Raw genomic sequence first — 56,791 nt, 5'->3', positions numbered from 1 at the left:
GTCTATGGCGTGCTGCTCACGCTGGTGTTCTGGCTGCGCGGCTGGGAGAACGGGCGGGACGTCGCCGTCATCGCGGTCTGTCACGTCATCGGACTGGCCTTCGAGCTGGTGAAGGTGTCGCTCGGTTCGTGGAGCTACCCGGAGCCGGGCGTGCTGAAGTTCGCCAGCGTCCCACTGTACGGCGGGTTTCTGTACGCGGCCGTCGGCAGCTACGTGTGCCGGGCCTGGCGACTGTTCGATCTTGAGCTGGTGCGCTACCGCCCGCGGGCGACGGCGGTGGTGGCCGCGGCCGTCTACGTCAACTTCTTCAGTCATCACTGGCTGCCCGACGCGCGCTGGGTGCTGGCGGGACTGCTGCTGGCCGTCACCGCGGGAACGTCGGTGCGCTTCACGGTGCGGGGTGTGCCCCGGCGGATGCCGTTGGCCCTGTCGTTCGTCCTGATCGGGTTCTTCCTGTGGGTGGCGGAGAACCTCGCCACCTTTGTCGGTGCCTGGCGCTACCCGTACCAGGAGCACGGCTGGGAGCCGGTGGGGGTGGCGAAGTTCGGCGCCTGGGCGTTGCTGATCAGCGTCACCTTCGTCCTGGCGGCGGTCGGGCGGCGCTCGAAGCCTTGAGCCACGTATCATCCTATGGACACAAATTGGATGATTTGCCTTCGAGGGTCGTCACCGACCGTGGCCATCCTCGCCGGAGTGATCAATGTCCCGCACCGGCACGACGGACGACGGAGACGAGCTGCTGACCAGGCTCGAGGCCCTGACGGCCCAGGCGCGCGCACAGGCCGAGATGCAACGGTCACGGGTCGAGCTGGCCATCGCGCTTCAGCGTGGCATGCTCCCGCGCGACCTGCCCGCCGCGAGCCGGCTGCACCTCGCCGTGCGGTACGCCCCCGCGTGCCAGGGGCTCAACGTGGGCGGCGACTGGTACGACGCGTTCGCGCTGGGAGACGGCCGGATCGGGCTGTCCATCGGTGACGTCCAGGGGCACAACATCGAGGCGGCCGCCTTCATGGGGCAGGTGCGGGCGGGGCTGCGGGCCCTGGCCTCGGTCACCAGCGATCCGGGGGAAGTGCTGGCCCGGACCAACGATCTGCTGCTGTCCCTGGGTTCCGATCTGTTCGCCACCTGCACCTTCATGCGGCTCGACCCGTGTGCCGGGGTGCTGGAGAGCGCGCGGGCCGGGCACCTGCCGTGCGTCTGGGCCACGGCGGACGGGAAGTCTGGTGTCACCACGGACGAGGGCGGGCCGCCCCTGGGGATCCAGGCGGAGATGCCGTATCCGGTGACCCGGTACGAGCTGACCACGGGGGGCGTGTTCGTGCTGCTCACGGACGGTGTCGTGGAGGGGCCCTCGCTGCCGCTCGAGGACGGCCTGGACCAGGCGATGCGGCTCGCGGGCATCGCGGCGGTGGCGGGCATGGACGTGGACGCGCTCGCGGCCGCCCTGATCAAGGGTGCCGAGCGTGTGGGGCACGACGACGACGCCGCCGTGCTGGTGGTCGGCCTCGACGGGCCGGGGGCTCAGCCCTAGGGCGTGTCCGTAAAGTCCCGTCGTCCGCCCGGAGGGCGGGCCCGGCGGCGTCCGGTGCGTGCTCTGGGGGTCCCCCCGGCCGAAGGCTGGGGAGTGCCGGGCGGATGCCCGCGTACTGGTTGTACGCGGGTGTTCGCACGGTGCGGCGAGTGGGGGCACCTCCCACGCCCTTAAGGCAGTGGGCGAGCGTGCCGGGCGTCGCGGGGCAGGCGGGACTTTGCGGACACGTCCTAGGGTCTCGACGGGCCGGGGCTCAGCCGTGGGGCCTCGACGAACCGGGAGCTCGGCCATAGGGCCGCAGGGCCCCCGCTCTCGCCTCGCCGTCGCGGCGGCCTCGGTGTCTCATGGCTGCTGTGGTGGATAGCCGGGATCTGCGTACGCCGGTCGTCGTCGCTCTGCAGACGCTGGCTGTCGCCGCCTGCTACTACACCTCGGGGCAGCTCGGCCTGCTGCGGGAACTGGTCGTCGAGGGCTCGGTCGTCACCCCCATCTGGCCTCCCACCGGCGTCTCGGTCGCCTTCCTGCTGGTCTTCGGGCTGCGCTGCTGGCCGGGGATCGCCCTGGGCGCCCTCTTCGTCATCCTGTCCCTCACCTCCCTGACGCCGTCGGCCCTCGGCGTCCTGGCGGGCAACACGGCCGCACCCGTCGTCGGGTACCTGCTGCTGCGCCGGGCCGGTTTCCGTACCGATCTGGCCCGGCTGCGGGACGGTCTCGCCCTGGTGTTCCTGGGCGCGTTCACCGCCATGCTGATCAGCTCGACGGTGGGCGCCGGGATCCTGCTCGTCACCGGCAAGCTCGACTGGCCGAGCTTCTGGGCCGTGTGGCTGGCCTGGTGGGTCGGAGACGCGATGGGCGTGCTGATCGTCACCCCCGTGCTGCTCCTGCTGTCCCGCGTCCGCCCGCCGCTGCGCCTGTCGCGTTGGAAGGAGGCCACGGGCCTCGCGCTGATCATCTGCTGCGTCGTGCCGCTGGCCGCGCACAGCCCGGTCAGTCTGCTCTTTCTCATCTATCCCCTGCTGATCTGGGCGGCGCTGCGCTTCCAGCTCGCCGGCAGCATGCTGTGCGCCCTCTTCGCGTCGATCATGGCGACGGTGGCGGCGACCGACCGGTCCGGGCCGTTCGAGCAGCTGACCAGGGTCGAGGTGATGATCAAGCTCCAGGCGTTCAACGGGGCGATGGCCCTGACGGCCCTGATCCTGTCGGCCGTGATCACCGAGCAGATCAACACCAGGCGTTCGGTGGAGCGCGCCTGCCAGGAGCTGGTCGAGGTCCTGGAACACCTCACCGCGGGCGAGTCGGCGGACGGCCGGGCCTCCCCGGAGGACGGCGGGCTCGTGCGGCGACAGGACGGGTGACCGTACGCCTCCGACGAGCCCACCGGGCGGTGACTGCCGAGGCGCACGGTTGGCGCCATGACCGAGGTGGAGGTGCTGCAACTGCTGGTGTCACCCGCGCATCGGCTGGCCGGACGGCCGTCGGACGGCCCCTCCCCCGGCCCGTCCGACGAGCGCGTCCCCCAGGTGGAGGTGCGCCGCGGGCTGGTCGGCGACCGCTACTAGGGGGCTTCTGATGGCCGTGGGAGAACCTCCCGGCGGACGCCGACCTCCGGCACACCCGCCGCAACGTCCTGGACGTGACCATCGGCCCCGGCGCACAGCGCCCTGCGCGGGCGGGCGGGGCGGTGTGCGGTGCACGCCGCTGAGCGACGGGGTGATCACGCTGGGCCCGGCGACGTTCCGCGTCGTGGCCGGGCCCGCCGACGCCGGGCCCTGAGGCGTACCCCCGCCCGGCATGGGTTCAGCCGGCCCCGGGGGCCGTGCGGATGGCGGCGATGTCGAGTTGCAGACGCACCTTCTCGCTCACCATCGCGCCTCCCTCGGCCAGCCTGCTGTTGTAGGTCAGACCCCAGTCGGAGCGGTTGATGGTGGTGGTGCCGTCGAATCCGACCCTTTCGTATCCGAAGGGGTCGGTGACGTGTCCGATGTAGGTCAACTCCAGTACGACCGGCCGCGATATGCCTTTGATGGTGAGGTCGCCCGACATGCGATAGAGGTCGCTGCCCGCCTGTTCCACCGCGGTGCTGGTGAAACGCATACGCGGATAGGCCGCGGCATCCAGGAAGTCACGGCCGACCAGGTGGGCGTCGCGTTGTTCCACTCCCGTGTCGACGCTGGAGGTGAACAGTGTGAGGTCGGCCCGTGACCGCGCGGGGTTGCGCGCGTCGAAGTAGAGGCGGCTTTCGTACTCCAGGAAACAACCGCGCACGGTGGTCACCATGGCATGCCGGACGGAGAAGCCGATCCGGCTGTGAGCAGGGTCGACGACCCATTCGCCGGTGAGATTCACCAGGTCGGGGTCGGGCAGGACGGCGGTGGGGGAAGCCGGTGCGCCTGCGGGACGCTGTGGGGGGACTGGCGGTGCCTGCCGGCGGGACGGCACCACGCGGTTGAACAGGTTCATGATTCATCTAGGTACTTGAGTTTGGTTATTGCCGCAAGTCCCCTTCCCGTTTACGGCTGTTGCGGACGAGCCTCCGGCCTTTTTGCCGCCGCTTTGCACAGAATCCACACACGGCTGTCGCGATGTACCGACGAAATAACCATCCAGGGGCCCCGGTTTTTTCATTTCGGGCATATCGGCGATTTGGCCGGAGTCACCTCGATCGCGAGATCGTTGTCGACGGTGTAGTAGGGGCGCCAGGAGGATCCGCCCGCCGTGAGCGCCGGATAGACGAAGACGTGTTTGCGGTCCGCCACGTCGTCGAGGAGCCTGCCGATCCGGATCGGCGGCGCGTCGGCGGTGGGCCGGACGAAGGCGTCCCAGATCCGGCCGGGGCCCGCTGTGCCACCCGTCAGATCCTCGGGCCCGGCCGTGAAGGAGAAGCCTCTGGCGTCGTCGTCGATCCGGGGACGGAGGTCCCGTACGGTGTCGCTCCCCCGCAGGCGCAGCCGTACGGTGGCGTCCTCGTGGAGCTCGGCGCCGTGCAGGCGGGCCTCGACCGTCATGGCCTGTTCCGTGACGTCGATCGCGCGAGCCTCCGCGTGGGCGGTGCGCCGCCAAGCCCTGAGTGCGAGGAAGCCGTCCTTCGTGACGTACGGGATCCTGACGGCGACCGGTGAGGGCCGGTCCCGGAGGTGGCCGTCGACGAGGGCCCGCAGGTCTCTGAGGCCGGGGCGCAGCCGCTGTCGTTCGGCTTCCGGTTCCGGCAGCAGGTACAGGTCCCAGCGGCCTTCGTCGAGGACCGGGTCCGGTTCCAGTACGGCGTGCAGGTCGCCGTCGGCCCGGCCGGGCTCCAGGTCGAGGAGGTGGAGGGTCGTCTCGGGGCGGCCCTTCTTGGGGCGCAGCCTGAGCAGCAGCCGGGGACGGGAGGCCGGGCCCGGCGGGAGACGGAAGGTGATGCGGCCGTCCGGGTCGATCGCGCAGTGGGTGCGCAGGTGGGTGTCGAGGTGCGTGGTCATCGGCGTCCCTTGCGTATCGCGCGCAGTGCGCCGGCGGCCGCGGCGTGGGCCGCGTCGCGGGCGGCGTGGCCCCGGCCGATCAGTGCGCTGCTGGTTCGGTGGTCGGGCGGAGTGGTGGTCCGTGGGCCCGCGCTCCGGGCCGTGCGGGCCTCCTCCAGGAGGCGTTCGGCCTGGGCGACGACGGGGCCCGGGGCGAAGCGGCGCGCGTTCTCCAGGGCGGTACGGCCCATGTGGCGGCGCCGTTCGTCGTCGCCGATGAGTTCGAGCAGGGCCGAGGCGAGGGCGCCGGCGTCTCCGACCGGCACCAGCCGGCCGTCGGCTCCGTCCTGGATGATCTCGCCGGGGCCGTAGGGGCAGTCGGTGCTGACGACGGGCAGTCCGCAGCGCATCGCCTCGACGATGGTCATGCCGAACGGCTCGAAGTTGGACGCGGCCGCGCCGATCGAGCCCTTGGCCCATTCGGCCTCCATGGGGGTGGCGGCCCCCATCAGGAACACGTTGTTCCACAGGCGGAGCCGTTCGATGAGTCCCCGCAGCCTGGGCTCCTCCTCGCCCTTGCCGTAGATGCGCAGCCGCCAGTCCGGAAAGGCGGCTGCGACCTGGGCGAACGCCTCGATGAGCAGGTCGTAGCGCTTCACCGGAACGAGCCGGCCGGCGGCGATGACGATCTTGGCCGTGCCGTCGGCGGGAGGCAGCGCGGGGTCGGGGACGCTGTTCGGGAGGGCCTCGACGTGGACGCCGGGCAGCCACATCTTGCGCCGGTAGGCGGCGGCGTCCGCTTCCGTGACGGTGGTGATCACGTCGAGGCGGCGGTAGGCGCGGCGCAGCGCGGTGCGCAATCCGGGCGGGTGGTTGTCGAGGGTGAGGTGCTCCTGGCCGACGCGCAGGACGCGCTGCGGGGCCTGCCGCGCGATGTGCACGTTGAGGCCGGGCCGGGTGCCGATGACGACATCGGTGTCGAGCGCCTCCAGGCACTCGCCGATCCGCTGGTCGGTCAGCTCGCTGTACTGGCGGTGGCGGTACTCGGCGGCCGGGAACACCTTCGCCGGTCTCTGGTGCAGGGGATGGTCCGCCTCCTTGCGCAGGTCCACCAGCGCGCGCAGGCGCACGCGGGGATCGAGGACGAGATTGGGGTGCTCCCGGTGACGTAACGCGGAGACGATCTCCACGTCGTGCCGCTCGGCGAGCGCACCGGCGAGGTTGAACGTGGTGGTGATCGTGCCTCCGATTCCGTAGGCGTTGTGAATCAGGAAAGAGATCTTCATGGTGGCGTAGACGGCCCCAACCACCGGACAGTTGTTCGCCGTTATCACTCTGTGGCCCTGTGGGGAGGCGGGGCACGGACCAGCCCGTTCCGGCGTGATCTCGGACATAAGTGGTCTGGGCCATACCGCTTTGCCGCCCGGATGTGGATAGCTTGATGTGTTTGCCCGCAGCAGCGTCGCGTCACCGGGTGCACCGTCGTCATCGATCTCCAGGAGACCCATGCGCCCCCGAATAACCTCCGTCCCGCGCATCACGTCCCTTCCGCCCCTCGCCCTGGCCGGCGGCGCGCTGGCCGTGGGCGTGGGCGGGCTGTATCTCGCCGGGCTGATGCTGACGGGCGGGGAGATCGACTCCGGTACGACGGTGCGCGGGGTGGAGATCGGCGGCCTCGGCCGTGCGGAGGCGGTGCGGAAACTGGAGCGGCACCTCGGCGCGGCCGGGGCGCGGGAGCTGTCCGTGCAGGTCGGTGGCCGTACGGGCACGGTCGATCCGCGGCGCGCCGGGCTCTCGTTCGACGTCCAGGAGACCGTCGACCGGGCGGCACGCACCGGCGCCGACCCGGTCAGCGTGATCGGCGGGTTCTTCCGCTCGGGCGGTGACATCGAGCCGGTCGTACGCCTCGACGAGGACAAGGCCCGGGCCGCCCTCGGCGGGCTGGCGAAGGGGCTCGACCAGAAGGCCCGGGACGGTGCCGTCACCTTCGACGACGGGCGGGTCGAGCAGGTCGCACCCCGCACGGGGTACGCGCTGGACGTGAACGGCGCGATCGACCCGCTGCGCTCCTCCTTCCTGCGCGGCGGCACCCGCTCGGTCACGCCGCTGCCCGCCCGCGAGACCCGGCCGAAGGTCACGGCCGACGAGGTACGGCGGGCGGTGCGCGCGTTCGCCGGGCCGGCCATGTCGGCGCCCGTCACACTGTCCGCGGGCGGCAAGCGGTTCACGGTCGGGCAGGCCGTGCTGGGCGAGCACCTGGCGATGCGGCCGGACGGCAGCGGCAGACTGAGACCGGAGCTGGACGCCAAGGGACTGCGCGACGATCCCGCCGTGGCCGGCCCCCTGGACGACGTCACCACCACCGCCGAGAACGCCAGGCTGCGGCCGGACGGCGACAAGGCCGTGGTCGCCGAGGACGCCAGGGTGGGCCAGGAGGTCACCGACAAGGCGCTGGGCAAGGCGGTGCTGCCACTGCTCACCAGGTCGGGCGCGGACCGCAGCGGCGAGGTGGCCGTGCACCGGACCCAGCCCGAGATCACCCGCGAGAACGCCGCGGAGCTGGGGCTGACGGAGAAGATGTCCTCGTTCACCGTCCACTTCGAACCGGCGGAGTACCGCACCAAGAACGTCGGCCGGGCCGTGGAACTCATCAACGGCTCCCTCGTCAGGCCGGACGAGACGTGGAGCTTCAACCGGACCGTCGGCGAGCGCACCGAGGCCAACGGCTTCGTCGAGGGCATCATCATCCTCGACGACCAGTTCACGAAGGCGTCGGGCGGCGGTGTCTCGGCCGTGGCGACGACCGTCTACAACGCGTTGTTCTTCGCCGGGGTCAAGCCCGTGGAGCACGGCGCGCACTCCTTCTACATCGAGCGCTACCCGGAGGGCCGCGAGGCGACGGTCGCCTGGGGCAGCCTGGACCTGCGGTTCACCAACGACTCCGGCAAGGCGATCTACATCCAGGCCGAGTCCACGGACACGTCCGTGACGGTCTCCTTCCTCGGCACCAGGAAGTACGACGAGATCAAGTCGGTCAAGGGTCCGCGCACCGAGGTGAAGAAGCCCGAGAAGAAGGTGAGCGACGACAAGGAGTGCGTGCCGCAGACGCCGCTCGAAGGGTTCGACGTCACCGTGGAGCGCGTCTTCTACGACGACGGCCGGGAAGTGAAGCGGGAGCCGTTCCGTACGCACTACACGCCGCGGAACGAGATCGTCTGCGAGTGATCCACCCGCCGTTCGCCGGTCCGTGACATGCCCGTGGACGTCTCCTTTCCCGCAGGGGCGTTGACCCGCCCCCGGGGCCCCAGCACAATGAGCGCCCAGTGCTGAGAGCGCTCTCAAAGGAGTTCCATGACTGGCAGACAAGGCCCGGCGCTGAGCCGGCGTTCGCTCATCGGTGCCGGCCTCGGCATCAGCGCCGCGGGGTTCGCCGCGGCAGGCTCCGGGCAGGCCCTGGCGGCTGGTTCGGACGGCGCCGCGGGTCGGGACGGGGCGGTGGGTTCGCAGGGTGCCGGCCCGCTGTCGGCCCCGGACAGGGGGCGCGCCTTTCTCGCCGCCGCCATGGATGCCTACCCCGACCACGGCAGCCTCCGCCTGACCCAGAGCTACACCGACCAGGCGGGCCTGTTCAGCACCGCGTTCACCTACGACAACGCCCTGGCGGTCCTGGCCCACCTCGCGGCCCGCAGGCCGGAAAGCCTGGCCAGGGCAACGGCGTTGGGCGACGCCCTGCTCTACGCGCAGACCCACGACCCGGCGTACGACGACGGCAGGCTCCGGCAGGCCTACAACGCCGGGCCGTACACCTTCTACGACGGCTCGCCGCAGCCCGACGGCTTCGTACGGGCGGACGGCACCGCGAACGTCGGTACGCAGTTCGGCTTCACCGGCACGGCGGTGGGCGACATGGCCTGGGCGGGCATCGCGCTGAGCGCCCTCGCCCGCCGTACCGGGGCGCGTCGTTTCCTCTCCGGTGCCGTGCGGATCGGCGAGTGGATCGAGCGGACGGGTCGTACCGACGAGCCGCTAGGCGGCTACAAGTTCGGGGTCGACGGAGCGAATCAGAAGCTGCCGTTCACCTCGACCGAGCACAACACCGACCTGGTGTGTCTCTTCGGCCGGCTGGCCCGGCTCACCGGTGACCGGGTGTGGCTGGAGCGACGCGGGCGGGCCGAGGCGTTCGTGAAGCGGATGTGGGAGCCGGCCGGGGGGTACTTCTACACCGGCACCAACGACGGGGTGACCGTCAACAAGTCCCCGATCCCCGAGGACACCCAGACCTGGACCCATCTGGCGCTCGGCTCCCGCACGGGCGGGTACGCCCGCTCGCTGGACTGGGCCGCGGCGGAGCTCGCCGTCCGGGATCACGCGGGCCGCACGAACAGCACGGTGCCCGCGGGGCAGTCGTACGAGGGCGTCACCTTCAGTTCCGCGAGCCTCGTGGCGAACGAGGACGCGCCGATCGCGCAGGACCAGCCCAGACCCGACCGCAACGGTGTGTGGTTCGAGGGGACGGCTCATCTCGCGCTCGCTCTGCGGGACCGTGGGAAGCGTGGTGACGAGGCGCGTGCCCGGCGCATGCTCGCGTCGACCGAGCAGGCCCAGGAGCTGCTGGGCGCCGGCCAGACCGTCGGCGGCAAGGCGCTGCCCGAGCGGGCCGGGGTGGTGTCCGCGAGCAGTCCGCTGGACACCGGGTTCGGCTTCGGCTACTACCCGTACCGGCACACGGGCGCGACCGCCTGGTACCTGATGGCGGCGGCGCGGTACAACCCGCTGCGGGCCTGATGGAGCGGCCCGGTCCGCCGTCGCGTGCGGCGGACCGGGCGGGGTGTCAGGCGAGGCGGTGGACCCTTTGGTCGGTCAGCTCGTAGCGGGCGCCGACGATCGCGAGCCGGCCGGTGGTGATCCTGGCGGCGAGGTCGGGCTCCGCCACGAGCTTGGAGCGCACGAGCCGGACGTTGGCGTCGACGGTCGCGTCGATGCGCGCGTCGCCTTCCTGGCCATGGTCTATGGCGGGGCTGATCTGGTCGGCCAGGTACTGGATGTGCGCGGGCAGGCGGCCCCCCGACTCCTCGGCCTCGACGGCGGCCCGCACGGCGCCGCACGACTGGTGTCCCAGCACGACGACGAGGGGTATGCCGAGTTCCAGCACGCCGTAGGCCACGCTGCCGAGCACGGCCTCGTCGAGGACCTCGCCGGCGGTGCGGACGGTCATCAGGTCGCCCAGGCCCTGGTCGAAGACCAGCTCCGGGGGCACGCGCGAGTCGATGCAGCCGAGGACGACCGCGAAGGGGTGCTGGGCGGTGGTCAGGGTCCGCCGCACGGCGGGCGTTTCGTGCGGGTGGCGTTCCCGGTAGGTGCACCAGCGGCGGTTGCCCGCGGCCAGTTCCCGCCAGGCCTCGCCCGGGGTGCCGGGCCGCGGGGGCGCGCTCCGGGTGGGGGTGGCGGCGGTGGCCGGGCGGGCGGCGGCGAGGCCCGTGCCGAGGGCGGCGGCACCGGTCAGTGCGGTGCGCAGGAGGGTGCGGCGGACGGGGCCGCCGGTGGTCGGCCGTGGACCGGCGAAGGGGTGCGGTTCACGGCCGGCGCCTCTGTGGGCAGCGGAATCAGTGTTCACGGCCAGAACGTATGCCCGAATCCGGGCGCAGACGCGTTCCTTGCCGTTTCATGGTGAGAGTTGGGTAAGTGATGTTCTTACCTTGAACGGGATTTGACGATCCCTCAGACAACACGGGACGCCCCGGGCCGGCGGGCCCGGGGCGTCCTGTCAGGCGGGTGTGATCAGACCAGGTCGAACCGGTCGAGGTTCATGACCTTGACCCACGCCGCGACGAAGTCGTTCACGAACTTCTCCTTCGCGTCGTCGCTCGCGTAGACCTCGGCGAGCGCCCGCAGCTCGGAGTTCGAGCCGAAGACCAGGTCGGCGCGGCTGCCGGCCCACTTGACCTCGCCCGTGGCGGCGTCGCGGCCCTCGAACGTGGTCTGGTCCTCCGAGGTCGCCTTCCACGTCGTGCCCAGGTCGAGCAGGTTGACGAAGAAGTCGTTGGTCAGCGAACCGGGCGTCTTCGTGAGCACGCCGAGCTGGGACTGCTGGTAGTTGGCGCCCAGCACTCGCAGGCCACCCACCAGGGCGGTCATCTCGGGGGCGCTCAGGGTCAGCAGGTTCGCCTTGTCGAGCAGCAGGAACTCGGCCGGCAGGCGGTTGCCCTTGCCGAGGTAGTTGCGGAACCCGTCGGCGGTCGGCTCGAGCGCCTCGAAGGACTCGGCGTCGGTGTGCTCCTCCGTCGCGTCCACACGGCCCGCGGCGAAGGGAACCTCCACCTGGAAGCCGGCTTCCTTGGCGGCCTTCTCGACGGCGGCGGAGCCACCGAGGACGATCAGGTCGGCCAGGGAGACCTTCTTGGCACCGGCGCCGGAGTTGAACTCCTGCTGGATGCCTTCCAGGACGCGCAGGACCTGGGCCAGCTCGTCGGGCTCGTTGACCTCCCAGCCGCGCTGCGGCTCCAGGCGGATGCGGGCGCCGTTGGCACCGCCGCGCTTGTCGCTGCCGCGGAAGGTGGACGCTGAGGCCCAGGCGGTGGACACCAGCTGCGAGACGGACAGACCCGACTCCAGCAGCTTGGTCTTGAGGGTCGCGATGTCCCCGTCGTCGATGGCCTCGCCCTCGGCCTCGGGCAGCGGGTCCTGCCAGATCAGGGTCTCCTCCGGGACCTCCGGGCCGAGGTACAGCGACTTCGGGCCCATGTCACGGTGGGTCAGCTTGAACCAGGCGCGGGCGAAGGCGTCCGCGAACTCCTGCGGGTTCTCGTAGAACCGGCGGGAGATCGGCTCGTAGATCGGGTCGAAGCGCAGCGCCAGGTCGGTGGTGAGCATCTTCGGGCGGTGCTTCTTCGAGGAGTCGTGCGCGTCCGGGACGATCTCCGGGGCGTCCTTGGCCACCCACTGGTTGGCGCCGGCCGGGCTCTGCTCGAGCTCGTACTCGAACTCGAAGAGGTTCTTGAAGAACCCGTTGCTCCACTGGGTCGGCGTCGAGGTCCAGGTGACCTCCAGGCCGGAGGTGATGGCGTCCCCGCCCTTGCCCGTGCCGTAGGTGCTCCGCCAGCCCAGGCCCTGCTCCTCCATGGAGGCGGCCTCGGGGTCGGCGCCGACGTGGTCGGCCGGGCCCGCGCCGTGGGTCTTGCCGAAGGTGTGGCCACCGGCGATCAGGGCGACGGTCTCCTCGTCGTTCATCGCCATGCGGCGGAAGGTCTCACGGATGTCGCGGGCCGCGGCGATCGGGTCCGGGTTGCCGTTCGGGCCCTCCGGGTTGACGTAGATGAGGCCCATCTGGACCGCGCCGAGCGGGTTCTCCAGCTCGCGGTCGCCCGTGTAGCGCTTGTCGTCGAGCCAGGTGGTCTCGGGGCCCCAGTAGACGTCCTCCTCGGGCTCCCAGACGTCCTCGCGGCCACCGGCGAAGCCGAAGGTCTCGAAGCCCATCTGCTCCAGGGCGACGTTGCCGGTGAGGATCATGAGGTCGGCCCAGGAGATGCTCTGGCCGTACTTCTTCTTGACCGGCCACAGCAGACGGCGGGCCTTGTCGAGGTTGCCGTTGTCCGGCCAGCTGTTGAGCGGGGCGAAGCGCTGCTGGCCCTGGCCGGCGCCGCCGCGGCCGTCGCTGATGCGGTAGGTGCCCGCGCTGTGCCAGGCCATACGGACCATCAGGGGGCCGTAGTTGCCGAAGTCGGCGGGCCACCAGTCCTGCGAGGTGCTCAGCACCTCGGCGATGTCCTGTTTCACGGCCGCGAGGTCGAGGGACTGGAACGCCTCGGCGTAGTCGAAGTCCCCACCGAGGGGGTTGGCCACCTCGGGATTCTTGGCAAGGATCTTCAGGTTGAGGCGCTCCGGCCACCACTGACGGTTGCCGCCGCCCTGGGTCGGGTGCAGCGCGCGGCCGTGGGCCACGGGGCAGCCGCCGCTCGTCTCCTCCTGCTTCGGGTCGGTGACGATCGCGTCGTGGTTCTCAGTCATGGAAATCCTTCCGGACGGGGTGGATCGCGGTGCTCGGGTGGATCACATCGCTCAGGAACTGAGGGCGGTGGAGCAGGCGGGGCACAGGCCCCAGTAGATGACCTCGGCCTCGTCGACGGCGAAGCCGCGGTCGTCGGACGCGGTCAGGCAGGGGGCGTGGCCGACCGCGCAGTCGACGTCGGCGACGGTCCCGCAGGAGCGGCACACGAGGTGGTGGTGGTTGTCGCCGACCCGTCCCTCGTAGAGGGCCGGGCTGCCGGGGGGATCGAGGCGGCGTATGAGTCCCGCCGCGGTGAGTGCGTGGAGCCCCTCGTACACGGCCTGGACGGAGATGTGGCCGACGCGGCCGCGCACCTCGGAGGCGATCGCCTCGGCGCCGAGGTGGTCACCGTCCCGCACGGCCTCGAGCAGTGCGACGCGGGCGGCCGTCACTCTCAGGCCGGCACCGCGCAGTTCCTCGGCGGTGGTCGGGGTCCGGGATGCGGTCATGGCGGACAACCTATCCGCACAAACACGAGCGGTTCAAGAAAACGAACAGTTCAATTTTGGTGTCGCGCAGGTGCGACCGGGCGTGGCGCGTGTACGCCTTGGCGCTGCACCCTTGTTGGCACACTGTGACCTCCGTCACAGCATCGATGATCGGGCTTCGGCGCGGTGGCGGGATGGTGTCAGCCGTGTGCGTGTCGCGCCAGCACCACCCGTGCCGTTTCGGCCATGGCCTCGTCGACCATCCGGCCCTCGAAGGTGAGGGCGCCGATGCCGTCGCGCTGGGCCGACTCCACGGCTGCGACGAGTCGGGTGTAGTGGTCGAGTTCCTCGGGCGTGGGGCTGAAGACCTCGTTGATCACAGGGACGTGGGTCGGGTGGATCGCCATCATTCCCTCGTAGCCCAGGGCACGGTTCTGCTCGGCGCAGGCACGCAGGCCCGTCAGGTCGGCTATGTCCGTCCACAGTCCGGTCACCGGGCACGGCGCTCCGGCGGCGCGGACGTCGAGCAGGACGCGGGAACGGAGGGCCAGGGTCTCGGTGCCCTGCGGGCTCCACCGGTAACCGACGGCGCGTTCCACGTCGCCGCCGGGTGCGGTGAGGGCTCCGGCGTATGCGACACGGGGGGCCGCGGCGGCGATGTCGTAGGCGTCGTGCAGGGCGCGGGCCGACTCCAGCAACGGGACGAGGGCCGTCGTGCCGGCGGGCAGGCCGCGTTCGTGTTCGCACCAGCCGATGAGGCGGTCCGCGAACCGTACGTCGACCGCGGTGTGCACCTTGGGCAGGACCACCCCGGCCAGTCCGGGGCGTACGACGGCACGCAGTTCCTCGGCGGCGGTCCAGTCGCCGAGCGGGTTGACGCGGACGAACAGGGCCATGCCGCCGGCCGGTTCCGCGGCGGCCTCCGCCAGGGCCTCGGCCACCCGGGCCCGGGCGAGCGGCTTGTCGGGTGCGGGAACCGCGTCCTCCAGGTCGAGGACGACGGCGTCGGCCCCGGCCGCGCGCGCCTTGGGCAGCCAGTCCGTGCGGTGACCGGGGACGAAGAGGAGGGAGCGGAGTGGGGGGCGGGGCGGGGTGGTGGGGTGGGGTTCGCGGGTGGCGGGTGGGCGGTTGGTGCCGGTGCTTGTGAAGCGGGGCTCATGGGCACTGGGCGTGCGAGGCGTGTCGGTGGTCGCTGCGCGCGGCTTGTCGGTTGTCGACGTGCGGGTGACGTCGGAGGCAGCCTGGCGCGCGCCAGTGCCAGGCGCGCGGGCGACGCCGGTCCCGACCGGACGCACCTCGCCCATGCCAGGCGCACGGGCGACGCCGCCGACAGCCGGGCCCGCCTCACCGACAGCAGACGCGCAGGCCTCGCCCTCGCCAGGCATGCGAGCCGGGGCGGCCGCAATCGGACGCACGCCGTCAGTAGCAGGCGTGCCGGCCATGCCGGTCCCCGGCGAACCCACCTCGCCGGTGCCAGGCACCCGTGCGACGCCGGCGGCAGCAGCCGCGCAGGCACCGCCGGTCGCAGCCGGGCGCCCGTCACCAGGGCCAGGTGCGCAGGCGGCGTCTGCCGCAGCCGGGCGGGGCCCACCAGCGGCGGGCATGCGGGCCTCGCCGGTAGCGCCGGTGCGGGGTTCAGACGACATCGTTCTTCTCCAGGTCGGCCAGTTCCCGGTCGCTCAGGCCGAGCCAGTCCCGGTACACGAGGTCGTTGTCCTGCCCCAGCGCGGGTCCGGTGCGCCAGATGTGGCCGGGGCGTTGCCGGAAGTGCGGGATGACGGCCTGCATCCGGACGTCGCCCAGGTCGGGGTCGTCGACGGTGACGATGTCGCCGCGTTCGGCGTAGACCGGGTCGGCGGCGATGTCGGCCGCGTCGAACACCCGGGAGGCCACCACCTCGGCGCGGGCGAAGGCCTCCAGGCATTCGGCGGCCGTGCGGTCGGCCACCCACACCCGCAGCCCGTCGTCCAACTCCCCGCGCCGTGCGTGCTGTTGATCCGACGTCGCGAACTCCTCCTCCGGCAGACCCAGCAGCCGGGCCACGTTGCGCACCGAGCGCAGGGTCGCGGAGGTCACGGTGATCCACTGCCCGTCGCGGGAGCGGTAGGTGTTGATCACGGCGGCGGGCGCTACGGCGAGCTGGTTGCCGGAGCGCTGCGGCACGGTTCCCAGCTGGTCGTGGACGATGACCTGCCATTCCACGAGCCGGAACAGCGGCTCGAACAGGGCCAGATCGATCCACTCGCCGTCGAAGCCGGGGTCGTGGTCGCGCCGGTGGAGGGCGGCCAGGACGGCATAGGCGCCCATCAGGCCGGTCACCGCGTCGCCGTGCGAGAAGCCGGTGTGGACGGGCGGCCCGTCCGGGGAACCGGTCAGGTGGACGACGCCGCTGCGGGCCTCGCCCATCTTGCCGAAGCCGGGGGCGTCGGCCTGGCTGGAGGTGGCACCGAAGCCGGAGATCTGGAGCAGGACGGCCTTGGGGTTGATCCGGTGCACGGACTCCCAGTCGAGGCCCCAGCGGCGCAGGCGCCCGGCGCGCAGGGTGACGATGACGACGTCCGCCCAGGCGACGAGGCGGTGGGCGACCGCACGGCCCGACTCGTGGTGCAGGTCGAGCGTGACCGAGCGCTTGTTGCGGGCGGCCACCTTGAACCACAGGGGAACACCGTTGCGCCGGGGGCCCATCGCACGGGCGGCGTCACCGGCGCCCGGGGGTTCGACGTGGACCACGTCCGCGCCCTGGTCGGCGAGCATCGAACCCGCGAGCGGGCCGGCCACCACATGAGCGAACTCGACCACCTTCAGTCCGCACAACTGGCCCTGCCCGGCGGTGTTCGGCATGTCCTTGTCCGACACGGATGCGTCCCCTCGGCTGAACTGGTCCGGTTCTTCAGACTGCCGAGGCGCAGAAATGCCTGTCCAGCAAAAGAAGACCATCAATCCATGCGGCCGGCGCATGAATCGCGGCTCTCGACGGTGGCTCAGGCCCAGGTGACTCCCGGCGGCAGGTCCCTGCCCTGGGCACGGAAGTCCTCGAGCGTCTCCAGGAAGTGCTCGGTGACACGCGGCAGGGTGCGGCGTGCGCGCAGGGCGATGTCGAGGCGCCGGTCGACCACGGGATCGACGAGCGGCCGGAACACGAAGGGCCCGGTGCCCAGCAGGGGCAGCACCAGGGCGGGCAGTGCGCTCACGCCGAGGCCGGCGGCGACCAGTCCGCCCACCGTGGCGACACTGCCGGCCTCGGCGGCCGGGACGGCGTGCGCGTCGACCTGGCCGAACGCGGCGTCCGTCAGCCGCCGTACGCTCGAGTCCCGTCCGACGGCGAGGAACGGTTCGCGGGCCAGATCCGCCCAGCCGACCTCGTCGCGGTCGGCGAGCGGATGATCCTCGCGCAGGACCGCGACGAAACGGTCCCGCACCAGCGGGCGGTGCTCCAGCCGCTCGGGCGGCACACCGACCGTGGTGATCGCGAAGTCCGCGTCGCCGGACAGGACCCGGTTCAGCACGGTCCGTTCGAGGCCGTCCAGCAGGCGTACGGCCACGCGCGGCCGTTCCGTGCGGAAGCCGGAGATGACCTGCGGAAGCAGTACCGCGGCGACGGAGGGCAGGGTGGCGACGGCGACCGTGCCGGACTCGCCGAGCAGGAAGCGGTCCAGCTCCTTCATCCCGGCCCGGTGGGCGCCGAGTATCTGCTCGGCGATCCGCAGAGCCTCCGTACCGGCGGCGGTCAACTGCACGTTGCGCGTGTCGCGTTCGAGCAGCTGTGCGCCGACCTGCCGCTCCAGGTCGGCGACCGCGCGACTGAGGGTCGACTGCGAGACGCCCAACTGGGCGGCCGCCGCGGTGAAACTGGTCGCCCGGGCGACGGCCGCGTACGCCGTCAGTTGACGCAGGGTGGCATCCATGGCCGGGAAGCGTACGTCAGAGTGGGCCGATTGATGCGTGGATCGCATCGACAGATGCCGGTTTGATGCTGGACATGGATCATCCGGCGCTCGGACACTCTCGGCTATCCCCGTACGCCCCGCCAGACCCCGCTCTCCGCGCCGGGGACCGCGACCGAGAAAGCGAGCGCCACCATGCCGGCAGCCCTGGGCTTCGCCACGATCGCCCTGTTCCTGTTGCTCACCATGACCAGACGTGTCTCGGTGCTGGTCGCGCTGGTGCTGCTTCCGGTGCTCGCGGCGCTGGCGGGCGGGTTCGCGGGCGAGCTGGGCGGGATGGTGCTCGACGGGCTGTCGAAGGTGGCGCCGACCGGCATCATGATCGCGTTCGCCGTGCTGTACTTCAGCCTCATGGTGGACGCCGGCCTGTTCGATCCGCTGATCCGCGGACTGCTGCGGCTGGCCAAGGGCGATCCGCTGCGCGTCACCGTCGCCACGGCCGTCCTCACGCTGTGCGTGGCCCTGGACGGCGACGGGGCCTCGACGTTCCTCATCACCGTCTCCGCGCTGCTGCCCGTCTACCGGAAGCTGGGCATGAGTCCGCTGGTGCTGTCCGGGGTCGTCTGCCTGGGGGCGGGCGTGATGAACATGCTTCCCTGGGGCGGGCCGACGGTGCGTGCCATGGCGGCGCTGAAGCTGGAGAGTTCGGACGTCTTCACGCCCGTGCTGCCCGCGATGGGGTTCGGGATCGCGTGGGTCCTGGTGGCGTCCTGGCTGATCGGCCGCCGGGAGCGGCGACGGCTCGGCGCTCTCACCGGGCCGGGCGAGGAGACCGCCGCGGGTGAGCCGGTTCCCGCGACGGCCCCCACCCTCGGTGACGACCCGGTGCCCGCGACGGCCCCCGCGCCCGGTGACGGACCGGGTGCCGTCCGGGTCGCGGCGCCCGCGCCGCGCCGGCTGACGGTCTTCAACCTGCTGCTGACCGTCGTGCTCCTCGTGGCGCTGATCCTGGAGGTCATGCCGCTACCCGTGCTGTTCGTCCTCGGGTTCGCGGTGGCTCTCCTGGTCAACCACCCCACGTGGGAACAGCAGCAGGCACTGCTGGACCGGCACGCGAAGAACGTCGTCCTGGTGACGACGATGATCTTCGCGGCCGGCGTGTTCACCGGGGTCCTGACCGGGACCGGGATGATCGACGACATGGCCGAGGCGCTCGTGTCCGTGATACCGGACTCCGTCGGCGGCCATCTCCCGGTCCTCGTGGCCGTCACGGGCATGCCGCTGAGCCTGGTCTTCACCCCGGACGCCTACTACTTCGGTGTCCTGCCCGTCCTGGCCGAGACGGCCCACGGCTTCGGCACCGACCCGGCCGAGATCGCCCGGGCCGCCGTTCTCGGCCAGATGACGACGGGCTTCCCGCTCAGCCCGCTGACCGCCGCCACGTTCATCCTGGTCGGCATGAGCGGCGTCCAGCTCGGCGAGCACCAGCGGTTCATCTTCCGCTGGGCCTTCGCCACCACGCTCGTGATGACCGCCGCCGCCGTCCTGACCGGCGCCCTGTCCCTCTGATCGGTGCTCACCTCCGGGCTGGGTCTCCCGGGGCGGCCGCCCGGACCACTCCCCTGGCCGTGGCCGACCTCGGCCGTCCCACGCCGGCCGAGCCGCGGCGGTGGGGCCGTAGGTCCGCGGCGCGGCTCTCCCGGAGCGACGCGGGCGGCCGGGACGGCCGTACGGGCCGAACAGCGGCGCCGACGGAAGACCGGTTCCCGGAGGGGAAGGGCGCGGGCACCGTGCGGTCCGGTGCGGTCCAGGGGCCCGGCCGAGAGCCGGCCCGGGCCATGAGGGCCCACCCGTCCCATGAAGAACCGGCCCGTCCCATGAGAACCGGCGCGCCTACCGGTCGTCCGATGAGGTCAGGCGTCCGATGAGGTCAGGCGTTCGAGCTGGGCGGCGGCCGTCGCGGCTTTGCGGTCGGCTTCGCGGACCCGGCGGTCGGCCGTGCGCGCCCGCTCCCGGGCCGACCGCTCCGCGAAGCGGGCCTGCTGGTGCTCCTCCCTGGTGCGGGCCAGTTCCTCGGTGAGTTCGTCGACGCGCCCCTGGAGGCGGGACACCTGCTGTTTCGCCTCCTCCGCGGCCTGGCCGGCGGCCGCGGCCTCGTCCTTGAGCGCCCGCAGCTCCCGGTCGGCGGCCTCGGCGTCCCGCCGGGCCTGGGCCAGCCGTCGCCGCTGTTCCTCGCCGGCCTTGCGGCCCGGGCGGGAGGGGGCCGTCGCGGCGGACGGGCGAGGCTGTGTCGTGGCGCTCTCCGTGCCGGCGCTCTCCGCGAGCGGGAAGCCGACAGCGGCGCTGAGCGGCTTGGCCAGCCGGCCGCTCGCCCATGCCTGGGCGGCCTCGGGGTCGGCCAGTACGGCGTGCAGGGTGTTCTCGACCTCCCGCTGCACGCCCTCGCCGATCGGATGGCCGGCCTCCACGGCGAGCTGCCGGGCCTGAGCGGACAGCGCGCGGATGAGCGCGTGCTGCTGCCGGCTCAGTTCGCGCAGTTGTGTGCGGTCCAGGGCGTGGTGGGCGTGCCGCAGTCCTTCGCCCAGGCGGAGCAGGGGCTCGACATCGCCGGGCCGGCTGCGGACCAGGAGGTTGCTGGCCCAGGCGGCGAGGCTGGGTTTACGCAACGTGCCGATCCGGTCGGCGAGTTCACGGTCACCGGCCGTGCGGGCGGCGGCCACGGCCGATGCCCGGGCAGCGGTGAACTCCTCCGGCCGCAGGGCGTACAACTCGTCGGCCACAGCGTCGAAGTCCATGAGCGTCCCTTTCGCGTGGCGGCGCTGTTCCGATCATCCCAGGCAAGGCCGCGAAGGGCTCGTGGAGCGCGGCGTTCCGGCGGGGCGGAGCGCTCCGGAGGCACCCCCTTCATGATCCGGAAATCGACGGTTTAACATATGAGCGCCGCCTAGCTCGAAAGATGGATCTGTGACTGTCAACGACGACTCGTTCACCAACTGGAAGAACCGCGAGGAGATCGCGGAGTCGATGATCCCGATCATCGGGAAGCTGCACCGGGAGCGGGACGTGACCGTCCTGCTGCACAGCCGCTCCCTGGTGAACAAGTCGGTGGTCAGCATCCTCAAGACCCACCGGTTCGCCCGGCAGATCGCCGGCGCGGAGCTCTCGGTCACCGAGACGCTGCCGTTCCTGAAGACCCTGGCCGAGCTCGACCTCGGGCCGTCCCAGATCGACATCGGCATGCTCGCCGCGACGTACCGCGAGGACGACCGCGGCCTGTCCGTCGCCGAGTTCACCGCCGAGGCCGTCGCCGGTGCCACCGGAGCCAACAAGATCGAGCGCCGCGAAGGGCGTGACGTCGTCCTCTACGGGTTCGGCCGCATCGGCCGGCTCGTGGCCCGGCTGCTGATCGAGAAGTCCGGGTCGGGCAACGGTCTGCGGCTGCGGGCCATCGTCGTGCGCGGCGGTGGGGAGCAGGACATCGTCAAGCGCGCCTCGCTGCTGCGCCGCGACTCCATTCACGGCCAGTTCCAGGGCACGATCACCGTCGACGAGGCGAACAGCACGATCGTCGCCAACGGCAACGCGATCAAGGTCATCTACGCGAACGACCCGTCCGAGGTGGACTACACGGCGTACGGCATCAAGGACGCCATCCTCATCGACAACACCGGTAAGTGGCGCGACCGCGAGGGCCTGTCCACGCACCTGCGCCCCGGCATCGACAAGGTCGTGCTGACCGCGCCCGGCAAGGGCGACGTCCCGAACATCGTGCACGGCGTCAACCACGACACGATCAAGCCGGACGAGCAGATCCTGTCCTGCGCGTCCTGCACGACGAACGCGATCGTGCCGCCGCTGAAGGCGATGGACGACGAGTTCGGGGTCCAGCGGGGCCACGTCGAGACCGTCCACTCGTTCACCAACGACCAGAACCTGCTGGACAACTACCACAAGTCCGAGCGCCGGGGCCGCAGCGCGCCGCTCAACATGGTCATCACCGAGACGGGTGCCGCCTCCGCCGTCGCCAAGGCGCTGCCCGACCTCAAGGCGAAGATCACCGGCAGCTCCATCCGGGTCCCGGTGCCGGACGTCTCCATCGCGATCCTCAACCTCCAGCTCGCGAGGGAGACCACCCGCCAGGAGGTTCTCGACTACCTGCGCGAGGTGTCCCTGACCTCGCCGCTGAAGCGCCAGATCGACTTCATCAGCGCGCCCGACGCGGTCTCCAGCGACTTCATCGGCTCGCGCCACGCCTCGATCGTCGACGCCGGCGCCACCAAGGTGGAGGGCGACAACGCCATCCTCTACCTTTGGTACGACAACGAGTTCGGTTACTCCTGCCAGGTCATCCGTGTCGTACAGCACGTGTCCGGGGTGGAGTACCCGACGTACCCGGCTCCGGCGGTCTGAGCCCTGGGGACCACGCGGGGCGTGTCCGGCTGGCACGCCCCGCGTTCTCATGCCTCAGGAGCGGGTCAGCTCGATCCTGTACTGCCGTGTCTTCGAGCCGTCCTCGCTGCTGACGGTCACGACGGCCACGCGTGATGTCTCCTCGCGGACGGTGACCTTCGCGTACGGGTCACGTGGTGTGGCGGTGACCTTCGCCCGGTCCGGGCGGTCGGTGGTCACCCGGTAGGCGGTCCGGTCCGGGTCGAAGCCGCCGATCGCCACGCCGTCCACCTCGATCGACGCGGCCGCGGCGTCCGCGGAGGCGCCGGGTGCCCTGGCGAACAGCTCGATCTCGCCGAGGGTGATGTAGCCGCCCGGCCGGGCCGTCATGACCACGCGTACCCCGGTCACCGGGCCGGAGGCGCGCACCGGGACGTCGGCGACGGGTGTGCCCTCGGTGCCGACGGACACGGTCTCGCTCGCGTCGGTCCAGGTGCCGTCGGCCCCTCGCACCTGCACCTTGAGGGACTCCGCGAAGCTGACGTTGGTGCCGTCGCGGTGGAAGTGGGTCACCACCCGGGTCAGATCGCGCGCCTCGGGCAGAGTGAAGGTGATGGTGTCCGACGGGTTCTTCGTGCCGGACCTCCAGTTCGACCAGGCCTTCTCGGACGTGTTTCCGTTGCGCAGGCCGTCTGCGGAGTACCCGCTCTCGGTGTACGTCGCGCCGACGGTCACGCCCTCGTCGGGCGCGGCGTTCTTCTCCCGGGGTGCGGTCACCTGGACGCGTACGGTCGCCGCCGCCCCGGTGCCGCCGGGGACGTGGGCGGTGCCGCGCAGGGGCACCACTCCGGCGTCGTCGAACGCGCCGTCGGGTGCGGGGTCCCAGGTGACCGGGAGCTCGGCGGTTCCGCCGTGCCGTCCGACGCCGGTGACGGTGGCGGGCAGGTCGGGCCGTCCGCCGGTGTAGGTCTTGGCGCGGGCCGGGAGGGTGGAGCCGATGGTGTCCACGGTGACGACCGCCTCGGCGCGGACGGTCCGTCCGAGGGCGTCGGTCGCCCTGCCCTTCACCCTTACCGTTCCGGGCTTGCTCCAGCGTGTCTCGGAGGGCAGCGTCCACCGCACGGGGAGGGCGCCCCGGGCGCCGTCCCGGAAGACGGGCGTCACGGTGCCGGGCAGTTCGGGCGCGCGGCCGGGGACGGTGAACGCCTCGGCCGGCTGGGTACGCAGCACCGTCTCGTCGGTCACGGCCCAGCGCTGGTTCGCGTTGGAGGTGGGAAGGAAGGCCGACACGCGGGCGCCGTCCGCCGTCGACTGCCCGACGACGTCGAGGAGCCGGCCCGTGGCGGCGTTGACGAAGGTCCAGGTGCCGTCTCCGGTGGTCGACATGATCCACTGCGCGGCCGGTGTGTCGGCGTCCTCCAGGACGGCGTCGTCGTTCCGCACGGCGAGGCGTTCGCCCGTCTCCGCGTTGAGGAGGGCGTAGCGGTCACGGTTGCCGTCGCCGCGGGTCAGCCGTTTCACGGACCACAGCTGGGACTTGGCGGCCGGGTCGGGCGTACGGACGACGACGCCGTCGCCGTCGGCGGACGGGGCCAGGGACTTGCCGCTCTGGGCTCCCTGGAGGCGGTAGACGTGGCCGGGCTGGACGAGCGCGGCGTCCTCGGCGGTGCCGGACACGCCGTCGACGAGGAGGGTGGTGACCGACTTGGCCGGGACAGTGACCGTGGCGGAGTCGTCCTTCACCTTCACCGGTGTACCGCGGACGAGCGCTCCGCCGGCGCTGGTCACCACGGGCGTGACGGTGGCGCCGGGGGCGACGCGCTTGAACCGCGAGAGGTCCAGCGTCACGGCACGCGGGGTAGTGCCGCTGTTGACGTGCACGACGGTCGCCCCGCGGCCGGACTTGCGGACGGCGGCGACGCTGGAGGGGTCGTCGGCCTTGACGAAGTGGTCGCCGGGCCGGATGTGGTGAGTGAAGTTGCGCAGGGTGTGGAACTTGGTGTTGGCCCGCACCGGGCAGGTCTCCAGGGTGTCCTTCGCGGTGCAGTTGAACGGGATGTGGATGCTGCCCCAGTTCTTGCCGGCCGCCGCCTGAGGGATGGAGTCCTCGACGGGCTGCCACAACACCCAGGCGGACGGCTCCAGTTCACGGATGTCCTCGACGACCCGGGTGGCGATGCCGAGCCCCGGATCCATACCGGTGAAGTCGGTGCCGGTCCCCCAGGTGCCCTCGACCTCGCTCATCCAGAACGGCTTGTCCGCGGCCTTGGCGCTGTCCCGGGCGCTGGTGCGCATGCCGGTGCCGTACGTGTGCACGTTGAGCTGGTCGACGGCGGCGCGGGCGGAGTTGTCGTAGGCGTTCCAGTTGCGGACGAAGGTGCTGGGGTTGGTCTCGTCCATCGCGGAGATCGTCGCGCGGGTTCTCGACTTCTCCAGTGCGCGGTGCAGGGCCAGGACGACCTTCTGCTGGAGCTCCGGGCCGGCGTGCGCGCCCTCCTGGCGGCCGCCGGTGGGCTGTCCGTCGGGGCCGATCTGGGTGCCCCAGTAGTTGGTGTTGGGCTCGTTGAGCGGGGCGATGGTGTCGAACTTGATGCGGTGCTTCTTCTCCAGCTGCTCGGTCACCTTGACCAGGTAGGTGGCGAAGTCGTCGACGCGGTCGGCCCGTATCTGATCGGTGTTGGCGTCGAAGCCGCCCGAGACGTAGCCGCTGACGGTCTGGAACCAGGGCGGGGAGTTGCTGAACGCCTCCCAGCGGGTGATCTTCTTCTTGACGCGGTCCACCCACCAGCGCTGGCCCGGGTCGGCGGACCAGTCCCAGTGGTCGGGGTTCTCGGGGTTCCACCAGTCGGTGTCCTCCCTGGTGGTGCCCTCGGGGGCCTTCCAGAAGCCGTCCATCGTCGCGCCGGTCTTCATGTAGTCCTTGCGGACGTCCGGGGCGTTGCCGCCGCCGATGTTGTAGCGCGCGATGTTGAGGCGGAGGCCGTCCTCACCGAACAGCATGTCGGCGAGCTTCTGCCGGATGGGTTCCGGGTAGCGGCCGGTGATGTTGGCGAACCAGACGAGGCTTGTCCCCCACCCCTCGAACTCCTGCTGCCGGTAGGACGGGTCGATCCGTACCGTGACCGCGCTGCCGGGCGGTTCGGCGGCAGCGGCAGGAGGTGCGGTCACGAGTCCCGCACCGAGAACCAGGGGGACGCCGGCCGCCAGTGCCCGGGCGAGGCGATGTCTGCTGGACATGAATTCCCTTCGAGAGCGAACAGAACCGCGCAGAACCAATCGAGTTTCCCGAATGTTTTAGGACGGCAATCAACACGTCAAGAGGCGGGACGAGTTGGGAACCGACGCACACCCCTTGACGCGCTCCACCTCGCCAGTCCAATAATGATCGCCCACAGATCGTCCACATATCTAAACGACGTTCTCTGTTGTGTACGCGAGCGAACGCGGGAGGCACAGTGACCGGTTCAGGCTTATCCCGCAGTCGTCCGATCGTCGCGTCCCTCGCCGTCCTGCTCGCCGCCTCCGGCTGCTCGGTGGCCGGTGCCGACCCCATCGGCGGCGGTCCCGACACCCTGCGCATCGTGCTTCCCGAGGAACCGCCGACGCTCGAACCCTGTGACGCCTCGCTGACCGCGACGGGCCGGGTGACACGGGCCAACATCACGGAGGCGCTCACCGAGCGCGAACCGTCCACGGGACGCCTGGAACCCGCCCTCGCCACCAAGTGGACCCGCGATTCGGCCACTTCGTGGACCTTCACCCTCCGCAGGGGTGTCACCTTCCACGACGGTTCGCCGTTCACCGCGGCGGCGGCCGCGTTCTCCGTCAAGCGCGCCACGGACTCGGGGATCGACTGCAACGTCGACGGCTACATCTTCGCCGACAGCGAGCTCACCGCCACACCCGTCGACGACACCACGCTCCGGGTCACCACGGCGAAGCCCGACCCGATCCTGCCGCTGCGCCTGTCCTTCGTCGAGGTCGTGCCGACAAGCACCGATCCGGATTCCCGGGTGCGCGAGCCGGTCGGCACGGGGCCCTACCGGATCGACGAGTGGAACCAGGGCCGCTATCTGCGGCTCAAGCGCTTCCCCGGCTACTGGGGCAAGGCCCCCGACTTCGCCGCCGCCACCTATGTCTGGCGCGCCGAGGGCAGTGTGCGCGCCGCGATGGTCACGAACGACGAGGCGGATGTCGCGATCGGCCTCGCGCCGGAGGACGGGGCGGGCGACCGGGCCGTCGAATTCGCCACCAACGAGGTCTCGTACCTGCGGATGGACGCCACCAAGCCGCCCCTGGACGACATCCGCGTCCGGCAGGCCGTCAACTACGCCATCGACCGGGAGGGTCTGGTCACCGCGGTCTTCGCCGGCCGGCCCACCGGTCAGCTCGTGGCGAAGGGCGTCACCGGCCACAACCGGCGCCTGCGGCCGTGGCCCTACGACCCGGAACGCGCCCGGAAGCTCGTCGCCGAGGCCCGCGCCGACGGAGTCCGCACCGACACCACGCTCACCATCATCGGCCGCAACGGCATCTACCCGAAGGCCGCCGAGGCGATGGAGGTCGTCCAGGACGGCCTGATCAAGGCCGGGCTGAAGGTCAGGATCAAGATGCTCGACGTCAACGCCTGGCTGGAGTACCTGCTGCGCCCCTTCCCCGCCGGCGACACCGGCCCCACCCTGCTCCAGGCGCAGCACGGCAACCAGGCGGGGGACGCCGCGTTCACGATGGCGCAGATCTACGGCAGCGAGGGCGCCCAGAGCAGCTACGGAACCGACGCGCTCGACACGCTCATCGAACGGGCCGAGCTCGCCTCGGGCGGGAAACGGCAGCAGGCGTTCGCGGACGCGTTCACCCACCAGAACGACAAGGTCGTACGGGACGCCGTCATGGCCAACATGACCGGCCTGCTGGCCCTCTCCCCCAAGGTCCGCTACCGGCCCGATTCAGCCACCAACGACGAGATGCGGCTCGCCGACATGCGGCGCGCGGACTGAGGGAGGACATCACGTGCTGACCCTGCTGCGCCGCCGCGCGGTCTCCAGCGTCGTACCGCTGCTCGTGGTGGTGCTCGGCGTGTTCTTCCTGGCCCGCCTCACCGGCGACCCCGCCAACCTGTACCTGCCGCTGAGCGCGACGCCCGAGATGCGGGCCGAGTTCGCCGCCCGCAACGGCCTGGACGACCCGCTGATCACCCAGTTCGGCGACTATCTCGCCCAGGTCGTCCATCTCGACTTCGGCGAGTCGCTGCGCACCGCTCAGCCGGCCGGCGAGGCCGTCCTGCGGGCCTTCCCCGCCACTCTCCAACTGGCCGGCTGGACGATGCTGCTGGCCATCGTGGGCGCCGTGGTCATCGGCAGCCTGGCGGCCTACCGCCCGAACTCGGCGACCGACCGGATCGCGAGCTTCCTGTCCTCCACGGCGGCCAGCGTGCCCGACTTCTGGATCGCCATCATGGGCGTGCTGGTCTTCGCGGTCACGCTGGGCTGGCTGCCCACCTCCGGCACGAGCGGCGCGGCGGCGTGGGTGCTGCCCGTGGCCACGCTGCTGATCCGGCCGTTCGGCGTGCTGGTCCAGGTGGTGCGGGGCGCCATGGTCTCCGCGCTGTCCGCGCCGTACGTGAAGGTGGCGCGCGCCAAGGGGGCCTCCGAGTTCCGGGTGGTCTTCGGGCACGCCCTGCGCAACGCGGCCGCACCGGCGCTGACCGTCGCGGGCGATCTGGCCGTGGGGCTGGTCAACGGGGCCGTCGTCGTCGAGACGATCTTCGGCTGGCCCGGGATCGGCAAACTCATGATCGACTCGGTGCTCCAGCGCGACTTCGCGGTGCTCCAGGCGGCAGTACTCCTGACCGCTCTGGCGATCTTCGCCCTCAACATCCTGGTGGACCTGAGCCACGCGCTCCTCGACCCGCGGGTACGGCAGCGGGCGGCGGCATGAGCCAAGGACGGGACATGCTTCAGAAAGCCACATCCGAGGCGGGCGCCACGACCGTACGGCGCCGGTGGTACGCCCTGCTGCTCCGGGACAGGTTCGCCTCCGCGGCGGCCCTCGTCCTGGTCCTGGTCGCGCTGTGCGCCGTCCTGGGACCGCTGCTGGCCGGGGACCTGGCGACCCGCCAGAACCTGCGCGCCCCGGGCCGGCCCCCGTTCAGTCTCGACCACGGCTGGGCCTTCGTCCTCGGCAGCGACTCCCTCGGCCGGCCCGTCGCCGCGCGGCTGCTGACCGCGGCCGGGACGACACTGGCCGTGGCGGTGCCCGCCGTGCTGTGCTCGCTGGTGATCGGCTCGGTGTGGGGGATGTGGGCGGGGTATCACGGCGGTTGGCGCGAGAACGTGTCGCTGCGGGTGGCCGACGTGATCCTCAGCTTCCCCTCCCTCCTGCTGGCCGTGGTGGTGCTGTACGTCTTCTCGCCGAGTGCGGCGAGCATCGTGCTGGTCCTGGCCGTCGCCCGGATCCCCGTGTATCTGCGCACGGCCCGGGCCGAGGCGGCGGAGCTGCGCAGCCGGCTGTTCGTGGACGCGGCCCGTACGTTCGGCACCGGCGGTTGGGCGACCATACGGCGGCATGTCGCGCCGAGTGTGCTGCCGACGCTGCTCACCGTCGCCGCGCTCGACTTCTGCTTCGTGATGCTCGCCGAGTCGTCGCTGAGCTTCCTGGGCATCGGCATCCAACCGCCGGACGTGAGCTGGGGGTTGATGGTGGCCCAGGGGCGGCAGGAGTTGCAGAGCGCGTGGTGGATCGCGCTCTTCCCGGGTCTCGCGATCGTCCTCACGACCGTCTCGGCGACCGTCCTCGCCTCCTGGGCCCGGATGACGACCGACCCGGGGCAGCGGTGGCGGGAGGGGGTCCGGCGGAGTGGCCGGCGTGCTCGGGGGGCGCGCGGGGCGAGCGCGGACCCGGCGACTCGTGACGGTGCCGTCGCCGAGCCGGACACGACCGCCGACCCCGACACGACCGCCGACCCCGACACGACCGCCGACCCCGACACGACCGCCGGTCCCGACACGACCGCCGCTCCGGGCGGCAGCCGTCCCACCGGCACCGAACCGCCCACGCCGGCCGACGTCCTGGTCGTGGACGACCTGTCCGTCGACGTCCACACCCCGGCCGGGCCCGTCCACGTCGTCCGCCGGGTCGGCTTCTCCGTGCGGTCGGGCGAGACGCTGGCGCTGCTGGGCGAGTCGGGCTGCGGCAAGAGCATGACCGCCCACGCCGTCGCGGGCCTGCTCGACCCGGTCGCGGAGGTGGTGGGCGGGCAGGTGCGCCTCGACGGCGAGGACCTGCTCGGTCTCGGAGCACGGGCCAGGCGCCGGCTGGCCGGCCCCGGTGTGGCCATGGTCTTCCAGGACGCGCTCAGCGCGCTCAACCCCGTCCTCACGGTCGGCACCCAGCTCGCCGAGCCGTTCCGCATCCACGAGGGCCTGTCCCGGCGCGCGGCGAGGGCCAGGGCGGTGGAGCTGATGGAACGCGTGGGCATTCCGGAGGCCCGCTCCCGGGCGGACGCCTATCCGCACCAGTTCTCGGGAGGGATGCGTCAGCGCCTGCTGATCGCGACGGCGGTCGCCCTGCGGCCGAGGGTCCTGATCGCCGACGAGCCCACGACGGCGCTGGACGTCACCGTGCAGGCGCAGATCATGGACCTCCTGCGCGAGTTGCGCGGCGAACAGCGGACGGCGCTCGTCCTCATCACGCACGACCTCGGGCTCGCCGCCGAGCACGCGGACCGGGTCGCCGTCATGTACGCGGGGACGGTGGTGGAGACCGGGCCGGTCGCCGAGGTGTTCGGCAAGCCTCATCACCCCTACACCCGAGGCCTGCTGGCGTCGGTACCGGCCGAGCAGCATCGGGGCTCCAGGCTGAGCTCCATCCCGGGGAGCCCGCCGGACCCGGGTGCGGTGCCGGCCGGCTGCGCCTTCCGTACGCGCTGTCCCATGGCCCGGGAGCGTTGTGCCACCCACCGTCCGGCGCTGACCGGCACCGGGGCCGGCCGGGCCGCCGCCTGCCACTTCGGGAAGGAGCTGGCCGATGCCTGACCAGGGGCCACTGCTGGAGGCCACCGGGCTGGCCAAGAGCTTCAAGGTGCGGCGGACCGTGCGAGGCGGCACCCGGCTGCGGGCACTGGACGGGGTGGACCTGACCCTGGGGCGCGGGGAGACCCTGGGCCTGGTGGGCGAGTCCGGCTGCGGCAAGTCCACGCTGGCGAGGGTCCTCCTGCGGCTGGAACGGCCCGACGCGGGCACCGTTCGGTACGAGGGAGTCGACCCCTTCACGTTGTCGGGTGCGGAGCTGCTCGCCTGGCGCCGGAAGGTGCAGATGGTGTTCCAGGACCCGTTCGGTTCGCTCAACCCCCGTCTGTGCGCGGCGGATCTGATCGGCGAGCCGTGGCTGACCCACCGCGGCCTCGTTCCCGCGTCGAAGCGGGCGGCCCGCGTGGCCGAGCTGCTGGAGATGGTCGGCCTGCGCGCGTCGGACGCGAGCCGTCACCCGCACGAGTTCTCCGGAGGACAGCGGCAGCGAATCGGGATCGCCCGCGCCCTGGCGCTGGAGCCGGAGGTGATCGTCTGCGACGAGCCCGTCTCCGCGCTGGACCTGTCGGTGCAGGCGCAGGTGCTCAACCTCCTGTGCGACCTGCGGGACGAGCTGGGACTGTCGTACGTGTTCATCTCGCACGACCTGTCGGTGGTGCGGCACCTCGCCGACCGGGTCGCCGTGATGTACCTGGGCAAGATCATGGAGACGGGCCCGACGGAGGAGGTCTACGAGCGGCCGCGCCACCCGTACACGGAGGCGCTGCTGTCGGCGGCCCCCTCCCCCGTGGCCGGCGGCGGCCGCAAACGGCAGCGCATCCTGCTCACCGGTGAGATCCCCTCCCCGGCCGACCCGCCGTCCGGATGCCGGTTCCGTACCCGGTGCCGGCAGGCGCGGGATCTATGCGCCGAGGAGGTCCCCGCGCCTCCGCCCCGGGAGCCCGTCCACGGGGCGGCATGCCATTTCCCTCTGGAGGAGAACCCGCCGGTGACTGCGTGACGGGCGGCGCCTTCCGCGTTCTCCTCCAACCGGAGGCAGGGGTACGGCATAGCCCTGATGCGTCGGGCACCGCAGTCGCCGACGGGGCGTTGACCGGCGGCCGTTCGGTCGATCCGGTGCACTCGGTCGGCCGACGGGTCAGTGGCAGCACCCGTCGGCCGCCTGGTGACCGGCCGCGGTGTCCAGGCGGCAGAAGCACGACGCCTGGATCGGGACGTCGGCCAGCGCGGTCGCCATCTTGAGCTGCTGGGCCACGAGAGCCGCCTCGGCGGTCTTGCCCGTCCGCAGCAGGCACTCGTAGAAGCCGTGCAGGGACCAGACGTTGCCGGGGTGCTGGAGGGGGCGGGGCAGGGTGGCGTCGAGGCCGAGGTCCGCGCGGTAGACCGCCTCGGCCTCCGTCACCCGGCCCTGTTCCAGCAGCAGGGCGCCGTAGGCGTGGCGGGTGGGCTGCATCCAGCCCCAGGGCTCGTCGTAGGGAAGGTTGTCGTCCAGCTCGATGGAGCGTTCCAGGGCGGCGAAGGCGAGGTCGTGGTTGCCCTTGCGGTATTCGAGCTCGCCGTCCAGCATGGCCGCCGCGACGGCGAGGATGTCGCGGCAGGTGTTGTTGAACAGCGTCCGCGACTCGGGCACCCGGTTCACCGCCGCGCGGAAGAGTTCGCGCTCGGCCTCCGCCCGGTCGACCTCGCCGGTGGCCGAGAGGGCGACGCCCCGGGCGTAGTGCCGCATGGCGGTGGTCACCGAGTACAGCTCCGGGTCGGCGGGGGCCGGCAGGGCGAGGATGTCGGCCCAGCGGCCGAAGCGGATCAGTACGTGGACGCGCATGGCGAGGAAGCCCTCGAGCCAGTCGGCCATCGGGGGGCTCTGCACGCGGAGCAGCTCCTCGGGGATGGCGGCTTCCAGCTCGGCGGCGGTGTCGAGGGCGACCTGTGCCTGACCGAGGAACATGGCCCCGTAGATCTTGAAGTGGTAGTTGTGCGCCCGGTAGAGGGTGTAGAAGTTCATCGCGCCGGCCCGGCGGCGGAACTTCTCGTCGGCGGCGATCGCGGCGCTGTTGGCCGCGACGACCTGGCGATAGTCCCCGCACAGGACGTCGAGGTGCGAGGGCATGTGGAGCAGGTGCCCGGCGTCGGGGACGATGCCGCGCAGCCGGTCGGCGACGGTGAGGGCCTGCTCCGGTGTCGGGGACATCTCCATCAGGTGGATGTACAGGTGCAGAACCCCGGGGTGCCGGGCGCCCGCGTCGGTCCCGAGCGCGCCTTCCAGGACGGCCCTGGCCTCCGAGGTCCGTGCGCCCTCGGCCGGCTGACCGGTGGTCAGGTCCCACAGCTGCCAGGGGGTGAGGTTCATCAGCGCGTCGGCGTGCAGGGTGGCGATGTCCGGGTCGTCGGGCGCCAGTTCGTAGACCGCGCGCATCGCGTCCGCGTAGGGCTCGTTCCACACCGAGCAGTCCTCGACGGCCTCCGCCTGCGGGTAGCGGGCCCGCAGCGCGCCGATCAGGGCCTGCTCGACCGGGGTGGCCCCGACGGCCTTCTCATGGGCCCGTTCCACGGCGGCGTGCGTACGCTCCACCGTCCGTGCCAGTTCCTCGCCTTCGAAGAATTCCCAGGGCTTGTTGTAGTTCGGGCCCAGCGCGTAGGCGATGCCCCAATACGCCATGGCGCACTCGGGATCGATTTCGGCCGCCTTTTCGAAGCAGGCGACGGCTTCCTCGTGATGAAAGGCGTACGTCCACACCAGGCCGCGGTCGAACCAGAGTTGGGCCTCGACGGAGGAGGTGGTGACGGGACGGCTGTGCGTGCCGAGGTCGTAATAATCGCCCATGGTTTTCTCCTGGGAAAGCGGCCGGGAGCCGTGAGAATAGCGGCTGCGGACGCGCCCTCGATCACCGATGAATTCTCGTATTTCCAGATTAGCGGGGCACCTTTGAGAACATGACTGATGAGATCGAGGGGCGGCGGTGCAGCAGGACGCCGCCAGGGTCAGACGCTGGTCAGGAGCTGCGGCGCCAGGACCTTGATCATGGTGTTGGTCCAGCGGAGCTGCCGGAGCGTCTGCGGGTGGCAGTCGGTGACCAGTGCCAGGAGCCGCTCGTCCCGGGTGGCCTGCGCCGCCTGGGCGAGCATCTCCCAGTGCAGGGAGTTCCGCGCGGCCGCCAGATGCAGATCGCGCAGGTCGTGCAGGAGAAGCAGACCGGTCTCAGGGCGTCGGCCAAGGGCTTCCGACGCCTTCTCCCGGAGCGTGGCGAGCGCGCCGGGTGACGGGTTGCCGCGTGGGCCGGACAGGTCGAGGCCGTGGTCGCGGCCCGCGTCCGCGAGGAGGGCCGCGTGCTCGCGCGACCAGCGGGCGACGTCGAGGGCGACATGGTGGAACTCGTGGTCGGTGTGGTGCCGTGCGGCGGCGGCCAGCAGGTCCTGCTCCAGGTCGCGTTCGCCGTCGTGGAGGAGGCGCAGGGTGATGCCGATGCCGGTCATGTGCTGCTCCCCGCCGTCTCGGTCCGGGCCCGGGTGTCGCTCGCGCGCCGCGCGACGAGGGTGACGCGCGCCGCGCCGGTCTTGAACAGTGGCTGTTTGGAGACCGGGTCCCAGTCGGTCACGGTGGTCTCGTTGGCGGCACGGCCGGGGCCGTCGTCGGGCGGGCGGTGGCCCGCCGGGGTGTCCCAGTAGCCGTAGTGGAAGGGCAGGAACACCATGCCGTCGCGGATCGCGGTCGTGCGCAGCCGGGCCCGCACCGCCCCGCGCTCCGTCGTGACCTGCACCAGGTCGCCGTCGGCGAGCCCCTGGGCCGACGCCTCGGCGGGTGAGATCTCGGCCCAGACGTCCGGCGCGGCGGCGTTCAGCTCGGGGGCGCGGGCGGTCTTCGTGCGGGTGTGGAAGTGGTACACGGTCCGGCCGGTGATCAGCTGGAGGGGGTAGTCGGCGGAGGTGTCCTCGTGGGGCGGCAGGTACTCCGCTGCTTTGATGACCGCCTTGCCGTCCGGGTTGAGGGACCGGTACTCCACGGGCTCCACGCTCGCCCCGGTGACCATGTCCTTGCCGTAGCTCTCGCAGGTGTCGGGGTGGGCGAACGAGATGCCGTCGGTGTAGAGGCGCGCGGTGCCGTCGGGGGCCTGTTCGGTGCAGGGCCACTGGATGCCGCTGCCGCCGCGCAGCCGTTCGTAGCTCAGCCCCGTGTAGTCGCAGGGGCGGCCGGCACTGCATCGCTGCCACGCCGCGAACGCCGACTCGGGGTCGTGCCAGGTGATCAGCGGCCCGTCGTCCTTGTCGCGGAAGTCCATGCGGGCGGCGAAGTCGAGGAAGATGTCCAGGTCGGCCCTGGCCTCGCCGGGCGGTTCGACGGCCTTCTCCGACAGGTGCACGGTGCGGTCGGCGTTGGTGAGGGTGCCGGTCTTCTCGCCCCAGGTCGCCGCGGGCAGGACGACGTCGGCGAGCTGCGCGGTCTCGGTGAGGAACAGGTCCTGCGCGACCACGAACAGCCGTTCCTGGGCGAGGACCGACCGGATGCGGGACAGCTCGGGCAGGGACACGGCCGGGTTGGTGCCGGTGATCCACAGCATCCGGATCGAGCCCTGCTCGGCGTACCGGAAGATCTGCATCGCGTGCGTGGGCGGCGCGTAGTGCGGGATCGTCTCGGGCTTCACGTTCCACACGGCGGCCAGTTCGGCCACATGCTGGTCGTTCTGCCAGTTGCGGAAGCCCGGCAGATCGCCGTCCGCGCCGCACTCGCGGGTGTTCTCGGCGCTGGGCTGCCCGTTCATCTGGAGCAGTCCGCGGCCGGGGCGGCCCAGCATGCCGCGGATCAGGTGCAGGTTGTTGACCTGGACGGCGGCAGCGGTGGCCTGGTGGGATTGGTAGACGCCCTGGAGGACCGTGGACAGCAGCCGCTCGGCGCCGCCGAGGATCTCCGCCGCCCGCTCGATCTGCGCAGCGGGCACGTCGCAGATCCCGGCCGCCCACCGGGGCGTGCACTCCTCGACCGCGGCCGCGAGCTCCTCGAAACCGACGGTGTGCGCGTCGACGTAGGACCGGTCGACGCGGCCGGTGCGGATGATCTCGTGCAGCAGCGCGTTGAGCAGCGCGACGTTGGTGCCCGCGCGCGGGGCCAGGTGGACATGGGCGCGCCGGGCGACCTGCGTGTACCGCGGATCCACGCACACCAGCCGGGGCGGATCGCTCCCCTCCAGGCGGTCCAGGAGCCGCATCCACAGGACCGTCTGCGTCTCGGCCATGTTGTGCCCGAACAGGGCGACGGTGTCGGCGTGGTCGATGTCGTCGTAGGAGCCGGGCTGCCCGTCGCAGCCGAAGGTCTCCTTGAGCGCCTCGGCGGCGGTCGCCGTGCACAGCCGGGTGTTGCCGTCCAGGTGGTTGGTGCCGATGCCGGCGCGGGCGAGCACGGCCAGGGTGTAGTACTCCTCCAGGAACAGCTGTCCGGTGGTGTAGAAGCCGATCGAGCCCGGTCCCTTGTCGTCCAGGAGATGCCGGGTCCGGGCGGCGATCCGGTCCATGGCGGTGTCCCAGTCGGACTCCGCCAGCCGGCCGTTCTCACGGACCAGGGGCCTGGTGAGCCGGTCGGGAGAGGCGTTGGCCTGCCAGCCGTAGAGGTCCTTGGGGCCCAGGCGTCCGCGGTTCACCCGGTCCGCGGCCCGGCCCCGCACTCCTACGATGCGGCCCTCGCGCACCGCGATGTCCATCGCGTCGCCGTTGGAGTGCAGCAGCGAGGCGGACTGCACCCACCGCTCCACGTCCTGCTCGGCGGTCCCGGCCCGCAGATGCGCGTCCGTCCGGGACGGCCACGGCGTGCCGGGGTCGTACGGGGTACGCGCACCCCAGGGATCCGCGATCCGGTCGGCCGAGGTGTCCACGGTCCCACCTCCCACAGGAGAACGTCCCCTGGCGAGTACCCCGCCGTGACCACCGAAGCCCCCGGTGACGCTGAGTACACCAGAGTGGCACAGGGCGCACACTGTGTCGCGGGGGACGATCAGCCGGTCGTTCGATCGTGGGCACCTTCGCCACTGGGCTGGCAGCGGCCAACTCCCGCTCCCTAGGATGTACTTCCTGTCCAGCCAGTCCGTTGGCACGGCACCACGCAGGGGGAACGATGCACTCCGAGAAGCAGTTGTCCACCGAGATCGACGCGAACGTGCCGACGGCAGCGCGTATGTACGACCACTACCTGGGCGGCAAGGACAACTACGCGGCCGACCGTGCCGCGTGCGAGGAACTCGACAAGGTCGTGCCCAGCACGCGCCGCCTGGCCCTGAACAACCGGCGCTTCCTCCAGCGGGTCGTGCGGACCCTCTCCCAGGAATACGGCATCCGGCAGTACCTCGACCACGGATCAGGCCTGCCGACGCAGGACAACGTCCACCAGGTCGCCCAGCGCATCGACCCCACGACCCACGTGGTGTACGTCGACAACGACCCGATGGTGCTGGTCCACGGCCGTGCGCTGCTGGAGCAGGACGAGCGCACGAGCGTCATCCACGCGGACCTGCGCGAGACCGACCTGATCTTCGACCACCCCGACACCAAGCGGCTGATCGACTTCTCCGAGCCGGTGTGCGTGCTCTTCAACTCGGTGTTCCACTGCATCCCGGACAGCGACACCGACGGGCCGATCGCGGTGGCGCGCCGTGTGCGGGAGCGGCTCGCGCCCGGCAGTTTCATGGTGATGTGCCAGCTGGTCAGCGAGGACCCCGAGGTCCGTCACTTCGTCACGAACTTCATGGACCAGGCGACCCAGGGGCACTGGGGCCGCGTGCGCGAGGAGAAGGACGTCGCCGCGTACTTCGAGGGTCTGGAGATCCTCGAGCCGGGGCTGGTGGAGGTGTCCACGTGGCGTCCGGACACCGAGGTGGCGCCCCGTCAGCTCACCCAGGAGTGGATCGAGTTCGGCGGCGTGGGGCGGATTCCCCTGGAGAAGTGACTCAGGTGCCTCGCACGGGACGCAGGTCGACCCGCGTGAGGCACTCGCACGTCACGCGTAGCGCTGCTCCATCGTCGTGCGCAGCAGTTCCAGGGATTCACGCGGCTTGAGCGCCTCGTCCGCAAGGCGGTCGAGCGCGATCCGGTACTCCTCCGTCTCGTCGAGGTCCTCGAGGAAGTTCGCGCTCTTGATGTGCTCCAGGTAGACCACGTCGGGGAGGTCGAGACCGCCGAAGCGCAGATACGTGACCGGGATGGCCGGCGCCGAGGCGTTCGTGACGTTCAGCGGGATGATCTGCAACGTCACGTTGGGACGTTCGGCCATGTCGACGAGGTGCGCGAGCTGCTCCCGCATCACCTCGGTGCTGCCCAGGACGCGCAGCAGCACGGACTCGTCGATGACCGCCCACAACTGCGGGGCGTCCGGCCGGAACAGCAACCGCGCCCGGTGCCGGCGGAGTTCCACCCGGCGCTCCACCTCGCCGGCCGGCGCGTTCGGCAGGCCCCGCTCCACCACGGCCCTGGTGTAGGCGGGTGTCTGCAACAGGCCGGGCACGTACTGGATCTCGAAGGTACGGATGGTGGCGGCGGCCTCCTGGAGTCCGACCAGCCGATCGAACCACTCGGGCATCAGCCGCTTGTCGTACCGCTGCCACCAGCCCGGCTCGCCGGCGCGCTGCAACAGCTTGAGCAGCACCGAGGCCTCGTAGTCGTCGGTGCCGTACAGCCGGAGCAGGGCGCGGACGTCGTTCTCCGTCGGCGGGCGGCGGCCCTTGCCGGACTCGATGCGGGACAGCTTCGCGGCACTGAAGCCGACAGCGCGCGCCGCCTGGTCCTGGGCGAGCCCGGCGTCCTCACGGAAGCCTGCCAGCTGTACGCCGACCAGCATCTTCAGCAGAGTCGGCGCCGGCTCGGGCCTGTCCAGGTAGGGTTCCAGACGGGAGATGCGATGCGACGCGGCGGACATCCTGACTCCCAGCAGACCGGCACAGAGGGCGATTTACACTATCGCACTCCGCCGGGCGTCCCCGCACCCCTCGGAGAAGCCCCATGGAAATGGGGAGTTGGGCTCCACTTCACCGTGCGGGCTTCACGGCAGGCGGGCTTCACGGCAGGCGGGCTTCACAGCAGGTGGTCGAACTCGCCGTCCTTCGCCCCGGCCAGGAACGCCGACACCTCCGCCGCCGTGTAGACGAGCGCGGGCCCGTCGGGGTCACGGGAGTTGCGCATCGCGATCCCCCCGTCGGCGAGAGGGGCCACTTCGACGCAGTTGCCCTCGGCGTTGCTGTGCCGGCTCTTGATCCAGCAGGCGTCCAACGAGCTTGCCTGCACTCCGTTCTGCACTGGTGGCACCGCGATCTCCTTGCTGTTCTCGTCCATGTCCCGGCTCGCGTACCCAACACGGCTTGATTCTCACGCAATTTCTCGTGCAATTGCACGGAAGCGCCGTCAGCGTGGATAATAGCTGGCGGCGTCAACCCCTGGGCTGGCGCCGCGTCCTGACCTCGCATCGGGGAGATGCCGTGTCATCAGCTGCGCAGCACGTGCTCCGGCCGCCTAGTAGGGCTGCGGCACACGCAGGCGCGCCCGGCACGGGCACCGGATTCCCGCCCGGCCCGCCCACGGGGACGTCGTACGAGGCGACGCCGTACGGGACCCCGCCCCCGATGCCGGAGACGATGCCGCAGCCCTCGGCTGCCCTGTCCGCCTCGGCCGCCCTGCGCGTCGAGTGCAGCAGGGAGGGGTTCGCGCGCGTCCGGTCCTTCACCCGCGACACGCTGCACGTCTGGTCGCTCGGCCACCGCTACGACGACACGACGCTCGTCGTCACCGAGCTCGCCGCCAACGCCGCGACGCACGCGGCACCGGCGGCGGGCGCGCCGGAGATCCGGCTCGGATTCCTCCTGGACCCCACCCATCTGCTGGTCACCGTCTCCGACCCCGACGACCACCCGCCCGTGTACGCGCCGGCCGGCTCCGCCTGGGAGGAGCACGGCAGGGGCCTGTGCCTCGTCGACGCCCTGTCCGAGGAATGGGGCTGGACCCCCTGCCCTCCGGCGGGCAAGACGGTCTGGGCCAGGTTGTCGACCTGTCCACCCATCTGACACGACTGCCGCGGAAAGGCCTCACGCCATGCGCAGCGCTTCGACGGAACACCCGAGCAGCAAGCGCCCACAGCGCCCCGACGCCCCGTCCGGGGTGGCCGGGAACACGCCGCTCACGGCCCTGGACCGCGTGCCCTGGGGCGACATCCAGGACTCCACCGGTTCGGCGGCCGCCATTCCCCTCCTTCTCAACGGCATCGCCTGGGGCGACGCCGACACCGCCCGCTCCGCACTCGCCGACCTGCGGAAGCGGATCTGCCAGTTCGGCTTCGTCGTGGAGCAGGCGACGGCCGCCACGGTTCCCTTCCTGTGGGAGCTGGCCAAGCTGCCGCAGGTGACCTGCCGCGCCCAGATCATCCGGCTGCTCAAGAACATCGCCGAAGCCCGGCAGTGGGAGAGCACCGCGGCCGCCTATCCGAAGCTGCTGAACCGCCGGGAGAACCCGGTGGTGTGGGAGCGTGCGGCGCGCCAGGCGGTGCGGGCCCGCCGCGGTGAGCTCGGCCGGCTGATGGCGGACGAGGACACGGAGATCGCCCGGGCCACGACCGAGCTCGCCCGTTCGCTGGCCACCTGAGGCCGCGGGACGTCCCGGAGGGTCTGCCGTCCGTGCCCGTTCCGGGGGCGGACACCGTACGCGGGCGTCCCGGGCGCCGGGAGACGTGACGATACGGTGAGGACCCCCTGTCACCATGGGTGATGCCCCTCGCCTCGCGCGGCCGGGCAGTGTAGACATGGCACATGGTCCGACTCTTGGGTCGATCCGGGACTCGATCGCCCCTGCGGCCCGGCGCTGCGCCGTCCGAACGGCAGCGGCGGGAGGCGGGCCCGTCACGGTGGCATCCGGTGACGGGGCTGCGGTCGGTGCTGGGCGGACGCAGTGTCGCCCGCCAGGTGTTCCTGCTCGTCGTGGTGATCGTGCTGCTGCTGGTGGTGGCGGCCGTGGTGGCGCTGGTGCTGCAAGTGCGGCACGACACGACCCAGGAGGCCCGCAACCGTTCGCTCGCCGTCGCGGAGACCTTCGCCAACGCGCCCGGCACGATCGAGGCACTGGAGAGCCCCGATCCCACGGCGGTGCTCCAGCCGCGTGCCGAGGCCGCCCGTGAACAGTCGAAGGTCGACTTCATCGTCGTCATGAACACCGACGGGATCCGCTACACCCACCCCAGGCCGGACCGCATCGGGAAGAAGTTCGTCGGGACGCTCGAGCCCGCGCTGGCCGGCAGGGCGGTGACCGAGCAGATCACCGGCACGATCGGCCCCCTCGTACAGGCCGTGGTGCCGGTGAAGGCTCCGGACGGCGAGGTCGTCGGCCTGGTGTCGGCCGGGATCACCACCGCCAACGTCGGTGGCACCGCCGACCGTCAGCTGCCGCTCGTGCTGTCCGCCGCGGCGGTGGCGCTCATCCTGGCGACGGCGGGCGCCGCGCTGGTGAGCAGGCGGCTGATGCGCCAGACCCACGGGCTCGGGCCGCACGAGATGACCCGGATGTACGAACACCACGACGCCGTGCTGCACGCCGTGCGCGAGGGCGTGCTCATCGTCGACGACGGGGGCACCCTGCTGCTCGCCAACGACGAGGCGCACCGTCTGCTCGGGCTGCCCGCCGACGCCGAGGGCCGCCACGTGCTCAGCCTGGGGCTCGACCCGGGCACCGCCGAGCTGCTGGCCTCCGGGCGCGTCGCCACGGACGAGGTGCACCGCGTCGGGGACCGGCTCCTCGCCGTGAACCAGCGCACCACGGACCGCGCGGGCGTCCCGCCCGGCAGTGTCGCCACGCTCCGCGACTCCACGGAGCTGCGTGCCCTCTCCGGCCGGGCCGAGACCGCGCGGGAACGGCTCAACATGCTGTACGACGCAGGGGTGGGCATCGGGACGAGCCTGGACGTGACCCGTACGGCCGAGGAGCTGACCGAGCTGGCGGTGCCCCGGTTCGCCGACTTCGCCACCGTGGACCTGTTCGACGCGGTGCTGAGCGGCGGGCAGCCGGATGCGGCGGCCGGGCTCAGCCGCACGGCGCTGAGCGGGATCCGCAAGGACGCTCCGCTCTACTCCGTCGGCGAGCGGATCAGGTTCGTCGAGTCCTCTCCGCAGGGCCGCAGTCTCGGCACCGGCCGGCCCGTCCTGGAAGCCCGGCTGGGCGAGGCCCCCGGCTGGCAGGCACAGGACCTCGAACGCTCCGCGCAGATCGTGGAGTACGGCATCCACTCCCTGATCACCGTGCCGCTGCGGGCCGGCTCCCTGGTGCTGGGCGTGGTCAGCTTCTGGCGCTGCGAGAAGCCGGAGCCCTTCGACACGGACGAGCTGGCTCTGGCGGAGGAGCTGGTCGCGCGGGCCGCCGTCTCCATCGACAACGCGCGCCGCTACACCCGCGAGCACAGCATGGCGGTGACGCTCCAGCGCAGCCTGCTCCCCCGGAACCTGCCCGAGCAGGACGCCCTGGAGATCGCCTACCGTTATCTGCCCGCGCAGGCCGGGGTGGGCGGCGACTGGTTCGACGTGCTGCCGCTGTCGGGGGCCCGGGTCGCGCTCGTGGTCGGAGACGTCGTCGGGCACGGGCTGCACGCCGCGGCCACCATGGGGCGGCTGCGCACCGCCGTGCACAACTTCTCCGCGCTCGACCTCCCGCCCGACGAACTCGTCGCCCTGCTGGACGAGCTGGTCGGCCGCATCGACCAGGACGAGACGCAGGAGGACGGCAGCGCCCCGGTCACCGGCGCGACCTGTCTGTACGCCGTGTACGACCCGGTCACCCGGCGCTGCACCCTCGCACGGGCCGGGCATCCCCCGCCTGCGCTGATCCACCCCGACGGCAGTGTCGAGTTCCCCGACGTGCCCGCCGGTCCCCCGCTCGGTCTCGGCGGTCTGCCGTTCGAGACGGCGGAGCTGGAGCTGGCGGAGGGCAGCCGGCTCGTCCTCTACACCGACGGGCTGGTCGAGGACCGGGAGCGGGACATCGACGTCGGTCTCGACATGCTGCGGGAGGCACTGAGCCGGGCTGGACAGTCCCCCGAGGACACCTGCCGGACCGTCCTCGACGCTCGGCTCACGGCCCGCTCCAGCGACGACATCGCCCTGATCGTCGCGCGCACCCGGGCGCTCACCGCCGACCGGGTCGCCGAGTGGCCGGTGCCGGCCGACCCGGCCGCCGTGGGCGAGGTGCGGGCGGCCGTCTCCCGGCAGCTTGCCGAGTGGGGACTGGACGAGCTGACGTTCACCACCGAGCTGATCCTGAGCGAGCTGGTCACCAACGCGCTCCGGTACGGCGGCGGCCCCATCCACGTCCGGGTGCTGCGCGACCGCAACCTGATCTGCGAGGTGTTCGACAGCAGCAGCACATCTCCGCATCTGCGGTACGCGACGATGACGGACGAGGGCGGGCGGGGGCTGTTCCTGGTCGCGCAGCTCGCCGAGCGCTGGGGGACGCGCTATCTGCCCGCCGGGAAGGTGATCTGGGCGGAGCAGCCGTTGCCGTGAGCGGGCCATAAGGCCGTCTACGGTCGGTCATAAAGTCGCCTTATGAGCTCATAGACCGGACCCGCGTACCAACTTAGGCATGCCTCAGTTTAGGCTTCACGGCGAGATCACTTGTCGCCGCTCGAAGGGAACCTGACCATGCCCCGCCCCCTGCGGGTAGCCATCGTCGGATCCGGCCCCGCCGGGATCTACGCCGCCGACGCCCTGCTCAAGTCCCAGGTGGCCGCCGAACCCGGCGTGTCCATCGACATCTTCGAGCGCATGCCGGCGCCGTTCGGCCTGATCCGTTACGGCGTCGCGCCCGACCACCCGCGGATCAAGGGCATCATCACCGCCCTGCACCAGGTCCTCGACAAGCCCCAGATCCGGCTCTTCGGCAACGTGGACTACGGCACCGACATCAGCCTGGACGACCTGCGCGCGTTCTACGACGGCGTGATCTTCGCCACCGGCGCGATGGCCGACCGGTCGATGTCCATCCCTGGCATCGACCTCGACGGCTCGTACGGCGCCGCGGACTTCGTCTCCTGGTACGACGGCCACCCGGACGTGCCGCGCACCTGGCCGCTGGAGGCGGAGAAGGTCGCCGTGCTCGGCGTCGGCAACGTCGCGCTCGACGTCGCCCGGGTCCTGGCCAAGACGGCGGACGAGCTGCTCCCGACGGAGATCCCGGCGAACGTCTACGAGGGCCTGAAGGCCAACCGGGCCAAGGAGATCCACGTGTTCGGCCGCCGTGGCCCGGCGCAGGCGAAGTTCAGCCCGATGGAGCTGCGGGAGCTGGACCACTCCCCCAACATCGAGGTCATCGTCGACCCCGAGGACATCGACTACGACGAGGGCTCGATCGCGACCCGGCGCGGCAACAAGCAGGCCGACATGGTCGCCAAGACCCTGGAGAACTGGGCGATCCGCGACACCGGCAACCGGCCCCACAAGCTCTTCCTGCACTTCTTCGAGTCGCCGGTCGAGATCCTCGGCGAGGACGGCAAGGTCGTCGGACTGCGCACCGAGCGCACGGAGCTCGACGGCACGGGCAACGTCAAGGGCACCAGCACGTTCAAGACCTGGGACGTCGGCGCGGTCTACCGAGCGGTGGGCTACCTGTCCGACAAACTCCCCAAGCTGCCCTGGGACATCGACTCCGGCACCGTCCCCGACGAGGGCGGGCGGGTCATGCAGGAGACCGGCGAACCCCTCCAGTCCACGTACGTCACCGGCTGGATCCGGCGCGGCCCCGTGGGGCTCATCGGCCACACCAAGGGCGACGCGAACGAGACGGTGGCCAACCTGCTGGACGACTACGCGAACGGCCGGCTGCACACGCCCGCCACCCCCGCCCCCGAGGCCCTGGACGCGTTCCTCGCCGAGCGGAACGTCCGCTTCACGACCTGGGACGGCTGGTACAAGCTGGATGCCGCGGAGAAGGCGCTGGGCGAGCCCGAGGGCCGCGAGCGCGTGAAGATCGTGGAGCGTGAGGACATGCTGCGGGCGAGCGGCGCCTGACGTCCCATCACCCTGCGGGCGGGTCCGGTGGAGATGTCACCGGACCCGCCCTTTTGCGTGCTTGAACCGTGTACGATCCGGATGCTTCACCAAACCATCACATGACCTTCATCGGAGGGTCACGCAAGGGGGGACGAACGTCCATGCGTATACGCCTTGTCGCCACCACGGCCGCCGCTGCCGGAGCCCTGGCCGCCCTGACGGCGGTTCCGGCCCATGCCGCCGAGTACAACTCCGCGCTGAAGATCCGCGGGATCCAGTACGACGCTCCCGGGAGCGACTCCAACCGCTGCTCGACGGGGAACACCGACGAGGAGTACCTGACGATCAAGAACTACTCGCGGTCGACGACCGTGAACCTCAAGGGCTACGTGGTCAAGGACGCCGCGGGGAACAAGTTCACCTTCACCGCGAGCCACACCCTTCAGCCGGGTGACTACGTGAAGCTGCGCGGCGGCAACGGGACCGACTCCGACGCGAAGAACGTCGTCTACCGCGACAACTGCAACTTCATGTGGAACAACGACAAGGACACGATCTACGTGTACAAGCCGTCCGGCAGCCGTGCCGACGTGCACTCGTACACCAAGAGCGGCTCCGACAAGGACGGCAACGGGTACATCACGTACCACGGCTGAGCCTTTTGCCGAACCGGCAACAGGCTTCGCGTGCGGCGCGGCGGACGCCGGATGATCGGTGGACCGAGCACCTTTTCTCCGGACCGCAGGAGGATCCATGTCGCAGACGTCCGCCGGCGACCGCACGCACCGCCTCGTCCCTTCACCGGCCGGCCGCGTCCACCTCGTCGAGCAGGGTGACGGGCCGCTGGTACTGCTGCTCCACGGGTTCCCCGAGTCCTGGTACACGTGGCGTCATCAGCTGCCTGCCCTGGCCGCAGCGGGCTATCGCGCGGTGGCCGTCGACGTCCGCGGCTACGGGCGCTCGTCCCGGCCCGCGGCGGTGGACGCGTACCGGATGGTCGAGCTGGTGGAGGACAACGTCGCCGTCGTCGAGGCGCTGGGCGAGCGGTCCGCGGTGGTCGTCGGGCACGACTGGGGTGCGACGATCGCCGCGACGTCCGCGCTGGTCCGGCCCGAGGTGTTCCGCGCGGTGGGGCTGCTGAGCGTGCCCTACACGCCGCCCGGCGGCCCCAGGCCCGGTGAGGTCTTCGCGCGAATGGGCGGCGAGGAGGAGTTCTACGTCTCCTACTTCCAGCGGCCCGGCCGGGCCGAAGCGGAGATCGAGCCCGACGTGCGCGGCTGGCTCGCGGGTTTCTACGCCGCCCTGTCCGCCGGCACGATGCCCGAAGCCGGTCCGCATTTCGTCGCCCGCGGAGGGACGCTGCGCGACCGGTTCCCCGTCGGCCGCCTGCCGCGCTGGCTGAGCGAGGCCGACCTGGACGTCTTCGCCGGGGAGTTCGAACGCACGGGCATGACCGGCGCCCTGAACCGCTACCGGAACATGGACCGGGACTGGCAGGACCTGGCCGACTTCGCCGGCGCCCCCGTCACACAGCCGTCGCTCTTCATCGGCGGCGCCCTGGACGCGTCCACGACCTGGCTGGCCGACGCGATCGAGGCGTACCCGGCCACTCTGCCCGGACTGACGGCTTCTCACATCCTCGAAGGCTGCGGGCACTTCCTCCAGCAGGAGCGCCCCGCCGAGACCAACCGGCTCCTGACCGACTGGCTCGCCGGCCTGCCCCGGGTCAGGTGATCCTCGTAGGTGCGGCGATCCGGCGTGCCGGGGCCCTCCGCGACGTGTCCGTGGCGGAGGGCTCCCGTCCGTGGTGCCGGCTCAGACCTCCAGATCGTTCTCGATCCGGCGGAGCTGGTGGCGGGCCATCGCCAGGTTCGCGCGGCTCCCGTCGAGCACGAGGTAGAGGAACAGTCCGCTGCCTCCACGTCCCTTGAGCAGGCGGATGAGGTGGTACTGGGAGTTCAGGGTGATGAGGATGTCTTCGATCTCCTCCTTCAGGCCCAGGAGTTCCATGGTGCGCAGCTTGGCCCGTACGACATCGGTGTTGCCGGCGGCGGCGACTTCCAGGTTGAAGTCCTTGGTGCCGCCGAGGGTGCCGAGCGCCATGCCGCTGGTGTAGTCGACGAGTGCCACAGCCGTCGCTCCGTCGATGGAGCTCAGGCATTCCTTCAGCGCGGTCTCGGTGTTGGCCATGCGGGCGGTTCCTTTCGTTCGGTGTTTCTTCGTTCGCGGATTCTTCGGTCGGTCAGGAGGTTCGGGAGGTGCGGAAGGGTCAGATGCCGGTCTGCGGGCGCGGCTGGTGGGTGGGCCGCTGCGGGGTGCGTACCGGGAGGGTGCCGATGGGGCGGGTCGTGACCGTGGGCGCCGCCGCGAGGTGTTCGGCGGGCGCGGGCCGGTCGGCGTGGCGGCCGGTGCCCGGTTCGACGTGGGTGGCCACCAGGTCCGCGATCCGGGCGCCGCTGCGCCGGCCCTCCAGGTGGAGGCGTCCGACGTTGACGCGGTCCTCGGCGAGAAGGGTCAGGACGGCGGTCGCCCCGGCCGCATAGGTGGCGACGTAGCCTCCGGAGCCGCGCACCAGCAGCTCGCGGAAGTCGCCGCGCGCTGCGGCGTCGGTCATGCGGTGGGCGACGCCGAGGGCGGCGGCGGTGAGCGCCGCGAGCCCCTCCGGTTCGGTGTCCGGGGCGTCGTGGGCGAGGACTAGTCCGTCGACGGTGGCCGCGAGCGAACCGGTCAGCCGGGGTATGCGGGTGCGCAGCCGACGCAGTTCGTCGAGGACGTCGGTCTCGACGGCCATGAGCAGTCTCCTTTCGGCACGCTGTCGTCGCGCGCGGATCACAGTGCCTCCAAGGCGTGCAGGAGCCGTCGCAGCAGTGCGGTGTCGGGCTCGTCCGGTGCCGTGGGACGAGGGGCGGGGCCCGGCTCGGCGGACACTGGGGCGGGAGCGGGTGCGGGGGCAGGGACAGGAGCAGTGGCAAGGGCTGGGGCTTTGGGGACGACCAGCCCGGCGGCGGCCAGGCGGCGGAGTTCGACGAGGGTGTGGAAGGTGCGGCAGGCGAGGGCGGTGGCGATCTGGGCGGCGGTGCGGACGCCGTCGACCTGGGCGAGGGTGCGGCTGCGGCGGGCCGGCAGATCCGCCGGGCCGGTACCGGTGACGCGGGCGAGCGGGGCGAGGTCGATGGTGGCTTCGGGCCATATGCGGTGCAGCAGTTCGCGGCGGCGTCTCGACTCTCGCAGGACGGTGTCCACCGGCACGGCACGGACCGCACCCAGCCAGTGCGAGACTCCGGGGCGGAAGCGGAGCACCGGTCCGTCGTGGGCGAGAACGAAGTACGCCGCGTCGAAGAGGGCGCCCAGGTGGCACAGTTCGAGCGCGCCGGCGGCGAGGTGGCCGCTGTCCACCAGCTGACGGCCGACGCGGCAACGGCGGCCGGCCTGGTCGATGGCCTGCCACCAGCCGTCCGGGGCGAGCGCGCCGCTGTGCGTGAGCAGATCACCGACGTCGGGGGTGAGGGCGGATTCGACGTGGACGACGTGTCCCGCGGCGAGGTAGACGATCCCCGCCTCGGTGGACACGGCGCCGCTCGCGCCCTGCGCGGCGAGAGTGCCGAGCAGGGCCGAGGCCGGTTCGTCCGTGCGTGCGGTCCGGGTCGGCGTGATCATCCGAGCACCAGTCTGTCCGCCATCTCGGCCAGCCGGATGCGGGCCAGGGCGAGGTTGCCCTCGGCTCGGTCGAGCCATAAGTGCAGGAACACGGTGCTGTCGAAGGTCGTGGTGACGAACCTCAGCAGGTGGTACGAGTCGGTGTTCGTGATGATCAAGTCCTGTACGGGTGGTTCCTTGCCGGACGCTCCGTCCACGTCGCCGCCGGCCGGGGCGAGCGCGCCGCTCTCCGTGGCGAGGCGGGCGAGTTCGGCGGTCTCCGCGGCCGCCGCTTCCAGGTCGCCGCCCGGCGCGTCACCCACCGCGCCCAGGGCGAGACCACTGATCCAGTCGACCACCGCCGCCCCTCGCGCACCGGGTAGCCGCATGGCTTCCAGCAGACTCTCGTCGATTCCGGGCACGCCGAATCCCCCTCCCTGCACGGCCGTTCCCGCGAACGTGAGCACGACACTACGGAAAGTACTCGGCCCAGGTGAAGGCTTTGGCATTTTCCAAAGGAATGTGCAGTGGAGCGGGCAGGTGCGTACGGGATCGATCCGAAGTGAGCAGGACCTGTCCCGTCAGGCAACAGGGCTTCCCTCGGTCTCTCGCCGCTCGCCTTGATGATGTCGACGCCGTCCATGTCGGGCAGACCGAGGTCGAGCAGTACGGCGTCGGGCTGACGCGCGGCGGCGAGACGCAGGGCCGTGGCGCCGTCGGGGGCGGCGCCTACGCAGTAGTGACGTGCCTGCAAGTTGATGACGAGGGCCCGTACGAGCTGCGGGTCGTCCTCCACGACGAGCACCCGGGTCATGGGTGTGTGGGCTCCTGTTGTACGGACTTCACGGTGGCGGAAGCCGGCGGAGGAGGAAGGTCCTCGTCTCCGTCGGCTCCCGCTCCTTCAGCTCGTCAGCCCTTGGCCACGAGGGCCCTGAGCGCGATGTTGAGTTCCAGCACGTTGACCCGGGGCTCGCCGATGAAGCCGAGGGTGCGGCCCTCGGTGTGGTCGTAAACGAGCTTCCGCACCTGGGCGACGGTCAGGCCGTTGCGCTCGGCGACGCGGTGGACCTGGAGGTCGGCGTAGGCCGGGGAGATGTCCGGGTCGAGGCCCGAGCCCGAGGACGTCACGGCGTCGGCCGGGACCTGGGACGGCTTGACCTTGTGGTCGGGGGTGGAGTTGTCCTTGAGGACCCTCGCCTTGGCCTCCTCCACCGACTTGACGAGTTCCTGGTTGTCGGCGGAGAGGTTGGTGGCGCCCGAGAGGATCAGCTTGTACTGGGTGTTGACCGAGTTCTCACCGAGCCCGTTCGCGGGACGCGGCTGGAAGTAGTCCAGGCTGTAGCCCTGTTGCCCGATCAAGGACGAGCCGACGACCTTGCCGTCCGCCCTGATCTCGGAGCCGTTCGCCCTGCCGGGGAACAGCCCCTGGGCGATGCCGGTGACGACGAGCGGGTAGATGACGCCGGTGACCAGGGTCAGCACGAGGAGGGCGCGCAGGCCCGCTCCGAGCAACCGGGCAGTGTTCACAACGGAGCTGTTCATGGTCCTTCACCACGCTTTCAAAAAAGTTACAGCCCGGGAATGAGAGAGATGAGCAGGTCGATGAGCTTGATGCCGATGAACGGGGCGATCAGCCCGCCCAGCCCGTAGATCGTGAGGTTGCGCCGCAGCAGGCGGTCCGCGCTGACGGGCCGGTACCGCACGCCCTGCAGGGACAGCGGCACCAGGGCGATGATGATCAGCGCGTTGAAGATCACGGCCGACAGGATCGCGGAGTCGGGAGAGGACAGGCCCATGATGTTGAGCTTGTTCAGGCCCGGGTAGACCACCGCGAACAGCGCCGGGATGATCGCGAAGTACTTGGCGACGTCGTTGGCTATGGAGAACGTGGTCAACGCGCCTCTGGTGATGAGGAGTTGCTTGCCGATCTCGACGATCTCGATGAGCTTGGTCGGGTTCGAGTCGAGGTCGACCATGTTGCCGGCCTCCTTCGCGGCCGACGTGCCCGTGTTCATCGCCACGCCGACGTCGGCCTGGGCCAGGGCCGGGGCGTCGTTGGTGCCGTCGCCGGTCATCGCGACCAGCTTGCCGCCGGCCTGCTCGCGTTTGATGAGGGCCATCTTGTCCTCGGGGGTGGCCTCGGCGAGGAAGTCGTCGACGCCTGCCTCCTCGGCGATCGCCTTCGCGGTCAGCGGGTTGTCGCCCGTGATCATGACGGTCTTGATGCCCATCCGGCGCAGTTCCCCGAACCGCTCGCGCATCCCGTCCTTGACGACGTCCTTGAGGTGGATGACGCCCAGGACGCGGGCGCCCCACTCGTCGTCCACCGCGACCAGCAGCGGGGTCCCGCCCGCCTCGGAAACGCGCTGCGCGATCCGGTCGGCGTCCGCCGCGACCGTGCCGCCCTGCTCCCCGACCCAGGCGATGACCGAGGCCGTGGCGCCCTTGCGGATCCTGCGGCCGTCGACGTCGACGCCCGACATCCGGGTCTGAGCGGTGAACTCGATCCACTCGGCGCCCACGAGCTCGCCCTGGTGGCGCTCGCGCAGCCCGTACTTCTCCTTGGCCAGGACGACGATGGAACGGCCCTCGGGCGTCTCGTCGGCCAGTGACGACAGCTGGGCCGCGTCCGCCACGTCCGCCTCCGTCGTGCCGCCGACCGGGACGAACTCGGCGGCCTGCCGGTTGCCGAGGGTGATGGTGCCGGTCTTGTCGAGGAGCAGGGTGGAGACGTCGCCGGCGGCCTCGACCGCCCGGCCTGACATGGCCAGCACGTTGCGCTGCACCAGCCGGTCCATGCCGGCGATGCCGATCGCGGACAGCAGTGCGCCGATGGTGGTCGGTATCAGGCAGACCAGCAGGGCGATCAGCACGACCATGGTCAGGTGGGTGCCCGCGTAGTCGGCGAACGGCGGCAGCGTGGCCACCGCGAGCAGGAAGACAATGGTGAGCGACGCCAGCAGGATGTTCAGGGCGATCTCGTTGGGCGTCTTCTGCCGTGCGGCGCCCTCGACCAGATTGATCATCCGGTCGATGAAGGTCTCGCCCGGCTTCGTCGTGATCTTGATGACGATGCGGTCGGACAGGACCTTCGTACCGCCGGTGACGGCCGAGCGATCGCCGCCGGACTCGCGGATGACCGGGGCCGATTCACCGGTGATCGCCGACTCGTCGACCGACGCGACGCCCTCGACGACGTCCCCGTCACCAGGGATGACATCCCCGGCCTCGCACACCACGAGGTCGCCGACGCGCAGCTCCGTACCCGGCACCCGCTCTTCGGCGTCCCCCACGAGACGGCGGGCGACGGTGTCGGTCTTGGCTTTGCGCAGGGTGTCGGCCTGCGCCTTGCCGCGGCCCTCGGCGACCGCCTCGGCCAGGTTGGCGAAGATCACGGTCAGCCAGAGCCAGGCGCTGATGGTCCAGCCGAACCAGTCGCCCGGGTCCTTGAAGGAGAACACCGTAGTCAGCACAGAGCCGACCAGCACGACGAACATGACGGGCGACTTGATCATCACCCGCGGGTCGAGCTTGCGGAAGGCGTCCGGCAGTGACTTCACCAGCTGCCTGGGGTCGAACAGGCCGGCGCCGACCCGGCCCTCCTTGTGCCCGGTGGGTACATCGCGGTGCGGCGCCCGGGTGGGAGTGGTGGCGGTGGACATGGAGTCCTCTTGCTTCTCTGTACGGGTGGTCATGACGCCAGCCCCTCGGCGAGCGGGCCCAGCGCGAGGGCGGGGAAGTACGTGAGACCGGTGATGATCACGATCGCGCCCACCAGCAGGCCGGTGAACAGCGGCTTCTCGGTGCGCAGGGTGCCCGCGGTCACGGGCACCGGCTTCTGCTCGGCGAGGGAGCCGGCCAGCGCCAGCACGAACACCATGGGCAGGAAGCGGCCCAGCAGCATCGCGAGTCCGGTCATGGTGTTGAACCAGTCGGTGTTCGCGTTGAGCCCGGCGAAGGCCGAGCCGTTGTTGTTCGACGCGGACGTGAAGGCGTAGAGCACCTCGGAGAAGCCGTGCGCGCCCGCATTCAGCATCGAGTGCGGCGGGGTCGGCAGGGCCATGGACACGCCGGTGAAGACGAGCACCAGCGCCGGCGTGATGAGGATGTAGCAGGCGGCCAGCTTGATATCGCGGGTGCCGATCTTCTTGCCCAGGTACTCGGGGGTGCGGCCGACCATCAGCCCGGCGATGAACACCGCGATGACCGCCATGACCAGCATGCCGTAGAGGCCGGAGCCGACACCGCCGGGCGCGATCTCGCCCAGCATCATCCCGAGCATGGCGATGCCGCCGCCGAGGCCGGTGAAGGAGGAGTGGAACGAGTCCACCGCGCCGGTCGAGGTGAGCGTGGTCGACACCGCGAAGATCGAGGACACGCCGACGCCGAAGCGGACCTCCTTGCCCTCGTACGCCCCGCCCGCGGCCTGGAGCGCCGGGCCGTGGTGGGCGAACTCGGTCCACATCATCAGGGCCACGAAGCCCAGCCAGATGGTGAACATCGTGGCGAGGATCGCGTACCCCTGCTTCACCGAGCCGACCATGACCCCGAAGGTGCGGGTCAGCGCGAACGGGATGACCAGGATCAGGAAGATCTCGAAGAGGTTGGTGAAGGGCGTCGGGTTCTCGAAGGGGTGGGCGGAGTTGGCGTTGAAGTACCCGCCGCCGTTGGTGCCGATCTCCTTGATGGCCTCCTGCGAGGCGACCGCGCCGCCGTTCCACTGCTGCGAGCCGCCCATGAACTGTCCGACCTCGTGGATGCCGGAGAAGTTCTGGATCACGCCGCACGCCACCAGCACGATCGCGGCGATCGCCGCCGCCGGCACCAGGATCCGCAGGGTGCCGCGCACCAGGTCGGACCAGAAGTTGCCGAGCTCACCGGTGCGCGAGCGGGCGAAGCCGCGCACCAGTGCCACGGCGACGGCCATGCCGACGGCCGCGGAGACGAAGTTCTGCACGGCGAGACCGGCGGTCTGCACGACGTGCCCCATGGTCTGCTCGCCGTAGTACGACTGCCAGTTGGTGTTGGTCACGAACGACACGGCCGTGTTGAACGACTGCGCCGGGTTGACCGAAGAGAACCCCAGCGAGCCGGGCAGGACGCCTTGGAGCCGCATCAGCAAATAGAGGAAGAGGACGCCGACGGCCGAGAAAGCGAGCACGCCGCGCAGGTACGCGGACCAGGTCATCTCGGTGTCGGGGTTGGCACCGATGCCCTTGTAGACCCACTTCTCGACGCGCCAGTGCTCGTCGGAGGAGTAGACCCTGGCCATGTAGTTGCCAAGGGGGATGTAGGCGAGAGCCAGCGCGGCTATGAGCGCGAGCAGCTGGAGCACGCCGGCAAGTACGGGACCCATCGGGGCTCAGAACCTCTCCGGGAAGATCAGGGCGAGGACGAGGTAGCCCAGCAGGGAGACGGCCACGATCAGGCCGACGATGTTCTCGGTGGTCACAGCTTCGTCACCCCCTTGGCGACGAGAGCCACCAGCGCGAAACCCGCGAGCACTGTGACGACGAAGGCCAGATCGGCCATCGCGAACTCCTGGAGTGAGGTGCGGTGAAACGGACGATCAGAGGAAAGCGCCGCTTTGGCCGGATCGGTCTGCCGTTGACGGCTCTCTTACGGCGGGACCCACGGCCTTGACGGGACTCTGACGCGGCCCGGCTCAGAGGAGCCGGAAGCGGAGCCGACAGATCACCGCGTCCGTCTCCCGCCGCACGGCGTGCGCGACGACCGCGCCCCGCTGGTTCTGCAGCAGCCGCTGCCACAGCCGCTCCGGCTCGGTCTCGGGGATCAGCAGGGTGACACGCGTGTCCGGCACGGCGGCGGCCACTCCACGGACGTACGCGGCGATCGGACGGCCCAGGCCGCGCCGCTCGCTCCGCCCAGGAGCGCTCCAGGGCGTGCAGGTGGGCCCGGTCCTCAGGGTCCGGGAGGGCCTCCGAGGTCAGCCTGGACAGGGACGAGACGGGAACGAGCACCAGTGAGCGTTTTCGGTGCGGGGATTCCTGGATGCGGCCGAGGCCGAGCCGCTCGCCGATCCGGGCGTAGGCGCGGTGCACGGTCTCGAAGGCGACCATGAGGAGTGGCAGGGTGATCACGATCAGCCAGGCGCCCGCCATCCCCGTCCCCGCTCCACTCACCAGTGCCGCACCATGCCCACCTGCGCGATGGTGAAGCCGACGAAGACGCCGATCGCGAAGAGCGGCCCGAGGGTGTTGGTGTCGCCGCCGGAGAAGACGAGCAGCGCGGCCGAGTCGATGGCCAGAGCGAGGGCACCGTGCCGGTGGACCTGCCGGTCCGCCTTGAGGGCGAACACGTGCGGCGCGTAGTTGTCGCGGGCCAGTAGCTCGAGCAGCACCGTCAGGCCGCCGAAGGAGGTGTTCGCTGACAGGGCAAGAAGGATCACGGTGGCGAACTGGATGACGTAGAAAGCCCAGTTATGGCCGGGCGAGGCGTCCGCGAGCTGGGCGAGGACCGTGACGCCCTCGACCGGCTGGAGGTGGAAGCGGCCGCCACCGACGTCATCGCGTCCAGCGACAGCGCGGCGAGCCCGGTAACGGTGGTCAGCCGGCGGCGTTCACCGGCATTAGGGGGCTCCGTAAGGTCTTGTGCGGCCCGGGAGGGCCGGGTGTAGCCGAGTAGGGCATGCCAGTGGTGGCTAGAAGGAGTGGCCGTCCGGCTCTCCGGGGCGCCCTGGCTACTGAATTGAGATGTGCGCGCGTTGTGCGGTCGCTGTTTACGGAGCGAACAGCGGGGTGTTCCTCGGGCCGACGGCACAACTGTGTGGCACGAGGAGGGCGAGTGAGTAAGCGATACGGCCAAGCCTGGTGGGATCGACGCGGGCAAGGTCCATCACTGGGCGGCGGTGGTTGACGAGACCGGCGGGACACTCTGGTCGAAGAAGATCGATAACGATGAGATGGCGATCCTGACCGCGCTCGGCGAGATACTGGGACCTGGCGAATGCGAGCCGCCCCAGCAATCTAGGCGTTCGGCCAGAACTGTGCGTTGTAGCGCTCGACTCCGTGCACCACACCGTGCTGGGTCTGCGCAGATGCCGCCTCACGGCCGGTGCACACCACTCGCACCGTCCAGACGCCCGGCCCGTCCGACAACTCGATCGCCTCTGGCATCGGTCCTGCCGCCACCCCCCTGGCGCGCAGCTTGCCCGAAGAACAAACGATGCCGGCCGGGGCTGTCTCGTCCCACTCTCCGGCCGGCACTGCGGGCTCCCCGTCCCAGATCTCCACCGTCAGGGACGCAGTGTGGGTGTGCCCGGCACTGTAGAAATCAAGGCGCCCAGGGTGAGCAGTGAGGAACGTGCCGCTCTCGAAACCCTCAGGGAACAGCACAGGAACCTGCGTGTCGTCGAAGTCCTGCAAGGCCCATCCGTTGTAGTCCACATTCACCGGATACTCCTGGCCCCTGATCAGGCTGGCCACGTCGTCCACCTCTTGTCGTCGTCTGGTGCGAGGGGCTCGATCATCGTCGATCTTCGGCGGCGAAATCACTGCGGAACCAGCCTTTGCACGGCGAGGCGGCGGAAGCTGCACAGGCAAGACATGGGCCTCGGCGCTCTTCGATAGACCATGCAGGTGGCTTGACTCAGTCATTGAGACTCCTCGCCGGCGGGGACGGCATTCGGCTCGGTGGTCAGGACGGACATCGGCCAGGGGCAGCACGGCGGTTGGGGCTTCGGGATGGCGGTGCGCACCTACCGTGGCGACTACGCCCCCGTCGGCCAGTTCGGCTGGGACGGCGGAGCCGGCACCTCGACGTACGCCGACCCGGACAACCAGCTCGTCGGCATCCTGCTCACCCAGACCGGGATGTCCACTCCGGATTCGGCCCGGGCCATCCACGACTTCTGGACGACCCTCTACCAGGCAGTCGACGACTGACCTGCCTGCCTGGTCGAGGCCGCTCTGGCAGAACACCTCGACCAGGCTTCGGCCTTCGACGCCGGACGTCGGCGGCGAGGCCGTCGCTGCGCCCAACGGACACGGCGAGCAGCTCGCCGTAGGTGGCCGACCGGCGCTGACTGACGTGACTGTGCCGGCGTTCGCCCGGGCGGCTGGGGTTTCAGGGCCGGTAAATCATCTCGATGAGACCGGCCGCAATCAGAGCCCAGGCGGCGAGCCCCAGGAGCCACAGCGATTCGGTGAGGACTCCGGCGGTTCCCAGGGCGGCCATGAGCAGGAAAAGGGCGTACTGGATGCGCCGGAGACGGCGGTAGGGATCGTTGGAATCCGTCATCGCGCCCACTTCCTTTCGGTCGCCGGTACGCCGCGTTTTCCGGGCGAAGGTGACGGGCTCAGCCGCCGACGTGGATGCCGGGGCGGCGGTCGGGGTCGGGTTCGTTGCTGCGGATGATCTCGCGGGTGACCGGAGCCGTGTCACCGCGGCCGAGGAGGAAGTAGCGGATCATGTGCACCAGGGGGCTGCCTTCGGCCCAGGCGAAGTAGCAGTGCGGCAGTACGCCGGTGGCGTTGCGCAGGGCGAGGAGGATGGCGGCGATGGCGTTGGGGGCGGCCGGTGCCTCGGCGCGCAGGATGCGGTAGCCGTCGACTTCGACGCCGTGGACGGTGAGGGTTTCGCTGAAGTCGGACGGGTCGACCACGTCGATCTCCAGGAAGAGCACGTCAGCGGGGCCCGGTACCGGGTTGGTGCCGCGTTGTTCGCGTTCCTTGGCGCTGTACTCGGCGAGGTCGCCGGCCTGGCGGCGGTTGGCGATGATGTTGATGGACTCGTCGTGGGCGAGGGTGTCGGCGATGAACCGGCGGGCGGTCTCGTCGAAGACGATGCGGTCCGCGCGCAGTTCGGTCGTGCGCGAGACGCGGGAGATCAGCGACACGATGATGATGCCCAGGATGAAGAAGCCGGAGATGGCGATGCCGTCGGGCTTGTCGACGATGTTGGCCAAAAGGGCGTAGAGCAGGACCGCGGTGAGCAGGGCGAAGCCCACCGTACTCGCGCGGCGACGGTTGCGGGCCATGAAGACGGTTACGGCGAAGGCTCCGGAGACCATCATGGCCAGGATCCCGGTGGCGTAGGCACCGGCCTGGGCGTCGACGTCGGCGTCGAAGGCAATGGTGATCAGGATGCAGAGCGCGGTGTAGACGATGACGACCGGACGCACCGCGCGTCCCCACTCGGGGGCCATGCCGTAGTCGGGCAGGTAGCGGGGAACGATGTTGATCAGCCCAGCCATGGCGGAAGCGCCTGCGAACCACAGGATGAGGATGGTGCTGATGTCGTAGGCGGTGCCGAACGCCTCACTGACATGCTCGTGCGCCAGCCAGGCCAGCGCCCGGCCGTTGGCCGCACCACCGGGCTCGAACTCCTTCTCCGGAATGAGGACGGTGGTCACGAAGCTGGCGGCCAGCAAGTAGACGCTCATGATCACAGCAGCGGTGGTCAGAAG

Annotated in this window: 47 protein-coding genes and 4 pseudogenes (2 of these 51 running past the window's edge); 22 read left to right on the top strand and 29 right to left on the bottom strand. The window is 70.9% G+C overall.

The genetic code is table 11. From position 1 onward, the window contains the following. The 4 genes from CP976_RS40085 to CP976_RS44110 form a co-directional block, all read left to right on the top strand. Positions 1-615, top strand: partial view of a DUF817 domain-containing protein gene (locus tag CP976_RS40085; protein WP_190147021.1) — the 3' portion only. Its footprint begins 171 nt before the window's first position; 615 of the gene's 786 nt are visible here — the last part of the coding sequence; its start codon lies off the left edge, out of view; its stop codon occupies positions 613-615. Positions 616-700: 85 nt separating this feature from the next. Further along, entirely contained in the window at positions 701-1,531 is an 831-nt protein-coding gene (locus tag CP976_RS40080) for a PP2C family protein-serine/threonine phosphatase (RefSeq protein ID WP_150484751.1), read from the top strand. Between the two features lie 344 nt (positions 1,532-1,875). After that, on the top strand, positions 1,876-2,886 hold the full coding sequence (locus tag CP976_RS40075) for an MASE1 domain-containing protein (protein WP_150484750.1): 1,011 nt from the start codon (positions 1,876-1,878) through the stop codon (positions 2,884-2,886). 57 nt (positions 2,887-2,943) lie between these two features. Beyond that, complete coding sequence (locus tag CP976_RS44110) at positions 2,944-3,090, top strand: hypothetical protein (protein ID WP_229876328.1); 147 nt, start codon at positions 2,944-2,946, stop codon at positions 3,088-3,090. 238 nt (positions 3,091-3,328) lie between these two features. On the opposite strand, the gene CP976_RS40065 is transcribed toward CP976_RS44110, so the two are convergent. From CP976_RS40065 to CP976_RS40055, 3 genes are all read right to left on the bottom strand, one after another. Further along, the gene (locus CP976_RS40065; RefSeq protein WP_086846458.1) at positions 3,329-3,991 is read right to left on the bottom strand and encodes a YceI family protein; all 663 of its coding nucleotides are present in this window, start codon (positions 3,989-3,991) and stop codon (positions 3,329-3,331) included. Between the two features lie 161 nt (positions 3,992-4,152). Continuing rightward, positions 4,153-4,989 carry a transferase gene (locus CP976_RS40060; RefSeq protein ID WP_150484749.1) on the bottom strand — a complete coding sequence of 279 codons (837 nt, stop codon included), beginning with the start codon at positions 4,987-4,989 and terminating at the stop codon, positions 4,153-4,155. Next, positions 4,986-6,254: a glycosyltransferase family 4 protein gene (locus CP976_RS40055; RefSeq protein ID WP_150484748.1), complete on the bottom strand. Its 1,269-nt coding sequence runs from the start codon at positions 6,252-6,254 to the stop codon at positions 4,986-4,988. Before CP976_RS40055 ends, CP976_RS40060 begins: the two co-directional genes overlap by 4 nt. A 220-nt stretch (positions 6,255-6,474) precedes the next feature. Here CP976_RS40055 and CP976_RS40050 point away from each other — a divergent pair, with 220 nt between their 5' ends. Both CP976_RS40050 and CP976_RS40045 read left to right on the top strand, forming a co-directional pair. Next, positions 6,475-8,193, top strand: a complete 1,719-nt coding sequence (locus tag CP976_RS40050; RefSeq protein ID WP_150484747.1) for a VanW family protein — start codon at positions 6,475-6,477, stop codon at positions 8,191-8,193. Between the two features lie 126 nt (positions 8,194-8,319). Beyond that, the gene (locus CP976_RS40045; protein WP_150484746.1) at positions 8,320-9,753 is read left to right on the top strand and encodes a Tat pathway signal sequence domain protein; all 1,434 of its coding nucleotides are present in this window, start codon (positions 8,320-8,322) and stop codon (positions 9,751-9,753) included. A gap of 46 nt (positions 9,754-9,799) precedes the next feature. Here the strand turns inward: CP976_RS40045 and CP976_RS40040 are convergent, their stop codons facing one another. The 6 genes from CP976_RS40040 to CP976_RS40015 form a co-directional block, all read right to left on the bottom strand. Beyond that, positions 9,800-10,582: a carbonic anhydrase gene (locus tag CP976_RS40040; RefSeq protein WP_150484745.1), complete on the bottom strand. Its 783-nt coding sequence runs from the start codon at positions 10,580-10,582 to the stop codon at positions 9,800-9,802. 164 nt (positions 10,583-10,746) lie between these two features. Then, positions 10,747-12,972, bottom strand: coding sequence for a catalase/peroxidase HPI (gene katG, locus CP976_RS40035; protein WP_150484744.1), 2,226 nt, complete (start codon positions 12,970-12,972; stop codon positions 10,747-10,749). A gap of 51 nt (positions 12,973-13,023) precedes the next feature. Beyond that, entirely contained in the window at positions 13,024-13,461 is a 438-nt protein-coding gene (locus tag CP976_RS40030) for a Fur family transcriptional regulator (protein ID WP_150484743.1), read from the bottom strand. A gap of 179 nt (positions 13,462-13,640) precedes the next feature. After that, entirely contained in the window at positions 13,641-14,855 is a 1,215-nt protein-coding gene (locus CP976_RS40025; protein WP_244403674.1) for an HpcH/HpaI aldolase/citrate lyase family protein, read from the bottom strand. Positions 14,856-15,075: 220 nt separating this feature from the next. Beyond that, positions 15,076-16,281 (bottom strand): CaiB/BaiF CoA transferase family protein, encoded by a 1,206-nt coding sequence (locus tag CP976_RS40020; protein WP_150485711.1) that lies wholly within the window; start codon positions 16,279-16,281, stop codon positions 15,076-15,078. A 140-nt stretch (positions 16,282-16,421) separates the two neighbouring features. Further along, positions 16,422-17,345: a LysR family transcriptional regulator gene (locus tag CP976_RS40015; protein WP_150484742.1), complete on the bottom strand. Its 924-nt coding sequence runs from the start codon at positions 17,343-17,345 to the stop codon at positions 16,422-16,424. 174 nt (positions 17,346-17,519) lie between these two features. Between CP976_RS40015 and CP976_RS40010 the strand changes: the two genes are divergently transcribed. Next, complete coding sequence (locus CP976_RS40010) at positions 17,520-18,893, top strand: CitMHS family transporter (protein WP_150484741.1); 1,374 nt, start codon at positions 17,520-17,522, stop codon at positions 18,891-18,893. Positions 18,894-19,237: 344 nt separating this feature from the next. Here the strand turns inward: CP976_RS40010 and CP976_RS40005 are convergent, their stop codons facing one another. Continuing rightward, positions 19,238-20,119 (bottom strand): hypothetical protein, encoded by an 882-nt coding sequence (locus CP976_RS40005; RefSeq protein WP_150484740.1) that lies wholly within the window; start codon positions 20,117-20,119, stop codon positions 19,238-19,240. Between the two features lie 169 nt (positions 20,120-20,288). Between CP976_RS40005 and CP976_RS40000 the strand changes: the two genes are divergently transcribed. Beyond that, complete coding sequence (locus CP976_RS40000; protein ID WP_150484739.1) at positions 20,289-21,734, top strand: glyceraldehyde-3-phosphate dehydrogenase; 1,446 nt, start codon at positions 20,289-20,291, stop codon at positions 21,732-21,734. Positions 21,735-21,788: 54 nt separating this feature from the next. Here the strand turns inward: CP976_RS40000 and CP976_RS39995 are convergent, their stop codons facing one another. Further along, positions 21,789-24,950, bottom strand: coding sequence for an RICIN domain-containing protein (locus CP976_RS39995; RefSeq protein WP_150484738.1), 3,162 nt, complete (start codon positions 24,948-24,950; stop codon positions 21,789-21,791). 218 nt (positions 24,951-25,168) lie between these two features. On the opposite strand from CP976_RS39995, the gene CP976_RS39990 reads away from it, so the two are divergent. The 4 genes from CP976_RS39990 to CP976_RS39975 are packed head-to-tail and all read left to right on the top strand — an operon-like array spanning position 25,169 to position 30,740. Then, positions 25,169-26,710 (top strand): ABC transporter substrate-binding protein, encoded by a 1,542-nt coding sequence (locus CP976_RS39990; RefSeq protein ID WP_150484737.1) that lies wholly within the window; start codon positions 25,169-25,171, stop codon positions 26,708-26,710. A 13-nt stretch (positions 26,711-26,723) separates the two neighbouring features. After that, positions 26,724-27,650: an ABC transporter permease gene (locus CP976_RS39985; RefSeq protein ID WP_150484736.1), complete on the top strand. Its 927-nt coding sequence runs from the start codon at positions 26,724-26,726 to the stop codon at positions 27,648-27,650. A gap of 14 nt (positions 27,651-27,664) precedes the next feature. Next, positions 27,665-29,746 (top strand): dipeptide/oligopeptide/nickel ABC transporter permease/ATP-binding protein, encoded by a 2,082-nt coding sequence (locus CP976_RS44105; protein ID WP_229876341.1) that lies wholly within the window; start codon positions 27,665-27,667, stop codon positions 29,744-29,746. Then, positions 29,739-30,740: an ABC transporter ATP-binding protein gene (locus CP976_RS39975; RefSeq protein WP_150484735.1), complete on the top strand. Its 1,002-nt coding sequence runs from the start codon at positions 29,739-29,741 to the stop codon at positions 30,738-30,740. The genes CP976_RS44105 and CP976_RS39975 overlap by 8 nt, the downstream gene beginning before the upstream one ends. Positions 30,741-30,878: 138 nt before the next feature. Here the strand turns inward: CP976_RS39975 and CP976_RS39970 are convergent, their stop codons facing one another. The 3 genes from CP976_RS39970 to CP976_RS39960 form a co-directional block, all read right to left on the bottom strand. Further along, positions 30,879-32,561, bottom strand: coding sequence for a tetratricopeptide repeat protein (locus tag CP976_RS39970; RefSeq protein ID WP_150484734.1), 1,683 nt, complete (start codon positions 32,559-32,561; stop codon positions 30,879-30,881). 158 nt (positions 32,562-32,719) lie between these two features. Then, positions 32,720-33,211: a hypothetical protein gene (locus CP976_RS39965; protein ID WP_150484733.1), complete on the bottom strand. Its 492-nt coding sequence runs from the start codon at positions 33,209-33,211 to the stop codon at positions 32,720-32,722. Next, positions 33,208-35,598, bottom strand: a complete 2,391-nt coding sequence (locus tag CP976_RS39960; protein ID WP_150484732.1) for a molybdopterin oxidoreductase family protein — start codon at positions 35,596-35,598, stop codon at positions 33,208-33,210. The genes CP976_RS39965 and CP976_RS39960 overlap by 4 nt, the downstream gene beginning before the upstream one ends. A 239-nt stretch (positions 35,599-35,837) precedes the next feature. On the opposite strand from CP976_RS39960, the gene CP976_RS39955 reads away from it, so the two are divergent. After that, complete coding sequence (locus CP976_RS39955) at positions 35,838-36,665, top strand: SAM-dependent methyltransferase (RefSeq protein ID WP_150484731.1); 828 nt, start codon at positions 35,838-35,840, stop codon at positions 36,663-36,665. Positions 36,666-36,716: 51 nt separating this feature from the next. Here the strand turns inward: CP976_RS39955 and CP976_RS39950 are convergent, their stop codons facing one another. Next, positions 36,717-37,631 (bottom strand): helix-turn-helix domain-containing protein, encoded by a 915-nt coding sequence (locus tag CP976_RS39950; RefSeq protein WP_150484730.1) that lies wholly within the window; start codon positions 37,629-37,631, stop codon positions 36,717-36,719. Positions 37,632-37,786: 155 nt separating this feature from the next. Next, positions 37,787-38,017, bottom strand: coding sequence for a DUF397 domain-containing protein (locus CP976_RS39945; protein WP_150485709.1), 231 nt, complete (start codon positions 38,015-38,017; stop codon positions 37,787-37,789). A gap of 314 nt (positions 38,018-38,331) precedes the next feature. On the opposite strand from CP976_RS39945, the gene CP976_RS39940 reads away from it, so the two are divergent. From CP976_RS39940 to CP976_RS39915, 6 genes are all read left to right on the top strand, one after another. Further along, positions 38,332-38,769, top strand: a complete 438-nt coding sequence (locus tag CP976_RS39940) for an ATP-binding protein (RefSeq protein WP_229876357.1) — start codon at positions 38,332-38,334, stop codon at positions 38,767-38,769. A gap of 28 nt (positions 38,770-38,797) precedes the next feature. After that, entirely contained in the window at positions 38,798-39,343 is a 546-nt protein-coding gene (locus tag CP976_RS39935; RefSeq protein ID WP_150484729.1) for a hypothetical protein, read from the top strand. A gap of 164 nt (positions 39,344-39,507) precedes the next feature. Then, on the top strand, positions 39,508-42,243 hold the full coding sequence (locus CP976_RS39930) for a SpoIIE family protein phosphatase (protein WP_190147023.1): 2,736 nt from the start codon (positions 39,508-39,510) through the stop codon (positions 42,241-42,243). A 138-nt stretch (positions 42,244-42,381) separates the two neighbouring features. Continuing rightward, entirely contained in the window at positions 42,382-43,746 is a 1,365-nt protein-coding gene (locus CP976_RS39925; protein ID WP_150484727.1) for an FAD-dependent oxidoreductase, read from the top strand. A gap of 143 nt (positions 43,747-43,889) precedes the next feature. After that, positions 43,890-44,384, top strand: coding sequence for a lamin tail domain-containing protein (locus CP976_RS39920; protein WP_059414578.1), 495 nt, complete (start codon positions 43,890-43,892; stop codon positions 44,382-44,384). A gap of 97 nt (positions 44,385-44,481) precedes the next feature. After that, entirely contained in the window at positions 44,482-45,462 is a 981-nt protein-coding gene (locus CP976_RS39915; RefSeq protein ID WP_150484726.1) for an alpha/beta fold hydrolase, read from the top strand. A gap of 81 nt (positions 45,463-45,543) precedes the next feature. On the opposite strand, the gene CP976_RS39910 is transcribed toward CP976_RS39915, so the two are convergent. The 10 genes and pseudogenes from CP976_RS39910 to CP976_RS39860 all read right to left on the bottom strand — a co-directional run. Then, positions 45,544-45,918 (bottom strand): roadblock/LC7 domain-containing protein, encoded by a 375-nt coding sequence (locus CP976_RS39910; RefSeq protein ID WP_150484725.1) that lies wholly within the window; start codon positions 45,916-45,918, stop codon positions 45,544-45,546. A 79-nt stretch (positions 45,919-45,997) separates the two neighbouring features. Then, positions 45,998-46,519, bottom strand: coding sequence for a roadblock/LC7 domain-containing protein (locus CP976_RS39905; RefSeq protein WP_150484724.1), 522 nt, complete (start codon positions 46,517-46,519; stop codon positions 45,998-46,000). Between the two features lie 38 nt (positions 46,520-46,557). Next, entirely contained in the window at positions 46,558-47,385 is an 828-nt protein-coding gene (locus CP976_RS39900; RefSeq protein WP_150484723.1) for a hypothetical protein, read from the bottom strand. Further along, complete coding sequence (locus tag CP976_RS39895; protein ID WP_150484722.1) at positions 47,382-47,786, bottom strand: hypothetical protein; 405 nt, start codon at positions 47,784-47,786, stop codon at positions 47,382-47,384. The genes CP976_RS39900 and CP976_RS39895 overlap by 4 nt, the downstream gene beginning before the upstream one ends. Positions 47,787-47,983: 197 nt before the next feature. Further along, positions 47,984-48,178, bottom strand: a pseudogene (locus CP976_RS39890) (response regulator); the annotation flags it as partial. 95 nt (positions 48,179-48,273) lie between these two features. After that, positions 48,274-48,906, bottom strand: a complete 633-nt coding sequence (locus CP976_RS39885) for a potassium-transporting ATPase subunit C (protein WP_150484721.1) — start codon at positions 48,904-48,906, stop codon at positions 48,274-48,276. A 26-nt stretch (positions 48,907-48,932) separates the two neighbouring features. Next, a complete protein-coding gene (gene kdpB / locus CP976_RS39880; RefSeq protein ID WP_150484720.1) occupies positions 48,933-51,059 on the bottom strand; it encodes a potassium-transporting ATPase subunit KdpB in 2,127 nt (708 codons plus the stop codon). After that, the gene (gene kdpA / locus CP976_RS39875) at positions 51,056-52,720 is read right to left on the bottom strand and encodes a potassium-transporting ATPase subunit KdpA (protein WP_150484719.1); all 1,665 of its coding nucleotides are present in this window, start codon (positions 52,718-52,720) and stop codon (positions 51,056-51,058) included. The genes kdpB and kdpA overlap by 4 nt, the downstream gene beginning before the upstream one ends. 6 nt (positions 52,721-52,726) lie before the next feature. Continuing rightward, a complete protein-coding gene (kdpF, locus tag CP976_RS39870; protein ID WP_150484718.1) occupies positions 52,727-52,816 on the bottom strand; it encodes a K(+)-transporting ATPase subunit F in 90 nt (29 codons plus the stop codon). Between the two features lie 213 nt (positions 52,817-53,029). Then, positions 53,030-53,875, bottom strand: a pseudogene (locus CP976_RS39860) (amino acid permease); the annotation flags it as partial. On the opposite strand from CP976_RS39860, the gene CP976_RS39855 reads away from it, so the two are divergent. Continuing rightward, on the top strand, positions 53,807-54,001 hold the full coding sequence (locus CP976_RS39855) for a hypothetical protein (RefSeq protein ID WP_150484717.1): 195 nt from the start codon (positions 53,807-53,809) through the stop codon (positions 53,999-54,001). The pseudogene CP976_RS39860 and the gene CP976_RS39855 sit on opposite strands and share 69 nt — an antisense overlap. A gap of 198 nt (positions 54,002-54,199) precedes the next feature. Beyond that, a pseudogene (locus tag CP976_RS39850) lies at positions 54,200-54,319 on the top strand (IS110 family transposase); the annotation flags it as partial. Between the two features lie 31 nt (positions 54,320-54,350). Here CP976_RS39850 and CP976_RS39845 read toward each other — a convergent pair. Further along, positions 54,351-54,980 (bottom strand): hypothetical protein, encoded by a 630-nt coding sequence (locus CP976_RS39845; protein ID WP_150484716.1) that lies wholly within the window; start codon positions 54,978-54,980, stop codon positions 54,351-54,353. A gap of 39 nt (positions 54,981-55,019) precedes the next feature. On the opposite strand from CP976_RS39845, the pseudogene CP976_RS39840 reads away from it, so the two are divergent. Continuing rightward, a pseudogene (locus CP976_RS39840) lies at positions 55,020-55,268 on the top strand (serine hydrolase); the annotation flags it as partial. A 181-nt stretch (positions 55,269-55,449) separates the two neighbouring features. On the opposite strand, the gene CP976_RS43135 reads toward CP976_RS39840, so the two are convergent. Together CP976_RS43135 and CP976_RS39835 are read right to left on the bottom strand one after the other, a co-directional pair. Beyond that, on the bottom strand, positions 55,450-55,623 hold the full coding sequence (locus tag CP976_RS43135) for a hypothetical protein (RefSeq protein WP_167537505.1): 174 nt from the start codon (positions 55,621-55,623) through the stop codon (positions 55,450-55,452). A gap of 58 nt (positions 55,624-55,681) precedes the next feature. After that, positions 55,682-56,791, bottom strand: partial view of an APC family permease gene (locus CP976_RS39835; RefSeq protein ID WP_373304922.1) — the 3' portion only. The gene runs 849 nt beyond the window's last position; the window shows 1,110 of its 1,959 coding nt (coding positions 850-1,959); its start codon lies off the right edge, out of view; the stop codon is at positions 55,682-55,684.

This window comes from Streptomyces coeruleorubidus (assembly GCF_008705135.1).
GTDB lineage: Bacteria > Actinomycetota > Actinomycetes > Streptomycetales > Streptomycetaceae > Streptomyces > Streptomyces coeruleofuscus.
Note: the sequence above shows the minus strand (reverse complement) of the source record. Positions and strands in the feature narration are given on the sequence as shown.

Excerpts from the sequence above, each read along its gene's own strand:
- CP976_RS40080 (WP_150484751.1), top strand. The coding sequence starts at position 701 with ATGTCCCGCACCGGCACGACGGACGACGGAGACGAGCTGCTGACCAGG.
- CP976_RS40075 (WP_150484750.1), top strand. The coding sequence starts at position 1,876 with ATGGCTGCTGTGGTGGATAGCCGGGATCTGCGTACGCCGGTCGTCGTC.
- CP976_RS44110 (WP_229876328.1), top strand. The coding sequence starts at position 2,944 with ATGACCGAGGTGGAGGTGCTGCAACTGCTGGTGTCACCCGCGCATCGG.
- CP976_RS40065 (WP_086846458.1), bottom strand. The coding sequence starts at position 3,991 with ATGAACCTGTTCAACCGCGTGGTGCCGTCCCGCCGGCAGGCACCGCCA.
- CP976_RS40060 (WP_150484749.1), bottom strand. The coding sequence starts at position 4,989 with ATGACCACGCACCTCGACACCCACCTGCGCACCCACTGCGCGATCGAC.
- CP976_RS40055 (WP_150484748.1), bottom strand. The coding sequence starts at position 6,254 with ATGAAGATCTCTTTCCTGATTCACAACGCCTACGGAATCGGAGGCACG.
- CP976_RS40050 (WP_150484747.1), top strand. The coding sequence starts at position 6,475 with ATGCGCCCCCGAATAACCTCCGTCCCGCGCATCACGTCCCTTCCGCCC.
- CP976_RS40045 (WP_150484746.1), top strand. The coding sequence starts at position 8,320 with ATGACTGGCAGACAAGGCCCGGCGCTGAGCCGGCGTTCGCTCATCGGT.
- katG (WP_150484744.1), bottom strand. The coding sequence starts at position 12,972 with ATGACTGAGAACCACGACGCGATCGTCACCGACCCGAAGCAGGAGGAG.
- CP976_RS40030 (WP_150484743.1), bottom strand. The coding sequence starts at position 13,461 with ATGACCGCATCCCGGACCCCGACCACCGCCGAGGAACTGCGCGGTGCC.
- CP976_RS40020 (WP_150485711.1), bottom strand. The coding sequence starts at position 16,281 with ATGCCGAACACCGCCGGGCAGGGCCAGTTGTGCGGACTGAAGGTGGTC.
- CP976_RS40015 (WP_150484742.1), bottom strand. The coding sequence starts at position 17,345 with ATGGATGCCACCCTGCGTCAACTGACGGCGTACGCGGCCGTCGCCCGG.
- CP976_RS40010 (WP_150484741.1), top strand. The coding sequence starts at position 17,520 with ATGCCGGCAGCCCTGGGCTTCGCCACGATCGCCCTGTTCCTGTTGCTC.
- CP976_RS40005 (WP_150484740.1), bottom strand. The coding sequence starts at position 20,119 with ATGGACTTCGACGCTGTGGCCGACGAGTTGTACGCCCTGCGGCCGGAG.
- CP976_RS39995 (WP_150484738.1), bottom strand. The coding sequence starts at position 24,950 with ATGTCCAGCAGACATCGCCTCGCCCGGGCACTGGCGGCCGGCGTCCCC.
- CP976_RS44105 (WP_229876341.1), top strand. The coding sequence starts at position 27,665 with ATGCTTCAGAAAGCCACATCCGAGGCGGGCGCCACGACCGTACGGCGC.
- CP976_RS39975 (WP_150484735.1), top strand. The coding sequence starts at position 29,739 with ATGCCTGACCAGGGGCCACTGCTGGAGGCCACCGGGCTGGCCAAGAGC.
- CP976_RS39970 (WP_150484734.1), bottom strand. The coding sequence starts at position 32,561 with ATGGGCGATTATTACGACCTCGGCACGCACAGCCGTCCCGTCACCACC.
- CP976_RS39965 (WP_150484733.1), bottom strand. The coding sequence starts at position 33,211 with ATGACCGGCATCGGCATCACCCTGCGCCTCCTCCACGACGGCGAACGC.
- CP976_RS39955 (WP_150484731.1), top strand. The coding sequence starts at position 35,838 with ATGCACTCCGAGAAGCAGTTGTCCACCGAGATCGACGCGAACGTGCCG.
- CP976_RS39950 (WP_150484730.1), bottom strand. The coding sequence starts at position 37,631 with ATGTCCGCCGCGTCGCATCGCATCTCCCGTCTGGAACCCTACCTGGAC.
- CP976_RS39940 (WP_229876357.1), top strand. The coding sequence starts at position 38,332 with ATGCCGGAGACGATGCCGCAGCCCTCGGCTGCCCTGTCCGCCTCGGCC.
- CP976_RS39935 (WP_150484729.1), top strand. The coding sequence starts at position 38,798 with ATGCGCAGCGCTTCGACGGAACACCCGAGCAGCAAGCGCCCACAGCGC.
- CP976_RS39930 (WP_190147023.1), top strand. The coding sequence starts at position 39,508 with ATGGTCCGACTCTTGGGTCGATCCGGGACTCGATCGCCCCTGCGGCCC.
- CP976_RS39925 (WP_150484727.1), top strand. The coding sequence starts at position 42,382 with ATGCCCCGCCCCCTGCGGGTAGCCATCGTCGGATCCGGCCCCGCCGGG.
- CP976_RS39920 (WP_059414578.1), top strand. The coding sequence starts at position 43,890 with ATGCGTATACGCCTTGTCGCCACCACGGCCGCCGCTGCCGGAGCCCTG.
- CP976_RS39915 (WP_150484726.1), top strand. The coding sequence starts at position 44,482 with ATGTCGCAGACGTCCGCCGGCGACCGCACGCACCGCCTCGTCCCTTCA.
- CP976_RS39910 (WP_150484725.1), bottom strand. The coding sequence starts at position 45,918 with ATGGCCAACACCGAGACCGCGCTGAAGGAATGCCTGAGCTCCATCGAC.
- CP976_RS39905 (WP_150484724.1), bottom strand. The coding sequence starts at position 46,519 with ATGGCCGTCGAGACCGACGTCCTCGACGAACTGCGTCGGCTGCGCACC.
- CP976_RS39900 (WP_150484723.1), bottom strand. The coding sequence starts at position 47,385 with ATGATCACGCCGACCCGGACCGCACGCACGGACGAACCGGCCTCGGCC.
- CP976_RS39885 (WP_150484721.1), bottom strand. The coding sequence starts at position 48,906 with ATGAACAGCTCCGTTGTGAACACTGCCCGGTTGCTCGGAGCGGGCCTG.
- kdpB (WP_150484720.1), bottom strand. The coding sequence starts at position 51,059 with ATGACCACCCGTACAGAGAAGCAAGAGGACTCCATGTCCACCGCCACC.
- kdpA (WP_150484719.1), bottom strand. The coding sequence starts at position 52,720 with ATGGGTCCCGTACTTGCCGGCGTGCTCCAGCTGCTCGCGCTCATAGCC.
- CP976_RS39855 (WP_150484717.1), top strand. The coding sequence starts at position 53,807 with ATGGCCGGGCGAGGCGTCCGCGAGCTGGGCGAGGACCGTGACGCCCTC.
- CP976_RS39845 (WP_150484716.1), bottom strand. The coding sequence starts at position 54,980 with ATGACTGAGTCAAGCCACCTGCATGGTCTATCGAAGAGCGCCGAGGCC.
- CP976_RS43135 (WP_167537505.1), bottom strand. The coding sequence starts at position 55,623 with ATGACGGATTCCAACGATCCCTACCGCCGTCTCCGGCGCATCCAGTAC.